This is a genomic window from Candidatus Manganitrophaceae bacterium (genome assembly GCA_016200325.1).
Lineage (GTDB): Bacteria > Nitrospirota > Nitrospiria > SBBL01 > Manganitrophaceae > Manganitrophus.
Genome location: JACQEZ010000003.1, coordinates 1 through 57,671, shown reverse-complemented (window position 1 = coordinate 57,671; position 57,671 = coordinate 1). Strand labels below are relative to the sequence as shown.

Sequence of the window (57,671 nt, the reverse complement as noted above, 5' to 3'; positions counted from 1 at the left end):
CTCTTACTCTCGCTCCTGGTGACCGCCGCGATGGGCCTTCCCCCCTTCGGACTTTTTTCAGGGTTGATCGAGCTGCTGTTCAACCGGTCGGTCCCGATGTCGTGGGACCTCGCCGTGATCCTGCTAACTTGGCTGGCGGCCTCGTGGTTCTTCCTCAACCTGATGCAGCGCCTCCTCTTCGGACCGCACCGCCCGGGAATCCCCTACACCGATCTCTCCCGCGCCGAGACCGCCTCGCTGGCGACCGCCCTGCTGCTTCTCCTAATCCTCGGCCTCGCCCCGTATGGCTTCTTTGAAACAACCCGGCCGGCGGAGACGCTACCCCCGCCACCCGCTACCGAGATCAACGCGGCCATAAACCTGGATCGCACGACGACAATCTCCCTCGACAATCCAACGAGCACCGCGAGCGCCGAGGGGGAGGCACTCTCTGCAGAGCAGGGACGCGAGCAATCGGCTTTGCCGGTGCAAGCGCGGGGCGTGGGGGCATCGGAGGATTCACCGAAGGCGAACCGCACGGGCCTCCACATTGAATCGTCGCCGACGCAAACCCCTATGAATAGAGCCCAGCGAGCAACCGCGAGCGTTGAAGGGGAGGCTCATCCGATCTTATCGGATGAGGGGGCGACGCGAGCCCCCTATAAATAAGACAAAATTAAAAACGAGATAAACAAACCTAGATAATCAAAACAGGCTTATGGAAAAAATAAAAGAGACACCTTACAGCGATACCGACCGGATGCGCCTCCGCGGGCTGATTCGGCTCTCCAGCGAGGTCATCGCGCATTATTGGCCGATGCGGAACTTTGTCCATCACAATCCGCTCCACGGCCTGGAGCATCTCCCCTTTGAAGAGGCGGTCGAACTCGGCAATCAGTTCCTCGGTGGGAAAGGATATCTTGCCGCCGAGCGCTATCGGGAATATCTCCGCGCCGGCCGGATTCTTCCGCAACAGATCGACGCCGCCTTGAAACCGTCGACCCGCGACCAACAGGTGGCGGTCGGGCAATATCATCTTAGCCATGCGCAGGTGCTGCGCGCCTGTTTGGTCGATGGAATCGGCGGGGCCGCCATTCCGGAGGAAGAGACCCTCCATTTGATGATCGACCGCTCCTCGGACCGATCTTTCATCGATGCGCTGGCCGGCCGTCTGAGCGCCGTGCTGAAGCCGCCATCGCTTCTCGAAGCGATGCGGGCTGAGGCCGAGGCCGACCGGGCGGCGTTGGTGCTGCGGGTGACCCCGTCGACCTGGTGCGACCGTGTTTTGGGCGGCGGGATTACGGAGCAGATCAACGGAGAGATCGTCAAATGGTGCGGCGCCTTTTTGGATGAAGGCCAGGCCGCCTGGCCGATGCCGGGCCGGGAGAAGGGATTCTATCTTGCCTGGAAAACGCTCGCCGCGATGGAATGGTCCCCCTGCGAAATTCCGGACGCCCGCCGGAAGATCGCCGCTCTCCCGGAGGAGCCGGAAGATGCGTTGCTCGAGAGCTTGACCGCCCTCGGCATCCCGTCGGAGAGTTGGCAGGAGTACCTCACGCTGCACCTGGCGGCGCTGCCGGGTTGGACCGGGTTCATCAAATGGCGCGCCGATCAGGCCGATTATGAATGGCAGCAGGCTTATCCGGCCGACCTGACGCAATACCTCGCCGTCCGCCTCTGGTATGTCCGGGAACTGGTTGAGATACAGTGCCGGGAGGAATTGGGAATCGCCGGGACGGTCGACGCCCTCTCGGCCTACCTGCAACGCCGGCCGGGGGCCTATTTTCTCCGGCGGGCGCGGGTCGCCGGCCGTCTGCCGGCCGACTATACCGAGAAGGTCGATCGGCTGCGCGCGGCCGGCGGCGCCCCGGAGATGCAAGAAGATCAGTGGGAGCGCCTCGCCGAAGCGTATGCCGCGGAATACGGCGCCGGCCATGACCTCGCGGTCCGGCGCGCGGCCGCCTTGCGCCTGCGAACCCTCACGAACGCCCTCGCGATTGATCCGGCCTCCCTCCTGGAAACGCCGCCGGAGGCCCTAAAGACGCTGCTCGATTGGATTGACGCCTTCCCCGAATCGGAACAGGGACCGGTCTGGTTAAAAGCGCTCGAAGCCGGCTACCAAGATCAGCTCTTGAACAAGCTGATGGCGTCGGAAATCTTAAGCCCGCGAGCGAACGCGAGCGCCGAGGGGGAGGCGCATGCGGCTTCGTCGGTCAGCGAGGATCGGGCTCTGCCCGTCGGAGCGCGGGGTGTGGGGGCATCGGAGGATTCGCCAAAAGCGAACCGCGCGGGCCACCCCATTGAATCGCCGGCGACGCAAGCCCCTTTGATGATCCGCCCCCAGGCCCAAGCGGTCTTTTGTATCGATGTCCGCTCTGAGCCGTTCCGGCGGCAGTTGGAAGGGGTCGGCGATTATGAGACGTTCGGCTTTGCCGGGTTCTTCACCGTCTTCATCCGCTACCAAGGGCTTGGAAGCCATCATGAGACCGATCAGTTCCCGGTGATCATGAAGGCGAAAAATCTGGTCCGGGAGCTCCACCGGCCTTATCAGGGGCGGCGCCTCTCCCGTTATCTCTCGGGGAACCATCTCCTCCATACAGCGCATCAGCTCTTGGTCGATCTGAAGGAAAATGTGGTCACCCCGTATGTCGTGGTCGAATCGGTCGGCTGGTTTTATGCGTTGCCGCTCATCGGGAAGACCGTCTTTACCGCCTGGTATCGGAACCTGACCGAACGCCTTCGGCATGCCCTCGCCCCCGCCATCGCGACCTCTCTGACGATCGACAAGCTGACCCGGAAGGAGGTCGAGGAGATGATCGCCGCCGAACAGCGCGGCATTATCCGCCGGGCGCTGCAGCAGGAGTTCGGTGAGCGCGATCTAAACCTTTCCCTCGAGCGGCTCGAGGCGTTGCGCCGCCGGGCCCTGGATGAAACCGATCCAATGCCGCCGACGGCAGCCCCCCCCCGTCGCTATGCCCTCTCGGCTGAAGAGGAGAACGCCTTCATCGAAACGCTCCGCACCCGCTACCAGATCAACCGGCGCGGGCTTTTCGCGCGGATGGAGCGGATTACCCGGACCGGCTTCACCCTTCAAGAGCAGCTCTTCACCGTGGAGACGGCGTTGCGATTGATGGGGCTGACCGAAACTTCGCCCGGCTGGTCCTCCTCTGCGGTCATGGGAGCGCGTCGGAGAACAATCCGTTCGAGGCGGCGCTCGACTGCGGCGCCTGCGGCGGCAACTCGGGAAAACCGAACGCGCGGGTCTTCGCGGCGATGGCGAATCGGCCGCTCGTCCGGGAGGGGCTCGCCAAAAACGGGATTGTGATTCCGGCCGATACCTATTTCATCGCCGGAGAGCACAACACCACCACCGACGAGATCGAGCTCGTCGATCTGGAGGACCTGCCTCAGACCCACCGAATGGATCTCCATCGGCTGATGGATGATCTGGAGGAGGCCGGCCTCCGAAACAGCCGGGAGCGCTGCGCCCGCTTCCCGGAGATCGAATCGCTCTTGCCGCGGGCGCAATCGGCCCGGGAGGTCCATCGCCGCAGCGGCGACTGGAGCCAGGTCCGGCCGGAGTGGGGATTGTCGGGTAACGCGGCGTTTATTATTGGCCGACGCGAGCTGACCCGAAAGATTGATTTAGAGGGGCGGGTTTTTCTCCAGTCCTACGATCCCCGCGAAGATCCCAGCGGCCGGCTGCTGGAGATTCTGATGACCGGCCCGCTGGTGGTCGGCCAATGGATCAACATGGAGCACTATTTCTCGACGGTCGATAACGAGATCTACGGCAGCGGAAGCAAGATCTATCATAACGTCGTCGGCCGGCTCGGCGTCATGTCGGGACCCCAGAGCGATCTGCGGGTCGGGCTTGCCGCGCAGACGGTATTAAAGGGGGAGCAGCCGTATCATGAGCCGATCCGGATGCTGAGTCTGATCGAAGGCTCACGGGAGCAGATCGGCCAGATCATCCGTCGCCATAAGATTCTCCAGCATTATTTCGACAATGAATGGGTCCGTCTGATCGCCCTCGACCCGGAGGAGAAGCGCTTCTACCTTTATCTTCCGAAGCGGGGGTGGGTCCCCGTTCTGGGGGAGAAGACCGACCTGAATCCGATCAACGTATCGGTGGCCTCTTAACGCTTTAAGCCTTTAAGCAAGGAGCAGTGCAATGAACAGCCTTACCCTTCATCCGATGAAAGAAATCCGAATTGTGATCCAGGGCGAACATGTGAAGTTTGTGACCGATCTTCTCGACAGCGTGAAGGCGACCGGCTACACGATCATCCACAACATTTCAGGAAAAGGAAATCACGGCTTCCACACCGCCCATCCGATGTTTAATGAGATGGACAGCCTGGTGATGTTGATGACGGTGGTTCCGCCGGAGAAGGTTAAGCCGGTCTTGGCCGGCTTAAAACCGCTCTTCGATCGATATACCGGGGTGATGTTTGTCTCGGATGTGTCGGTGAGCCGCGTGGAGCACTTTTCCTCCCCTTCCGGCGATCGCTGACGGGATTTCGCGGATCGGCCCATCGCCGTAACGACTGAAAGACACGCCTGGATTCGGGGCATGTGCCCCGAATCCTCGACGCTTAGAGCTGGGCTTCAGAGATTTTTGTTCTACGGCGTATCGGCAATATGAAAGGTGCGGACTTTATTCGGCCCGCCATAAACCATGAAGACCTTCTTGCTCATCCGGATATGATAATTGGCCCACGCATTCGGTTCCCCATTATAATAGGCTTCCGGATCAGTGCCGCTCGCATTGAGATAATCGGGCTCGTACAGGCCGGCATCGAGCACCTCCGCCACCAGACACTCGGTGGTAAATCCCTGGCCCTTTAGAGAAACATTAACCAAAAGTTTAAGTATATCTTCGCTGTTCGTTAAGACCAATGGCTCCATTCAGCTGACCTTTCCTCCTCGTTTACTCCGCACGGCTTCCCGTTTCGATTTCGCCGGCTCCTTTTTCACTGCTTTCACTGCGCGTTTGCTCACCAGTGCCTTTAAGCCCTTTACTTCATCCGAAGTCAGCCGCCGGTGTTCTCCCGACGCCAGATCTCCCAACTCCAAAAAGGCATAACCAACCCGCTTCAACTTCAAGACATCGTGGCCGAGCTTTTCGATCATCATCCGGATCTGCCGCCGCTTCCCCTCGTGGAGGACGATCTCGACCCAATCGTGCTCGGAAGTCTTTCGAAGGGGCCGAATGCGAGCGGGCGCACTCCTCCCTCCCGGCAAGGGGATTCCCCCCAGCGCGATCTTTTTTATCTTCTCTTCTGCAAGATGCCCCTCGACCTTGACCCAATAGGTCTTATTGATTCCGCTCCGCGGGTGCATCAGCGCCTCGGCAAAATCGCCATCGTTCGTAAGGAGCAGGAGCCCTTCGGAATCATAATCGAGTCGGCCCACCGGATAAACCCGTTCTTTTATTTTCGGGATCAAATCCATCACCGTCGGCCGACCTTGGGGGTCTCGAACCGAGGTAATATACCCTTTTGGTTTATTCAAAAGCAAATAGATTTTATGCGTTTCCGGCTGGATCCGCTTTCCGTCGACCCGGATAAAATCTTTGGAAGGGTCGACCTTGGTCCCCAACTGCGTAATGACGGAGCCGTTCACCTGAACCCGTCCTTCTAATATCAACTGTTCGGCATGCCGCCGCGACGCGACCCCCGCCTTGGCAATGACCTTCTGCAACCGCTCCGATTCCAACCGTTCCGTCATAACCTCCCCCGTATCACATCCCCGATTGAAGAACAATGAACCGTTCTACCAGCCTTCCTCCCGCAGGGTCAAGGGTTATTTCACCATCCAATCGGATCCTCCGCTGTATGAGCCGATCCGGCTCTCTTATTTTATTCTCCTACTCTAGAGATCTTCAACCAAGAACTCAGGTATTCCAATTTTTCTAATAACCGAATTTAAACTCGTTTCAAAAACGACTCTTCCTACTAAGATCAGTTTTACACAGTTTTCAACAGGGTGTGTATTCACGATCTTTGCAGCCTCGCTAAGCCCCTAACTCAGCCTAACTAGCTATTGTCGGACTAACTATGTATACTAGTACTACCTACTATAATAAAAAGGCGGAATTCCGCAGGAATAATGGTTCCTCTATCAGCAGTATATACAAATAAGACTAGGAATAGATTAGATCAGAGTCATGGCGGGAGTAAATAGCATGCTAAAATTGAAGATAGGTAAACTCGGGAGAAGGATAGTGGCGCGGTTACCCACTATTTCGATTCAGATTTATTTCCGATATAAAGATATAAAAGTGAAGGGCTTCACTAAACATTTCAGATTGAGGATTAAAGGGGTATGGGTTTAAACGATGATTAGAAGTTAAAGATAATAATTATGTTTTTAATAACCGAAATAGACTTTGGGTGGAGAACTTATTTTTTGTCGAGGATTTTAGTATCGTTGATTTTCCAGATGCTCCCCTCTTTAACCAATCCCCAACTGACCTTGCTCGTCGCCGTCTGAACTTTCTTCCCCTTCTTGGCCTTCAGCTCGGTCGACTGGTTCATCGTCAGAGCGGCCTGATTTCCCCGGATCTGAATATCGGTGATATCAAACTGAACGGAGAGGGTTTCGTATTGGTCAAAAAAGGTTTGAACCTCTTTTTCATCTTTCTGCGAGAATTTCATCCAATCCTTTAAGTATAAATTAAGGTCCTTGTTCTCAAAAGCAATCTCCTGCCGCTTGATCACCTCCCGGATCAGCTCTTCATCGGAAGGCGCAGGCGGTCTCGCCGCGGAGGAGACGGCGGGATGAAGCGCCGCTTCCTTGATCGGCTCTTGCTTCACACTCGGCGCGGCCGCCTCTTTGGTCACACTCTCCTGAAGGGGGGGAAGCTCTTTTTTCCTCTCCGAGATCGGAGGGGTCGGAGAGGAAAGAGCAGGTTTCTCGTCCGGAACCGGGGTCGCCGCTTCATTGAAATTTAAATTGGAATTTAAAGAAGAAGCCGTTTTAGACTTCGGGGCCGGCACTTTTTGGATTCTGGCCGGCTGAATCGGTTTTTCCTCGGTTCGCTGGGCGGCCGTCGAGGCGATGGGCTCCGAGGCGGTCGATGGCGAAGCGGGCGGCTCCTTCGACGCTACCGATTCTACTTCTTTAAAACCGGTTTCGCGTTTATCGGTTAACGGAGTGGAAAGCGGCGAAGGGGCCGCTTGACCTGCCGCAGGAAGGGGGGCTCTCGCAACCACCACCTCCGGCTCCTCCCCTTTTTTCAACAATACGACCGTCCCGACACCGACCAGCCCCAGCGCGCCGACCACCAAAAAGAGGGTGATCGCGCCCGTTCCCATCCTTCGTTTCGGAGCCTCGAATTTGGGGTCGAAGGGCGCAGGGCTCTTTAATAAAGGAGACGGGGTTCCCCCCGCAACCGCCTGAACCGGGGTCGGCTCCGATGTGGCGAGCGCCGCTCTTTTCATCCGGCTTTGATCTTGATTGATCTCTTCGGCAAAAAGCGGGCGAAGCAGCTGCGCCAGCTCCGTCTGGATTTCGCTGAGTGGCTTAGAGAGACACCGCTCCAGCTCATTCTGCATCGCGCCTGCGGAAGGATACCGTTGGTCGACCTCTTTGGCCAACGCTTTGGCGAGAGCGGCTTCAACCTGTTCCGTGACGTTGGAATTAACGAGCCGGGGCGAGTCAAACTTTGCTTCCCGGACCCGCTCCAGGGTATTGATCTCGCTGTCCCCTTTAAAAAGCCGCCTCCCCGTCAGCGATTCATGAAGGACGATGCCGAGCGAGAAGAGGTCGGAGCGATGATCGATCGGCTTCCCCCAGGCCTGCTCCGGCGACATATAGGCGAGCTTTCCTTTGAGGATCCCGGTCCGGGTTTCGTTTTCTTGGAGGGCCGCCTTGGCGATTCCGAAATCGACCAGTTTCACATCGCCCTCATAGGAGATCAATATATTTTGGGGACTGATGTCGCGATGGACGAGATTCAGGTCGTTTCCGTGAAGGTCTTTCTTTTTATGGGCATGTTCGAGGCCGCTGCAAACCCGGCTGATGACGAACAGGATCTGGTCGATCGAAAGGGGCCGGTTGACCTTCTGGCTCCGCTCCAGGATCGTCCGAAGATCCCTCCCCATGATGTATTCCATTCCGATGTAGTACGACGCTTCAATCTCGCCGAAATCATAGATCTGGACGATATTCGGATGCGCCAGCTGGGCGGCGACCTTCGCCTCGTTGATGAACATCGAGACGAACTCGGCGTTTTCGGTGAACTGGGGGAGAATCCGCTTGATCGCCAAGAGACGCTCAAATCCTTTGAGGCCGATCTGCTTGGCGAGGTAGACCTCGGCCATGCCGCCTTTGGCGATCTTGTCGATCAGTAAATATTTTCCGTATGGAGCAGGAAGACTCATTGCCTTCTCCCTCAAGAGCCGAATTGGAATGACGCCATGGAATTTAGAAAATAGTGAGGATGAAAAACAGTCTATGAAAGTAAATCTCAAGGTGGGATATTTGTCAAGGAATCCGAGTCGACCGGCCTGATCAAAGAGGAGATTTTGTAAAAATTTGCCGTGATGAGACGTCGGCGCGAGACGGGCCGACCGTCTAATGGACGCAAGCCGATCGGGTCAGGGATACGCTGGAAGGTCGCACGCTTCCTCTTCCGGGAATTCATCCTTGTCCAAGATCATCTGGACAAGCGCCGGCAGGACGGCGGGATCGGGCGCGATGAGGTCGGGGCGCTCGCCCGGCTCGCTGACATATCCCCATGCACACCAGATGGTCTTCGCTCCGAAAGCGCGGCCCATCTGAATGTCGCCCGCGGTATCTCCGATCATCACGGCACAGCCTTTCTCCGGATCAAATCCGCATCGCCAGGCGGCTTCCTCCAAAAGCAACGGGTCGGGCTTGGTTGCGGCACAGGTATCCCCGCCGATAATGTCGGCAAAAAACTGATCGATCCGGAGGACCTCGAGCAGACGACGCGAGATCCGCTCCGGCTTATTCGTCACCACGATGAGCGGCGCCAACTTCGCCAGCTTCGGAAGGACTTCCGCAATGCCAGAATAAAGCTGCGTCTCACGGGTGACATTTTCCAGGTAGTCGGCCTCATACCGACGACGGACCTCCTCGAACCGCGCCGCATCGGCCTGAAGGTAGTCGTCGAAGCAGGCGCGATAGAGCGGCTCCATCCCCTTGTTGATCCAAGGAAGGATCTCCTTATCGGTCCGGTGAGGCAGCTGCAGCGCTTCGCGGACGCGACGCACCGCCGAGATCATGTCGCGCCGGCTGTCTTCGAGCGTTCCATCGAGATCGAGGCAGACCATTCGGTTCATCCCGCGGCTCATTTCGCTCCGGATCCCTTGCGCGTCAGCTGCTCCACGCTGCCGCGGGCATCGCCATGCTCCGTCACCTTCCGCTCCCCGCTCAAGGAACCTTTATAAGCGGAGAAAGGGCGCCCATTGTGGCTGATCACTTCGTGCGCAAGCCCGCCCGGAATTAAAAGGATGTCTCCCGCTTCAATCGTGACCGGAAGGTCGTCGAAGTGGAACGTCATCACCCCGGAGACGGCGCCCCGAATCTCCGGCTCGTCGTGCGCATGACGGCTTCGCTCGAACCAGGGGGTCACGGTCTGGAGATCATAGACTTGATACCCAAACCGCTTCATCTCCTCGGCCACCGATTCCGCCGTCGGCTCTTCCTTCCGCCCCCACTTGATCACTCCCACCCCATTGGGAAAGGTTGCGACCTTCGCCTCTCGTGACATCTGCTCGCCCTCCTTATCGATTTCTGAATCGATTCATTCGGCCCAAAATAACGTTCTTTTATCGAAGAGTCAAGCAGGCATTCCCCGCATCGAGACAACCGGCGATTTCAAATCGTGAGAAACAGTATAAACAAAAGTCTCAAGCTTTTGGGTCCGCGCCTGGACGTCCCGCTCCAAATTCCGATTCGCGGCCAAGCGCTGATGATTTAGACGAACGAGTTGCCGATTGAGATTGACAACGATCGTTGCGATCCCTCCCAAAAGGAGGACGGTCTCGGCTATCCGAGCGGATGATCCGCCTTCTCTCTTTAGAAGGATTGTTTTCCATCTCCTCCTTCCCTTACGATGGGTAACTAAATGCACCTCACCTCTTTAAAAGGAGCGGCGATGAAAGCAACGGAGCTTTTAAAAGCGGATCATCGGAATGTGTTCGATCTGATGAATCAGCTCAGGGCGGCCGGCAAGCGGGACGCACTTCTCCTTCAGCGGATTTATGACAGCCTTAAAGTCCACACGCAGTGCGAAGAAGAGATCTTCTATCCCGCGATGCAGCCGATGAACCCCGACGAGATTCAGAGAGCGAGGACAGCGCACAATGAGATCGACGATCTTCTCGAGGAGTTGATGGCAATCCGGATTCAGAAAGGGATGGTTGTTTTTTTTGAAGTGTTGAATAACCTTGAGCAGAAGTTACGTCAGCACGTCGAAGAAGAGGAGGGGAAAATTTTTCCGGAGGCGGAGGAGCGGCTGAAGGGAAACCTTGAAGAGATGGGAAACCGGATTGAAGAGTACAAAATCGATCTGCGAACGACGAACTACGGCATGGCCGCCTAATCGCTTGAGGCAAGGGATCGAACCGCAGCGGGGACGATCTCCTCTCCCGACTAGGCGACGCCGTATTTTTTGAACCACGCCAACATCCGCTTCCAGCCGTCCTGGGCGGCCTCTTTACGATAGCTCGGACGGTAGTCGGCATTGAAGCCGTGCGGCGCGTCAGGATAGACGACGATCTCGGAAGGGCTGTTGGCTGTTTTGAGCGCCTGGCGCATCCGTTCGATCATTTCCATCGGGATGCCTGCATCGGCGCCGCCGTAGAGTCCGAGCACCGGCGCTTTGAGCTTCGTCGCGACGTCGATCGGATGCGCCGGCTGCAGCGCGCTTTTCTCCCCCGCCAAGCGTCCATACCAGGCGACGCCGGCTTTCAGCCGCGGGCTGTGCGCCGCATAGAGCCAGACGACCCGGCCTCCCCAACAAAAACCGGTGATCCCCAACCGTTTGAGATCTCCCCTCCCCGATTTTCCGGCCCAATCGGCCGCCGCATCGAGATCGGACAAGACCTGCATATCGGGAACTTTGGAGACCACCCTGCTGAAGATTTCTTGGGCGTCGGGCATCTTGGAGACATCCCCTTGCCGGGCATAGAGCTCGGGGGCGACGGCGAAATATCCCTCCTTCGCCAGACGGCGGCAGAGGTCTCTGATATGTTCATGAACCCCGAAAATCTCCTGGACGACGAGGACCACCGGAAAGGGGCCTCCCTTCTCCGGCATCGCCCGGTAGCCCGGCATCTCGCCGTCGGCCACCGCAATCTTCACCTCGCCGGCGGTCAGACCGCCCGTATCGGTCGTCAAGACTTCGCCGAAGACCGGCCGCACCGCCAGGGCAAAACCGGCGGCGAGCGCCGTGACGACAAACTCCCGGCGGGTCCATCGGCTTTTCGATGAAAGATCGCTGACCGCTTCGTCCCCCTTCCGCTCTCTGATGTCCATTCTCACCCCCGTCTCAAACAATGAAATCAGTCTACCTTGTCCGATTCAAAACTTGCAACCCTCTCTTTCGATCTTGCGTGGAGCGGTCTGGTTGACACCCTACGCTTGGGCCTGTATATTCGCTCGATGGACAAATTGAGAAAAGAAATATTCATCGGCTCGGTATTCTTTTTACTCTCACTGGTTCTTCTCAGCTGCGGCGGCGGGGGCGGCGGATCGACCGGATCCGGCGGGGTGGAGATCCAACAGCTGAAGGCGGAACCCTCCGTGGTCCGGCCGGGGGAGAGCGCCGCCTTAACCGTCGCGGCCACCGGAGGGGAGTTGACCTTCGCTTGGCAGGCCGACGCCGGCGCCTTGAGCGCCGCCGATAGCAACCCGATCACCTGGACCGCCCCGTCCACCGTCGGAAATGTTCTGATCCACGTGGCGGTCACCAACAAAGACGGCGCCAGGGCGACCGGCGTCGCGAGCGTTCTGGTCACGGTCAGCCCCACCGGCCCGGTCATCACCAGCGTCAATCCCGCCGAAGCAAAGACCGGAAGTGAAATTCATATTAACGGTGCGGGATTCGGGAGCGGTCCGGGGGGAAGCTTGTCGATCGGCGGGGCGACGGCGAGCAACATCGTGAGTTGGAGCGACACCGAGATCCGGGCGTTGGTCCCGGAGGGAGCGTCGACCGGGGCGGTTCAGGTCGTGATCGGCGGGGTGGAGAGCAGCCCCGGCGCGTTGGTTCTCTTGTGGACGAAGGAAAACCCGGAAAACGTCCCCCTCGCCACCGCTGCCAACGACCAGCTTTATCCTCAGATGGTCTCTGACGGATCGGCCGGCGCGATGATCGCCTGGGCCGATTTTCGCAACGGGGCGACCGCCGACATTTATGCACAACGGGTGGATGGCAGCGGCGCGCCCCAGTGGGCCGCCGACGGAATTCCAATTTCGACCGCCCCGAACAACCAATCTTTCCCCCAGCTCGTTTCGGACGGATCGGGGGGCGCAATCCTGGTCTGGGAGGACAATCGGAGCGGCAACTATAACATCTATGCGCAACGGATCAACCGGGACGGCGCCATACAATGGACGGCCAACGGGATCCCCATCTCCAGCGCGGCGAACGCCCAACAATCTCCCCAGCTGATCCCGGACGGCGCCGGCGGGGCGATCATCGTCTGGTTGGATTTCCGGAACGGGGCGACCTCCGACCTTTATGCGCAGCGGGTGAACGCGGCCGGCGTCGTGCAATGGGCGGCCGATGGGATTCCGGTCTCCACCGCGGCGAATGCACAACAGTTCCATCAGCTGATCGCCGACGGCGCCGGGGGGGCGATCGTCGTCTGGCAAGACCACCGGAGCGTCACCAATGCAGATGTCTATGCACAGCGAATCAACGGCGACGGCGCAGCCCAGTGGACCGCCGATGGCCTTCCGATCTCCGTCGCAGCGAATCATCAACAAAACCCTCGATTGGTCTCGGACGGCGCCGGGGGAGCGCTGATCGTCTGGCAGGACGGCCGGAGCGGAACCGACAAAATCTACGCACAGCGGGTCAATCCGGCCGGCGCCGTTCAATGGAGCGCCGACGGCATTCCGGTCTCCACCACGGCCCATGCACAGTCGGCCCCTCAAGTCGTTTCAGACGGCGCCGGCGGCGCCCTGATCACCTGGCAAGATGGAACCGATATCAACGCACAGCGGGTGAGCGGCGCCGGGGCGGCGCAGTGGGCTCCCGGCGGAGTCGTCCTCTCCGCCGCGGCCGATGCTCAATCGTTCCCGCGGATCGCCTCCGACGGCACCGGCGGCGCCATCGTCACCTGGAGCGACCGCCGGAGCGGCACCCACTATGATCTTTATATCCAACGGATCAACAGCGGCGGGACGGTCCAATGGACGGCCGACGGGGTCGCCCTCTCGACGGCGGCCAACGATCAATCTTCCGGCGCCGCCACCGCTCCGGCGCAGATCATTCCGGATGGATCGGGCGGCGCAATCGTCGCCTGGCAAGACAACCGGAACGGAACGTGGGACATCTACGCCCAAGGGATCAGCACGAGCGGGCGAGAATAATCCTCCCCGGTCAGGCGGGGTGCCGCTTGTGGATGGTGATCTGGTTCTGGTCGGGGTCTTCGATCACCGACATCCGGCAGACCGGCGTCTCGTAATTCTCTAAAATCAATTTGACCGAATTCCGCTTCAATCGCTGCATGAACCCTTCCAAATCGGCCACCTCGAATCCGACGACCGCCCCTTTCGCTCCGGGCGTCCGGCCGACCTCCATCGTGGTGATCGCAAAGGTGCTCTCCCCCAGATCGTACTCCACCCATTGATCCCCAAAGTTGGCCCCCTGTTTTAAACCGAGGACCTCTTCATAGAATTTTTTCGACCGGACCATGTCGGTGACCGGATACATGGTAAATGCAATCGATTGAATCATGCGCAGCTCCCCTCCCCTTTTTAACTACGATTGAAAAGCGAATTACAACTCGATCGCGCTGACCGATTCGGCGATTCGGGCCGGGCGATACGGATAGCGGTCGACATCCTCCCGCCGAGTGACACCGGTTAAGACGAGAATCGTCTCCAACCCGCTTTCGATTCCGGCGACCATGTCGGTGTCCATCCGATCTCCGACCATGACGGCATTCTCGGAATGTTCTTGAATCTGATGAAGCGCCGTCCGCATCATCAACGGGTTCGGCTTGCCGACGAAGTAGGCCTGGTGGCCGGTTGCCTTTTCGATCAATGCGACGAGCGCGCCGGTCGCCGGGACGATGCCGCTCTCCGACGGACCGGTCACGTCGGGATTCGTGGCGATCAGCCGCGCCCCGTTGTGAACCAGCCGGACCGCCTGCGTGATCCGCCGATGGTCGTAATAATCGGTGTCCCCCACCACCACGTAGTCGGGCTGAAGATCGGTGACAACGTATTCCACATCATGGAGCGCTTCCATCAATCCCGACTCGCCGATAACGAACGCCGTTCCCTTCGGCCGTTGGCTGTGGAGGAACCGCGCCGTCGCCAAGGCGGAGGTGTAGATATGCTCCGCGCTGACAGGGAGGCCGATCTTCTGCAAGCGGTGCTCCAGATCCTTCGGCGTCCGGAGCGAGTTGTTGGTGAGAACCAAAAACTTCCGCCCTTCCTCTTTGAGCCGCTGAATAAAGACGTCGGCGCCGGGGATCAGGTTCGGTCCCCGCACCAGGACCCCATCCATGTCGATGAGGAAGCTCTTCTTCGATGGCTTTTGCGTCGGTCTGTTCATACGCCGGATTATATCCGAATCGGCGGAGAGAGATAAATAGAGAAAAACGGAAGCGCGGCGTCACCCCACCGATCCGGATGGCGCGCTCTCCCCTAAAATCAACCAGGAATATTTCGTCATGCGCAATCGATACAGTGTATCTCGAAATAGTATCTGAATCGGCTCTCTTGCCTCCGCTTCAAATGATTCCCCTTTGTTTTCCCCGCCCAATCCAGAAATTGTCGCGCGGCATCACAGATGCATTGAGAGGCAGCGTCTGAATCAAGAACCGAACGAATCCGGAGGAAGAGAACGATGCGACCAGATCGATTCATCATCAGGGTATTCTTTTTTATCGGCCTTCTCGTCTCCTTGGCCGGAATGGAGCGGCCGGCGCTGTCCGCGCAGACGGAGAGTGCGATCTATGTCGCCGCGGAGAAAGGCCGGCTGACCGTCCGTGCAGCCGATGTCTCATTGGGAAGGCTCTTTGAGGAGATCGGACAGCAGATGGAGATCACCATTTACGGCGAACCGCGCCTCACGGCCGAACGGATCACGATCTCGCTGCGCGACCTCCCGATCGAGGAAGGGCTGCGGCGGATTCTCGCCAAACACGACTTCGCAGTTCTCTTCTCGAATACCGGCGGAGAAAACGGTCCGTCCCTTCATCGGCTGACGGAGGTCTGGATCTTTCCAGACCGCGGAGGGCCGACGACCGACCCGACGAGAAGGGACGAAGCGCTCGTCGCCCTCTCAATGACCGGAAACAATTCGAAGAAGAGCGCGCTCTCGATCGCAAATAAGGTAATCGAGAGTATGGGAAAACATTCAATGGAGAGTTCCGGACCGGCCCTGTTGGACCTGCTCCAAAGCCCCGACCGGAGCGTCCGGCTCGGAGCATTGGATGCTTTGAATAATTTGGGCTCCCTCGTCCCCTCAGATCAGGTGGTCCGTGCGGCGCTCAGACACGACGACCCGCAGACACGAATCGCCGTTCTGACCCTCGGATTTCCCGTCCCCCGGGAAGCGCTGATCGAACATGCGCTCTATGATCCTTCGGCGGCGGTGCGGCTAGAGGCGCTTCACGCGCTTGAAGGAGATGCAGAGGTCGAGAAAATCGCCGGTGAAGCGGTCCGAGACTCAGATCCAATGGTGCGCGAGACCGCCGATCGGATGCTCGAAGGATTGAAGGAGAAAACAAGCTTCCCCGCGGAGGAACCCGCAGCGGGGATGGACGCCCCGGAAACCGGGGGATAGGAAACGCCCGAAACAGAGAAGATGAAGGAGCCTTCATCTTAAACCCTACTTAGGATAATTAGGAGGAGATAAAAATGAATCAGAAAAATGTTCGACAGGTGATCTTCGTTCTTGCGCTCTTCGCACTTTCGTTGGTTTGGATCGGTGAATCGCAGGCCGGCTCGCTGACGCTCACGCTGGAACGTCAGACATTGACCAATGTGAGCGATGCGGCCGGTCTTTGGCAGCATGAAGGGGGAAAGGTTTTCCGCAGCGGCATCCAGGTCGGAAACTACGCCGCCACCCGTCGAGTAACGACCGGCGGCACCAACGCGCAGAATACGGCGATGTTCACGATGACGATCTTCATGCTCGGATCGGCGCCTCCCTCTAACATTACATTGGAAGGCTCCCACGACTTCAGCAGCGGAAGATATGTCGGGAGCGTCAGCGCCGCCTCCAACCTGAACAACTGGCTGATCGGCGCCGATTTCGTCGGAACGGCCGGCGCGAGCGGGACATTGACGATTCAGTGGACCGGGTCGAACGGACTGACCATTCGATAAGATAAACCAGAAGGATAAGGCGCTCGGCGTTGCCGGATCTGGGTGGCGCCTCGGATTTCGATAGAGCCGGGGCGCCATCGTCGCGTCAACCCTTCATGATCCGGAGTCAACGGAGGATGGCCCCCGAAACGCTGGAGTCTCTCTGAAATCCTCAGATCTGATAAACTTACCTCGCGAGCGAAGAACATCGGGATAGGTCAACACCGCCGGTCGAGCCAAAGAAGCCTTAGCGAGGTAAGAAACATGCTGGATGATCCAGGGGCGTTAATTCTCGGGTTGATTTTCAGCTCGATCGGATTCGGCTACTTCATTTATGGGAAGAAGCAAAGAAGGGTCGTCCCGCTGGTCACCGGCTTGGTGTTGATGCTCTTTCCCTATGTCATCTCGAATATGGTGCTGATCGTCCTCCTCGGTCTCATTCTCTGCGCCATCCCCTATTTCGTCCGGCTTTAAACTTTCTCTCCCCTCGGGACGATATCCGAACCCTCGACCGCTCTTGCAGAGCAGTCTCATCGGGACCCTACCCATTTTGATAATAAGCGGTGACATCAAGGGGCTACTCCTTTCGGAACAGTAGAAAAAGAGCGCTCAACCGACTATGATTAAGTTTCAGAATGCCAATGGATTAGATCATTATTGCAGGAAGGAAAATAATATGCCCTTTGAAGGACTCGGTCTCCATCCTCACCTTGTAAAAGCGATTCGGGAACTCGGATATACCCGCCCGACGCCGATCCAAACTGAGACGATTCCGGCCGCATTGGCGGGAAGAGATATCATCGGCGCAGCCCAGACCGGCACCGGTAAAACCGCCGCCTTTCTGATGCCGATCCTGCAGGAGCTGATCCTCTCCCCGCGAAAGGGAACGACCCGGGTCCTGGTCCTGACGCCGACACGGGAGCTCGCCGTTCAGGTCGCCGACCATCTCCGCCAGCTGGCGAAGTATGCGCCGGTTCGATCGATTGCCATCTATGGGGGGGTCCCGATGGGGCCGCAGACCAAAGCACTTCGCTCCGGCGTCGATGTCGTCATCGCCACCCCCGGCCGCCTCCTCGATCATGTTCGTCGCGGCGTCGCCAAGCTCGATCAGCTGGCGGTATTGGTCCTCGATGAAGCCGACCGGATGCTCGACATGGGCTTCCTTCCCGACATTCGAACGATCGTCAAAGCGCTCCCCAAGAACCGGCAGACAATGCTCTTCTCGGCGACGATGCCGAATGAGATCGTAAAGTTGTCGCAGGAGATGATGCGCGATCCGGTGAAGATCAACCTCGGCGGAGAGGAGAAAACCCCGGTCGGCATCCGCCACGCCGTTTATCCCGTCCCCCGGCATCTCAAAACGCAACTGCTCCTGACCCTCCTTCGAGAGACGGCGATGTCCTCCGTTCTCGTCTTCACCCGGACAAAACAGGGGGCGGACCGGCTGGCCGGCGTCTTGGAGAAAGAGGGATTTAAAACAGGCCGCCTGCATGCCAACCGGACGCAATCACAGCGCCTCGCCTCCCTCAATGCATTTCGGCTCGGCCAGCTCCAGGTCTTGGTGGCGACCGACATCGCCGCACGCGGCATCGATGTCGAAAAGATCTCGCATGTGATCAACTTTGATCTCCCCAACTCGCCGGAAACCTACATTCACCGCGTCGGCCGAACGGCCCGGGCCGAAGCGGTCGGCGACGCCTTCACCCTCGTCTCTCAGGAAGAAGAAAGACCGCTCCGGGTGATCGAAAAAAAGCTCGGGCCGGCGATCCCCCGGGTGAAGCTCCCCGATTTCAACTACCGCGCCGCTCCCGCGGCGAAAAACCGCGCCCCCGTCAAAACCGAAGAGATCCAGCGCCCTAAACGGGCCAGGCCTTTTGAAAAAAAGGAGCGTGAGGAAAGATGGAAACCGCGGGGCAAACGGCCGTTTTGGGAAGGCCAGCACCGCTCTGGGAAGAAATCCCATCCCACCTTCGGAAGTAAATAGATGCGGAACGACATCGAGAAGGTCCAACCCTCGGCTCGAGAATGACCCGGCCGAGGCCCACCCTCTATGGATCGGGCAACGCCTGGTACCACCCGTTCGCTTCGGCGAGCTTCAGCGGCGTATCGAAGAGCAGGATCAGCCGCTCTTGCGTCAGCACTGCTGCTTTCTTTCCATCGGCGATCACCCGGCCCCCTTTTAAGAGAATGATCCGCCCGACCTCAGGGGGGATTTCGTGCAGATGATGGGTGACGAGGAGGATCGTCTTCCCCTGCCGGATCACGCTTCGGACCAATTGCAGATAGTGAAAAGAAGCCCGCAGGTCGAGGCCGCTCGTCGGCTCATCCAGAACCAGCGTTCCCGGATCGTGCACGAGCGCCCGCCCCAGCAGAAAGCGCCGCTGCTCGCCGGTCGACATCTCAAAGAACCGTCGCTCCTGCAGCGCCGCGACCCCCACCGTCTCCATCACCTCTGCGGCGCGCTTCCGCTGTGCGTCGCTGAAGGTTTGATGGCCATAGAGACCGATACTGGAGTAAAAGCCGGAGAGGATCACGTCGACCCCCCGCGCGGAATCGAGATAATCGCGCTGCAGGTCGTGGGAGACGATGCCGAGCTGCGCCCGAAGCGCCCAGACATCCCACCGATCGAGACCGAAGAGCCGGACGGCGCTCCCCTCCCGGTCGACCGCCCGGATCTCTCCGGCGAGCAATTTGAGAAGGGTCGATTTTCCGGCGCCGTTGGGACCGAGGATGGCAGTCTGACAGCCGGCCGGAATGGTCAGGGAGAGGTCGTCAAATACTTGATTGGCTCCCTGATAGACGGTCGCTTTTTGGATGTCGATGATGTTCAAGACAGACCTTCGTCCGCGTCATCGTCTCGCACGATGAGGCTCACTTTCAGGCTGGATTCTATCGAATCGGTCGGGAGAGATGGAATGAAAAAGGATGCAGGCCGGCGGAGGATTTTTATTTTCCCCTCGTGAACTGATAAATGACCTGGGTCCCCCACGCCTCGGTATGATTGCACTGAAAACCGGCCTTCTCAAAAACAATCACAAATTCGGAGGCGCTGTAGTCATTCACCCAACCATGCACCCGGCGGTCGGTTTCGTTTTTTTCGAGGATCGCATACGATGCCACAATCCCGTCGACGCAGCCTGATAAGTGATCGATTAAGCGGGGGAGGTCATTGACATACTCCAGAACACCGCTGAAGACCGCCACATCGTGGCGCCGGAACGAAGGAAGCGTCCCGTTCAGATCACAAACGATGGTTCCGTCTCCTCGATCGACCAGGTCGCAAGGGGTATAGGCGCAGCGCTCCGGGAGGAACGCTTTGAGCGCCATTCTCCCCGCCCCAAACTCAAGAACCGACTGTCCCGGCTGGATCAGACCGGCGATCCGGCGCGTCCGCGCATCCCAATTCTGGAGCAGGCTCTCCTTCTTTCCCCATCGCTCATAATCCGACCGTCCCGCCGCTTTTCTGAAGGAGGTATTGATCCCTTGTTTCAAGGCATAAAGCTCCATTCGGATTTTGTTGATCAGCGTCGTCAGCATTCCTTGTCTCCGGGTCGTCTCTCGGTCCGATTGAATTATACTGGATCTCTGCAGATTGATAAACAGAAAAAGCGAACGATGAACAAGGAATCGGCCTGGGTAATTTAAAGTAATGTCCCTCCCTTCCTTTTCCTCAAATTGGGATGAGAGGAGATCACTCCACGATCACTTCAATCCCATCGAAAGAGACCGCGCCGGCCGTCACCTGATCGCCGCTGAGGTCGATCGCTACCAGTTTCAGCAGTATCTTCTCGTCTTTTGAATTCAACCGATCGGTTCTTCGAAGCGCCTGGGTCAGGTCGATCTCCACATCCATCCGCGCTTCCATCGACGCCGACGGCTCCGGTGAATTGGGATGAGTATGGTCCGCATGATCGTGGCCGTGATCGGCATGCGCGTCCGTATGCCCAAGTTGGGCGCATTCCTGACAGCGGTCCGCCGACGGGCCCGGCTGCATCCCCTCTCCATGACCGAGGAACCCGACCGCGCCGGCGAACGCGGGATTGCCGGCGGTCTTTGTTCCACCGGTCGCCTCCGGCTGATTGAGGAAAGCCCGGATCTCCATCGGGCGCTTCTGCATCTGCGTGCTCTTGATCAGCAGGCGCGCCGACGTCATCTGCTCCCGGATGAGCCAAGGCCATTCGATGGCGACCACCTCCCAAATCCAGATCGGCGGAAGGAGCAGACAGAACCGGCGATACTGATAGCCGAGCGCCGTCGTCGATTCGACATCGGAGCCGGTCTGCCATTGAATGCTGAAGGGACGGTTGAACGGCTCGAGCGCGAACGTCGCCTCGGAGGCCGGCAACGCGCCGGGATGGCTTGCCTGCCACTGCGCCCAAAGCCGGTCGACGTTCGCATGGTGCAGATAGAAGATCGGGTCATACGACGCCGTCGGCACCGACCCCATGTCGCCGCCGGTGCGGACATGCACCGAGCCGTGGACGCCGTTGATCTGATTTTGGAAAGAGGTAAAGGTCGCCGCCGACAGCGCCGTCTGGGCTGTGGTCGCCAGATCATCATAGGCGGTGGTATCGATATCGGCGCGGCGTGTGGTCTGCCCCCCTGCCGCCCGCGGTCCGCTGTAAAGCGGGTTGGCGACCGTCGCGCCCGAACGGTTTACGTAAGTCGGATGCCGGCATGGTTCCGGCACCCCGGTCGTCGGTCCCGACGACCAGTCCCAGAACGGCACCGTAACATCGCAGCGAATCGTTCGCAATGCCTCTTCGAACGCCATCAAATAGGCGCGGTGCCAGGTAAAAAACCCCGGCGCGCCATGGCGGCAATAAGAGGTGGGTGGACCGCCGTGAAAGCCGGCGATCTTGGCGAAGCTGTTTGGATTGCTCGCCGGCAAGGCATACATTCCGGCAAGGGCCTCCCGCAGGTCGTGCAGTTCGTCGGTGCTGAGACAGGCGATATTTTTTCGATAATGCATCGGTTTCTCCTTCTATTGAGGCTCGATTGCTTGCGGCATTCGCTGATCGATCTTTAACTAAGCAACGAAGATGCCAATTCACCCCTCGACGAAACAAGCGACACCTTCTTCTATTTTGAAAACAGAAGGGGTGAAACGGCGGTGGAGCGTCTTGAGAAGGATACAGGTGTATCCACCTTGAGCCGATTCGGCCTGATACTTTCCCCCTGACGCGATCGTTTCGAGCGAGACGAATCGGAACAAAAACCGGAATTGCCGCGCGCCGTCGGCACGACGCAGAAAGAAATCAGCGGAGGCGCGCTCCGTCCGCGTTGCGCAGGGACAATTTTGGACATGCCGAGGGGAGATACCCGACCTGGTCTTCTTTTTGCTTTTTACTTTTGATAACGATCAAAGAGCTGAGAGAAATCCGAATAAACCGTTCCTTACCTGGAGGATTCCGATGCACGCCTTTCCGGTTGCAATCCGAGCGAATCGAGATCCGGGCCGTCCCCGGCCCAAATCAATTCCACCTGAAGAGAATAAAGAAGACACGGTCGATGCGCCGATGCCGGAGCGGGCACAGCCCGGAATCATTCTCCTGAATGGTGAAGGAGAAATCCTCTATCTAAACCGGGAGGCCCGAGCGACGATCGACACGCGCGCCGGGAAAAACCCAACCGCTTCCGCTTCAAACAACGATTCATTTGATCGGGTCGTTTTTGAGCTCTACAACCTTTTTAAGCGAAAGGGAGCGGCCTCTTTCAGAAGGCCAGAGAGATCGGATCAACTGAAAGCACGGGTCTATCATCACGACGGCGCCGTTTACCTCTTCCGTCTCACCCTGCTGCAGCCGCAAGGGAACGTTCCGGGTGCAACGCAACTTTTGATTCTGATCGATCGCATTCAACAAACCCCCTCTTCGAGATCGGATGACGCGCCGATTCAACTGACCCCACGTGAGAAGAATGTGGTTCAGCTCTTATCGAAGGGAATGACGAACAAAGAGGTGGCGAACTGCATGCGCATTGCCGAGTACACGGTGAAAGGCCATATCAAGCAGATCATGAAGAAGTTCCATGTCACTACCCGATCCGGTATTGTGGCGAAAAGCTTCTCCAATCGTCCTCCTCTGAATTCGGTAAATAGAGAAGGAGCGTTGAACTTTTGAACCGGTGAATCAGATCGCTTGAACAAAACGAAAACAGCCTTCTTCTCTCTTTTGCCCCTGTATCCGAAGGTCGTATTGAAAGAGATACGCCGACCCTTCCCTTGATCTCCGTCCTTCTCACACTGGTCTCCTAAGCCTTTGAAATGCCCCCTTCTCTCCCGCGAATAAAAGATGGTCCTCTCATTGCATCTGACCAGGCCGCACACAGGGATTGTGCCCATCGCGGTCTTGCGGTGGGATGTAAAGGGACCGGTTCCTTTATATTGCCGGAGTTCACAGCCAATCAGGAGGATGACCATGGCCACCACAAAAGAAAAAAAAGAGCAGACACCCGATCGTCGCCCCATCGGCGCGATCCAAGCAAAACGCCTCGCCTCGCTCACGGGGATCAATGAGAAGGAACTCGTCGGAAAACCGATCGCGGAGCTCGCCGAAAAACTGAAATGGCAGATCGATCCCGAGCTTTTCTTCTTTCGTCGGATCTGCGGAAAGGTCGTGAAGAAAGACCCGATGACCGGGGTGGAGTACCCGGTCCCCTTCGCGACCGTTCATGTGGAAGACACCGACTGCAGCTTCATCGGCCTCTTCCCGGTAAAATCGCCCTGGAGCTGGTTCTTTCCCCTCTTCTGCCGCCGCGAAGAGATCGCCTCGGTCGTCACCGACGCCTGCGGTCATTTCTGCGTCTTCGTACCCCGCTGGGAGATCGACTGGATCTTGCGCTTCCGAAGAGAGCGCTTCTGCTTCCCCGACCTCTTCGTCAAGCCGTCGATCAAAGATCTGTTGGACGAGCTGACGCAGACGCCGATTCCCCATCCTCCCCACCCGGAGCCCGACCCGCTCCCGCTCCTCGCCGACGGGGGGATGACCCTCCGGCGTGCCGAGGAGTTGATCGGCCGAGACCTGGCCGGCAAATTGGCGGCGATCCAAATGGGGGCCGCCGTCGGGGCGAGCACCGCACCCCTTTCAGACCTGCTCGAAAGCAACGCCTTCTCACAGCCGGTCCCCCCGCCGCTCCCTGCGGAATTGAAACGTCTCGAAGGGGCACAACGCCCCGACGCCGGGGAAATGGAGGGCAAGACAATGGAAGCGGCACGGAGCGCGCTGGCGACGCGGCTCAACCTCGATCAGCGGCAGCTGGAGGGATTTACCTTCAACCGATTCATCGGCCCTTTCCGCCGCTGTTTCGATCTGCTGATTCCCGAATGGGTTCCGATTCTTGACATCCCCGACATCACTTTCAGGGTGACCCAAGACGTCGACGGCGACGGCGATGAAGAGGTGATCTACTCGGAGGGCTTCTTCGATGTCCGTTGGAACGCCGGCCCGATTCCCGACGTCACGTTGCAGGCGTCTCAGATTGCAGTGGCGGGGGTGGTTTGCGACACGCCGGAGGTCCCCTGTGAGGAGACGCCGGCGCTCCTCTTCGCAGGGCTGATGCCGCTGGTCAACCCGCCCGGCCCGGCCGATCCGTATCATGACGCCGTCACCGGGTATGCCCGGCGCGTCAACCGGCCGCATCCCTCCGGCAACCTCGTCGATCCGCTGCCGAATCCGTTGGCCGAGGCCCCTTATACGCACACGCTGCAGCTCTATGGCTGCAACCATGCGCCGGGTGCGGTCTATTATCGGCTTCGGTATTCCTTCAATGGTGGGGCGACCGTTCCCTTCACCGGCCTGACCTGGCCGCTCCATCGGGTCGTCGGCGGAAGCCTGCAGACCCTCTGGCCGACGCCGGATGCCAACGGCTGGTATCCGATTCTCCCCGATGCCGACGGTTGGTTTCCGGCGCACCTCCTTTTGAACTGGCCGACCGATTCATTTCAGAATGGACTCTACAAGGTGGAGGTGCAGCTCGGGAACGGCGGTAAAGCGGTGATCAACACCTCGGCGCCGGTCGCTTTCCGGATCGACAACACCGCGCCGCAACCGGTGCAATTTACGGAGTTGCGCTGGCGCGTGGCGGGCGGGGTTTGGAGCCCGCCGATGGAGCTGATCTGTCCGGTCGTTACCCGGCCGATCATGGGTGGTCAGCCGGCCGACATTGAGTTCATGGTCAGCTATCAAGCGACGGCGGTGCACCTTCGGTCGGTGTCGCTCAGCGGCGGCGGCTGCGGGGGAGGGAATCCGTCTCTCATCTCTCCTCTCAATACCGCACAGCACTGGCACACCAATCCGGCGGACAACAGCGTGATCAACACCGCTGTGTTTGCCCTTTCCGGCGCGATGCCCCAAGGAGCTTACAGCTTCAATCTCTTTGCGGCGAGTCGCGCGTTTAATCCCGCCGGCGGCGATGGCGGGTTCGAGGCCGACTGGAACTACGATCCGATCTACAACTACGTCTTCCCGACCCTGCCGGTCGCGGTGGTCAACGCGTAACAGGAACGAAGGGAACCGAAATAAGAAGCGCCCCGTCTTTTCGGACGGGGCGCTTTCATTTCCAACGGCTTATTTATTCTGCCTGAGCTACTTTGCCGTTCCCGGCGCGGCGGTCTGCGCATCGTGCTTCTGGCGGTGAATCCGCTTGCTCATGTGGTTCGCCTCTTTATTCAGCTTCTTCCGCTCCTCCGGCGTCACCTTGCCGTCGGCCTTGGCTTGCGCCTCATTTTTCTTCAGCCGCTTCTCGCCCCGCTCCATCCGCTTTGATTCCTTCGGGGTGAGCTGACCCGATTTCTCCCCCTGCTCAATCCGCTTCTCCTGATTCGCCTCCCGCTTGTCGAGCCCCGGCGTCTGATTGTTCTCCGCATAGGCTGCCGCTGAGAATGCCAGAACCAGCGCCGATGGAACGAGCCACTTTGAAAAGGTATTCATTCGCTCCTCCTCCTGGGTGTGTAATGCGGGGGAAAGTATACCAAGTTCTTGGAAGAGGGCAATAATGTAATCACGGGGGATTATACCGAAATTCCGGAAAGAGATAAACAGAAGAAATAACCGCTTGTTCGAATCGACCGTCCGCAAGAACCGGGAAGGTCGGGCCGGTCTTAATCAGAATCTCCGGAGGTATCGAGGCGGGGGAGCCGCACCAGGGTATCGAGCAGGTGCTCGATCGCTGCGGTTGGGTTCTTGCACTGGCCGCTGTGGACCGGGGACATTTGGATGATCGTGCTTCGGGGCGCCACCAGCCAGTCGAAGCGCTCCCGCGGCGACAGCCGGCCGATCTCTCCCGCCCCTTCTCCTCCCTTGCAAAGGACGGGGATCGTCGCGAGATGGGTGCGGACCACCTCCAGGTCGATCGCGGGGTCAAGCGCCTTCAGCCGCGGCTCATCGAGCTCGATCCGCGCTTCGAGGTAGTCCCTTGCTCGGCACGAGACGATCACCCCGACATTGAGGAACTCGCCCCGGTCGACCCTCGGGACGACCCGTATGATCGCATAATCATACGTTGCGTGATCTTGCATCGATCGCCTCCTCCAGAAAAGCGCGCGGCGGCTTCAGCCGGTTCAACAAATAACTTCGATACGCCTCCCGATGTGCATCGACCCCGCTGAATGCCGTCTCTCCTTCAAGCCAAGCATCGGGAACCCCTTTAATGATTCGATCGATCACCTCCGGCGTCAGCCGCTCGGAGAGCATCGCATCGGCCTCGCGGAGCGCGCCGGCGGCCTTCAATAGGACGTGATCCTTGATCATCGGAAAGGCCGTCCGGCTCCGCTCCAACACATTTTTCCAGTCGTGGTGAAAATAGAGGGATGCGCCATGATCGATCAGCCAGAGCCGCCGGTGCCACATCAGCATATTGGTATTCCGCGGCGTCCGATCAATATTTGTGACATACGCATCGAACCAGACGACGGACGAAGCAAGCGTCGAATCGACCCTCTCCGCCACCGGATCAAACGTCACCGAGCCGGGGAGATAGTCGAGCCCCACGTTCAGACCGGCGCTCGCTTTAATGAGTGCTTGGATCTCCGGATCGGGCTCGGTCCGGGCCAGCTCCGGATCGAGCGCGATGAAGACGATCTCGGGCACCGGCAGCCCGGCGGCCCGGGCGAGCTCCCCCGCCACCAGCTCCGCAATCAGCGCCTTCGGCCCCTGCCCCGCCCCGCGGAACTTGAGGACATACATCCCCTCATCATCGGCCTCGACAATGGCGGGCAGCGATCCCCCCTCGCGCAGCGGGGTGACATATCGGGTGGCTGTAACGGTTCGGATCTTCATTCTTTGCCGGGGTTCCGCTGCAAAAGACATTATTTTAAGTTACGGGGGCATTTCAGATCTCGCGGGATATCATATTGGAAGGGAGCTGATTTGTAAAGGCGGGCGATCGAACGGATCTCTCAATCCGTGAGCAAAAGAGGATGCTAACGCCAGCGGGAGATCCGCTTCGGGAGCGACCCTTCGCCCCACGCGTCACAGAGCTCCTTGAGTCGGCGCCGGGCCCCTCGCCACTCCAGCTCTTCGAGCTTCTCCGGAAGCGGAACATCTTTGCGGAGGGTCGCCAGCTGCCGATAGAGAATCGCCTCCGCTCGATGTGTTGTCAGGCTCTCCGCCAGGCGTGCGGCGCGTCCGAGGCCGAGCCCAAATTGCCGCGGGTCATCCGGGATCGATTCCAAATGCGCATGGCGGGAAAGGACAGCCGACGCCGACTTGGCCCCCCACCCCGGGATGCCGGGGTAGCCGTCGGCGGCATCCCCCACCAGCGCGAGCCAATCCGGGATGGAGTGCGGTTGGACGCCGAATTTTTCCACCACCCCCGCCGCATCGAGGACGAGGTCGCGCCGGCGGTCCCAGCAGACGATCCGGCTTCCCGTCACGAGCTGCGTCATGTCTTTATCGGGTGAGCAGAGGACGATCTGTTCGACCGAGGGGGCATTTTGAAACTTCGCTGCGGCGGCGGCCAGCGCGTCGTCCGCCTCGAATTCCACCATCGGCCAAACGACCACCCCAAGCGCGGCGGTGGCCTCTTCCGCCAGCGGGAATTGGGCGAGGAGGTCCGGATCGATCCCTGCGGATGTCTTATACCCGGGAAAGAGATCGTTACGAAAAGATTCGATGACATGATCGAAGGCGCAGGCGATGTGGGTCACCTCCGGCCTCGTCAGGAGGGCGACGAGACTCCTCAAGAGGCCGAGGGTCGCGCCGATCTCCCGGCCGTCGCGCGTTTTCTTCGGAGGCGCGCCGAAATAATTTCGGAAGAGCTCATAGGTCCCATCGACCAGGTGGATCTTCATCGGCCATGACCGCGGAGGCTGGAAAGAGCCGCCTTACTCTTCAAGGAAACCGAATTGTCCGGCATTAAAGTCATTGATCGCATCGATGATCTCCGCCTGGGTATTCATCACGAACGGGCCATATTGGACGACCGGCTCGTTGATCGGCGCTCCATTGAGCAGCAGGAGATGCGCGGCCGCGTGGCTCTCGATCACGATCTCTTCTCCCGCCCGGTCGAATAGAACGAGATCGCCCGATCCGGCATCCGCTTTTCGATTGATCTTCACCTCTCCTTTCATCACCAGCAGGGCAGTGTTTTCATCGGCTGGAAACGACAACCGGACCCTTTCTTGGGGCGCCAATCGTATATCGAACAGATTCATCTGCGTCTGCGTGGCCGCCGGCCCTTTGACCCCCTCATAGACTCCGGCAATGACACGAAGCAGACCTCCCTTCGGCAACGGAATGAGGCCCATCTGATTGGCGGTCAGGCTTTGATAACGGGGCCGGTCCATCTTATGCGCCTTGGGAAGGTTCACCCAGATCTGCATCATATGCATCGGCCCGCCCGCCGCCGCATACTTCTTTTCGTGATACTCCCGATGCAAGATGCCCGATCCGGCGGTCATCCATTGCACGTCGCCGGGGCCGATTATCCCGCCATTGCCGGCGCTGTCATGGTGCGCGACGCTCCCCTCAAACGCCACCGTAACTGTTTCGAATCCCCGGTGCGGGTGCGGGCCGACGCCGCGCCGGTCGCTCTCGGTCGGCGGGTGATTGAAGGGGGGATGATAGTCCATCAGCACATAGGGGCTCAGATCGTAGCCGACTCTGTTTCCGGCGGAGAAATAGTTGCTGACGCGGAAGCCGTCGCCGACCCAGTGAATGGGAGCCCCCCGGAACGTCCCGATGATTTTGCGTTCATTCGTCATTGAGCACCTCTTTTCTTAGGCATCCTTCTCTTGGGATGCAGATCCTATGAATATAAGTCGGCGCAGCCCCGATTACAAGGGGACCCTAGGTCCTCGAGTGCAAATGTGAATTGACTGATCTCCTATTCTCCGATGTCTCATCCGACCTGTTGGAAGGAAACGGATTTGTATGGACAGAGGGATGCATTCTATGGCGCGTCATCTCATCTATATCTGGATGAAATGGCGGTCATGATTATTTAGAATGGGTTTTTAATCTATTGCCTGTCAGAACGACGTCTGACAAGTACGACCCGGAAAAAGCTTCCGCATGTATCCCGCGCGGAGATTCCAGATGAAGCCACGTTCCGGAGGGTCTATCCTCGGAACGGGAAGAGATCCAGCGTCGCCGATGCTCAAGAGATAAAATTCTAACCTGCGGCCGACCCCTTACCGGTATCGATGATTATCGGTACTGACTTTCTATAACAAACACAGACAAGTGCCGGACCGACTCGGTTTTACAGATAAATGCTTCAAATAGAGCTGTTTTGATCAGATTAAAATGTTTTCTACAGGCATACTCACAAATGAAGGAGTGCGGCAAATTAAATCGCCCCTTCGTAGAGGTCGAAACACCGGTAGAAGAAAAGTACAACAACGAGAGGAAATCCCAGGAATGGAATCCTATCAAGTCTTAGGACGAAATTGTTCCTGAGATTTAAATCACAAAGGGGAGATCGATGAGACATCTAAAGATGGCCGTAATGACCGGCGCTTTTTTGCTGGCGGCGACGATCGTCGGCTGCGCAAGCGGTCCGGAGTTTACCAAGAGCAGTGAGAAATCGACCTCGGCGATCCGCGGAGCCGAAGAGGTCGGCGCGTCCAAGGTTCCGAACGCCGCGCTTCATTTACAGCTCGCCAAGGAGGAGCTGAATCGCGCGAAGGAGCTCGACACAAAAGGCAAGAAGGAAGAGGCCGTCTCGATGCTGTCTCGGGCCGAAGCCGACGCCGAGCTGGCGGTCGCCCTCTCGCACGAAGAGAAAGAAAAGACGGAAGCCGCTCAAGCGGTGGAGCGGGTACGGAAGCTCCGTGAAGACAATCGATCCTCTCCTGAAAGGAGCCAACCATGAAGCTGACCCATTCGATCGTTCTCATTGCCACGGCCGGGCTCTTCGCCGGCTGCGCCGCCACCGTTCCGACCGAGCTGGCCAAAGCCCGTGAATCGTATCGTCATGCGAGCGCGGGACCGGCGGCGCAACTCGTCCCGGCAGAGCTGCATAAGGCGGAGGAAGCGCTCGCCAAGGCCGAGAAGTCTTTCCTGAAGGATCCTGAATCGTTTCATACCCGAGATCTCGCCTATGCCGCTGAGCGCAAGGCCAATCTGGCGGAAGCGCTCGCAGCGACCGCCTCCCAGCGCGGAAACGCCGCCCAGGCGAATAAAGACTTTCAGGCGACCCAAAGCAATATCATGAAGGAGACGAAAGAGAAGCTAAACAAGAGCCGCACCGATCTCGCAGCATCGGAGCGGAAGGGCGAGGCGGCTGCAGACAAGCTCTCAACAGAGCAGCAGAACAGGCTGGAGTCCGAAGGAAGAGCGATCGACATGCAGAGCGCCTCTGCCAGCGCCCTTTCCAAGGAACAGCAGGCGCGGACCGACTCCGAGAAGAGAGCGTCCGATGCGCAGAGTGCGTCGGCAGACAAGCTCTCCGCCGAACAGCAGAGCCGCCTTGAATCGGAAGGGCGAGCGACGGACAAACAGCTCGCATCGGCAAAAGAGCTCTCCATAGAGCAAGAAGCGCGGAAGGATGCCGACAAACGGACCATTGAGATGCAGAGCGCGTCGGCGAATGCGCTTTCAAAAGAGCAGCAGAACCGGGCGGATTCCGAGAAAAGGGCGGTTGATGCGCAAAGCGCGTCGGCGGACAAACTTTCAGCAGAACAACAAAATCGCCGTGAATCGGAGGGACGGGCGGCAGAACAGCAGACCGCGTCGGCCAAGGCACTTTTAACAGAGCAAGAGGCCCGGAAGGATGCCGACAAACGCGCCACCGACGCGCAGGCTGCGTTGGCGACCCTCGCCGGAACGCGGGAAGAGTCTCGGGGATTGGTGATCACCCTCTCCGGCAGCATCCTCTTTGCTTCCAACCAATCGAAGCTTTTACCCTCGGCACAGTCCCGACTGAACGAGGTCGCGCAGGCGCTCATCGAGACCAAAGGCCGCAAGCTCGATATCGAGGGTCATACCGACTCGAAGGGAACGGCGAGTTACAACCAAGAGCTATCGCAGCTGCGCGCAGAGGCGGTCCGCTCCTATCTCATCTCCCGCGGCTATCCGGCCGAGCAGATCCAGGCGCATGGGATCGGCAAAGAGCGTCCGATTGCAGACAATGCGAGCTCCGAAGGCCGCGCAAACAATCGGCGGGTGGAGATCATCGTCGAGCGGCAAACCAACCGGTAGCCACTGAGGATCTGAAAAAAGCAGTCGATCTCTCGATCCTTTCCACCCGAAAGGGTCGACAAGACGGGATCGCTTCCGCTCCCATAAGGCGCCGAAGCGATCCCGTTGATCGATCGTTTGGAATACCCTCCTTAGGTTTTCTTCTCGAACCATCAAACACCCTCGATCTCAAAACTGAGCTGTTTTGACCAGACGGCGATCCTTTTTAGTCGCATACTGGTGCCCCAAGAAAAGGAATTTTGAAAAAAGGAGAAACAATGTATAAAGGATTTTGGAGTTATCTCTTTCCGACACTGATTATCCTCTCCGGTCTGAATTTTATTTGGGCTTGGATACTGACCGCCGTAAAGGCACCTCAAAGTTCGGAAGCGGCGCCGATTCCCGGCCCGGTCTCTCCGCATTGGAAATATGTAGAGACGGTAGGACCTGAAGGGGTCGGAAATATCATGACCCCTGCGCTTAAGTCAAAGAGGGAAGCGGCTGTTTCATCTCAAAGATGAAACGAGAACAGAGTGTGATATTCAAGGCACCCGATGCGAAGGCTCTTTGATGACCCTTTTGCGAAGGGAAGAAGGCTTCAACAAGCCTATACCGCCTATACAGATAGATCAAACCGCAACCCCCTTCCGGCCATTCCAGACGAGATCAAGCGTTCTTTCTTCGTTCGGTTTTCTCGACCGGGATGAGCGCCCTGCCTCATTACGGGACGGTCCGGAACAAATGGACAAGAGCCGATTTGTTAGGACGGCCGAATTGAAATTCACCCGCCACAGGATCATCCATGGAGGAGAGAATGAAAACAAATCATGTCGGACTCGGATTGGCGGCGGTACTGTTCTTGTCGGTTCTCGGTTGCCACTCGGGGATCAAACAGGTCGTCAATAGCGCTCCTGCAGCGGTGACCCCCCTCCCCGATCCGATCGCTCCGAGCGATCCGACCGGGACCCCCAAGCCGACGGGAGCGCCGTTTTTCGTCAGTCAACTATTGAAATTCCATGTTCCTTGGCCGACCGTCATTGAGGTGGCGGTGGATGGCTTCATCATGAGAGAGCAGCCGCAGGGATGCGGCGATGAAGGCTGCTATATCGTCCTCTCCAACACGGAGGCCCCCAGCGGCCAGGCCAACTTTGTGATCCAGGTCTTTCCTCCGGCTTATAAAAGACGCGCGAACAAATTGGAGTTCGAAGTAACCGACGTCTCGGTAAACCCCAGCCTTAAAGGGGAGATGCTTGCGAGCAAACCGCTTCGGCTGATTATGATCGAGGCGCTGGGACCGGTTCTCGGCGGCCCGCCGAACCCCGCCAGCGTCCCGGGCACACCCGAGTTTGCGGCGCTTCATGACGGCGGGTTCTTCGATTTCATCGGCCTCAGCTCCCAGCAAGACGCCGATGCCTACTACCAGGCGATCGACCCGACCGGAAGCAAGAAGACCCTCAAACTCTGGAAAAGCGTCAACGGCTTTAATCCAAACGACGACACGCTCGACGATGCCAAAGCGGTCTATTTCAACGGAGGAGACTTGGGATTCGGCCGGAGCATGCACATGAAGAAAAAGCCGAACGGCGATATTGCCTACTACGTTTCAAACTACCCGACCGTCGAGGATGCGCGGCGCGGGACGAATCTGATTGCGACGGTCGCGATGGACCACTCTCCCGGACCCCAAGGGGGCTCGCGATTTACCAAGTTCTATGTCTACAACAATGTGGGAGATGGCGCGATCGTCTCCTCCGCCGATCTCGATGGAAACGGGCAGAAGTTCGTCCCCAAGCTCTGCATCATCTGCCACAGCGGCGCTGCAGGTTCCACCGGGGCGGGAGATGTCGGCGCCCGATTCCTGCCGTTTGATCTCGCCTCCTTTCAATACTCCTCCGTGGGGGGATTCGGCCGCAGCGACCAAGAGGCCGAGTTTAAAAAGCTCAACGCCGGCATTCTCGATACGAGCAAATCGGCTGCCACGGAGGGGTTGATTCAAGCATGGTATGGCGGCGCTTCGCTGCCTCAGCCGGCGCAAATCAGCGATGCGGTTCCCGCGGGCTGGAGCGGCCATGACGATCTCTATTTAAGAGTGGTGAAGACGTCGTGCCGGGGATGTCATATCACCCGCAACAGCCCGGTCGACTTTGCCTCCTTCACGAGCTTCGACGCGAAGAGCGGCTCGGCCGAGACGTTTGCCTGCTCGACCCGAAACATGCCCCACGCCAAAGTGACCTATCAACGGTTCTGGCTCCAGAGGCTCTCCGGCCCCGGCGGCCCGACAGACCAAGTCGGATTGCTCAAACAAGCCGGCCTGAGTGGTTGGAGCAGCAGCGATCCCTGCCCCAACTGAGGGGAAGGAAAGGGTCATCCTATTTGGAGCAGGCGGCGACTCGGTAGGCGGCTCGATAATCATGGCGCCCGACCGAGTAAACGAAGGAGGACCTCCCTCTCGGAGGATGTTCGATAAAAAATAAGGCCCCTTGACCGGGTCGGTCGTTCCGCTGCGAGTGGGCAGGGAACCTCCCCTATTTGGAGAAATCATTTGAAGGGACAAAGAAAAACAAGCAAACCGGCCCCGCTTTTCGACGCGAAGAGCTTTCTGAATATGGTCGGCAGCGGAAAAAGAGTTTTGAAGGCGAAAAAGGATCAAATCCTCTTTTCTCAAGGAGACACCTCCGACGCGGTCTTCTATATTCAGGAAGGGAAGGTCAAGCTGATTGTGGTTTCTCCCAGAGGGAAAGAGGCCGTGGTTGCGGTGCTGGAGCGCGGCGCCTTCTTTGGTGAAGCGTGTCTGACCACACAGATCCTCCGGATTGCGACCGCAATCTCAATGGGAGAGTGTAAGATCGTTCGGATCGAAAAAGCCGCCATGGTTCGCGTCCTCCATGATGAACCGATCTTCTCGGAGCTATTCCTCGCCTACCTGTTGTGCCGCAACATTCGGATCGAAGAGGATTTGGTCGATCAACTCTTTAATTCAAGCGAGAAGCGTCTGGCTCGCGTTCTCCTCCTGCTGGCTCACTTCGGGAAAGAGAGCAAAACCGAAATTATTATTCCGAAGATCAGCCAGGAGACTCTGGCCGATATGATCGGCACCACCCGCTCCCGGGTCAGCTTCTTTATGAATAAGTTCAAGAAGCTCGGCTTCATCGACAGCGACAATGGATTGCGCGTTCACAGCGCCCTCCTGAATATCGTCCTGCACGACTAGCTCAATCCCCATGAAGTAGATTCAGTCCGAACTTGGGGGCCGATGGGGCGTTGCCCCGAACCCCCTCTGCGATCCCTACAAATAAGCCGCTATCAAACCACACCGACCGATGCTTCTCCGCCGGTTACAGTACGGCAAACAAAAAAGGCGGCCTTTTTCAGACCGCCCTTTTTATTGATGAACCCGGTTGCCCTTCAAACCCGGATCAAGTTCTTCTTGCTGAGCAGATAATCGAGCATCAGATTGCTCATCTTCTCCTGGACCGTATTTAACTTCAACCGGTCGTTTAAGCTTTTAAAGTCAACATGGTCAAGCTTCTGATCCTGATTGAAGCAGGTGAAGACGACCGTCTCTTTACCCGTCCGCGGATCGATATGCTTCTGCAGGCACTGGGCGCAGACCTCTTTCATCATGCACTGCATCGGAGAGTTGATGCTCCCGATCCCGGTGTGATTGGGGTTTAAATAAGGCGCCAAAACGGTATGCCGCGCCTGCTGGAGCGCCCCCATCATCCGGTCGGAGCCGATCGCGATGATCCGGTTCACCGTGTCCAAGGGAATCGGCACCTCCCCGAGCTCTTTTTCCGAGTATGCCTTCATCGCTTGAACGATGTTTCCGACGAAGCTCTTGTCCTGGGGACGGCGCGGTTGGATCGGTGTTCCGGAATCGACGCTCCAGACGATCAGGTCCGACGCCGACTCGATCTCACCGGTTTTGTAGACATCCTCCGGTTTTTTGTAGCCGGCGAAATAGATCACCCGGTTGCCGCGCGCCCGCATCGCCTTTCCGATCGAGAAGAGGACGGCGTTCCCAAGCCCACCCCCTGCGAGCAGGACCGTTTCGTTCGATTCGATCTCCGTCGGCGCACCGGTCGGCCCCATCACGACGACCGGCTCGCCCGGTTTGAGCGCCGCGCAGAGCCGGGAGCTGACCCCCATCTCGAGGGCGATCAAGGAGAGAAGTCCCTTTTCTTTATCGACCCACGCCCCGGTCAGGGCGATCCCTTCCATCGTCAGACGGATCCCGTCGACCTCCTCCGCCAAGCTCTCGAAATTCTGCAGCCGATAAAACTGTCCCGGCTCGAACTGCCTGGCCTGCAGCGGCGCCTGGATGATCACCTCGACGATCGTCGGCGTCAGCCGGACGACGTCGACCACTTTGGCCGACAACTGCGCATCGAGATTTTGGGCGAACGCGTTGAACCGCTCCTCACGGGCCGGCTGATCGTTCGGCGAGAGCGCGGCAAAAGTTTTTTCAAAGAGCTGAACGATATAAGGATAGCCCTCTTTGGCCGACGCCATCGCTTTGACGACGCTTCCGGCAAAGACCGGATGGTTGTCGCCGTAGTAGGTGATGAACTTTCCTTCTTTCTCATAGGAGGTAAAGACCGCCGGGGTGGTCCAGTCGCTCGACGGGGCGAGCGCCGGCGTCTCGCTTCCATTCCAAGTCGGCTCGAACCGTTTGAAGAACTTTTTCTTCTCGTCCATTTGGAACGTCCCGGGGTGTTCCTTTTCGTAGATCACGTTGGGGGTCGTCCCCGCCGCGACCAGAACCGCTTTCGCCGGAAAGGTGACAAACTCGCCGGTCCCCTTCAGCTTCCCTTCTTGAACGACCTGTTTCTCGAATTTCACCGCGGAGACCGCGCCGAACCGGTCGGGAATCGCTTCGACCGGGTTCATCCGCTCGACGTAGAAGATCCCCTCTTCGAGCGATTTGATGATCTCCTCATGATTCAGCCGATAGGCGGGGGAGTCGATCAGGTCGCGCCGGTAGACGAGCGAGACGCCGCCCCACTCCCGCAGGAGCGGAACGAAGTTCGGCGCTTCTCCGGTCACTTCGGCGCGGGCCCGCTCGGCCCGGATCGCCTTGCCGTGTGCCAAGAATTCGTCGAGGATCGACTTCTCTTCCTCGTCGTACATCGCCCGGACTTTATCGACGCCGAAATGCTCCGAAAGGATCTCATACCGGTGGAGAGTTTTCTCGACCTGGATCGGATAATAGGCCATCGCTTCGGTCGCCGTGTCGATGGCGGTCAGGCCGCCGCCGATGATCACCGCTGGAAGGCGGAGCTGCAGGTTCGCCAACGACGACGCTTTGAACGCGCCGGTCAGCTGAAGCGCCATCAGAAAATCGCTCGCCTGACGGATCCCTTTGATCAGGTTGTTCTTCATCTCGACGATGGTCGGCCGTCCCGCGCCGGCGGCGATGGCGATGTGATCGAACCCCATCGCCCAAGCGTCGTCGATCGTGATCGTCCCGCCGAACCGGACCCCGCCGTAGACCCGGAACTTCTCCCGCCGGGCCAGGGTCAGATAGATTAAATCAAGAAAGTTTTTGTCCCACCGGACGGTAATCCCATACTCGGCGACCCCGCCGAACCCGGCCAACACCCGCTCATCGAGCGCATGGTAGAGGGTTTGGATCTCTTTGATCGGCCGGGGGGCCGTTTCGGCATCGCCGGTCCATTCTTTCGGGAGCGGCTCGATCTTCAGCCCGTCGATTCCGACGACGCCGAACCCCTCATTTAAAAGGAGCTGCCCCAGGGTAAAGCCGGCCGGTCCCATCCCGACGACGAGGACATTCTTTCCGTTATAAGGAAGCGGGTAAGGCCGTTTGACCCGCAGCGGGTTCCAGCGGGCGAGGAGCGAGTAGATTTCGAAGCCATACGGCAGGTTCAAGACGTCGGTCAGGACGCCGGTTTCGACCTGAGGGATATTGACCGGCTCCTGCTTTTGATAGATGCAGGCTTTCATGCAGTCGTTGCAGATCCGGTGGCCGGTGGCGGGAGGAACCGGGTTGTCGATCATCGCCATGGCGAGCGCCGCGATCGCATCCCCCTCCCCTTTCAGGTAGTGCATCTCCGAGATCTTTTCATCCAACGGGCAGCCGGGCAGATCGATTCCGAGCGGATTTTTCGTGATGGCGCCGGCGCGGTCGCGCAGCCCCTTTGCGCAGGAGTCTTTTTCCCGTTCGTGGCAGATGACGCAGTAGTCGATTTCGTAGAGGACATTTTTCTCGTCGTATCGCCGGTCGGTCAGCGCAAACCCGTCCCGCCGCCGGAGGGTCGTTTCGGGCCCCTTCATCCACTCCGGCAGATCCGTTTTTGGCGCCTCGATTTCGACCAGATGAAAATAGTCGATCTTATGCGGATGGCGGTAGGAGACCCAATCGCGTGTGAAGGCGCGGCCCGCCGGATCGTGCATCGACGCGAAGGCCCACTTTTCAATGAAGGTCAGTAATCCCTGGGTAAAGGAGAGCAGATCGTCCGGCGACTCGGAGTCGAATCCGGTTCCGAGCATCTCTTTGAATGCCTCTCTCCCCTCAGTCTGTTCGAGCAGACTCTGACGAAGCGCGCGGATCTGTTCGAGAAGGACTTCCGGCGCCGGCTCGTTCCGTTTGATCTGGAAGGAGAGCGCTCTCTCGGCGTCGAGCAGCCGGCAGGTGGCGACGGCGATCACCTGCTCCATGTCCTGATACGATCCGAGGTGGCCGACCATGATCTCGAGGAGCAGCGTCAGCTTTCGATCGAGCGCGCGATAGCTGAGCGACGGAAGCATTTCCGCGTTATATTTTTTCAGCACCTGTTTGGCAATAAATTCTTTTTTAAATCGAAAGATCGCCTTTTGATCGAGCACCTGCTGAATCATCCGCGCCCGCTCGGCGTCGACCCGGAACAGGCGGGCGATGAAACCGCTGAGATGCGGGGCGACCCGGATCAACAGCTCCGATTCCTCAGGCGGCGTCAGGGGAGCGCCGGTGCCGGTCCGATAGGCCAGAAAGGCGTCGAACAAGGCGGCGTCGTCCTCTTTCAGCGCTTCATCGAAACGCCCGGCCAGCGCTTTCAGCCGCTCCGGTCGATAAAGATCGGCATATGAAAATCGATCGATCCCGGGGGTGAATGTTTCATCGGAGGGGGTCAACAAACCTTTTTCTGTCATGCGCGCACTACCTCACCTTGTTTGCAGGGAACGTCCCGGAACGCTCTTTATGATGCTGGGATAAAACCGATTGGGCCGGTCAGACGAACGGAAGAGCAACTGAGAGGGCGCTCCGATTTGCGTCGGAGGCCGCGCCTCGGGGGCGTTCAACGGGTCTACTCTAGACACCTCACTCAATAAATGGCGAAAAGAAGTTATTTTACCGTATTTGGGGTAGGAAGATCAATCGGAACTTGAGGGGGATGATTTTTTGAGCAGGGGTTAAGCGGGTCGTCGGAGTGAGGATGGGCGTCTGCCCACACCCACTGCATGAAGGTCGTGGGGTTTTTACCCCACGACCTTCGGCCCTATATGAGAACAAACCTGATGGTCAGTAATGGCCCCATCTGAAAACTCCGCAATGCGATCCTCTGAACTCGCGCGCACAAACACCGTCAACGGACGTTCATCACTCCGGTTTTAATGCACCTTCAAGGCGGTCGGCTTGCGGGGCGGCGGGAAAGCCCGGTCCAATTCCGCCAGGTCGTGCGGGGTCAGGTGAACGTCAAGCGCGGCGCGGTTCTCCCGCACATGAGACGGCTGACTGGCCTTCGGAATGACGATCACCCCCTCTTTCTGGAGCAACCAGGCGAGCGCCACCTGGGCGGGGCTGATTCCATGATTCGAAGCGATCTGCTGCAAGATCGGATCGTCGATCATTCGGCCCCGCTCGATCGGCGAGTAGGCCATGATCGGGATCTGCCGCTTCAGGCACCAGGGAAGGAGCGCCGGCTCGGCCTCACGGCGGTAAAGATTGTAGAGGACCTGATCGGTGGCGACCTGTTTACCGTTCGGCACGGTCAGCAGCTCCTCCATGTCGGAGAGGTCGAAATTGCTCACCCCCCAGTCCCGAATCGCCCCGGCCTCTTTCAACGCCTCGAAGGCCTCTACCGTTTCGGAAAGGGGAAACTCCCCTCTCCAATGGAGCAGGTAGAGATCGAGGCGATCGGTCCGCAAGCGCTCGAGACTCCGCTCGCAGGCGGCGACGGTCCCGTACCGACTGGCATGATGCGGATAGATTTTGCTGACGAGATAGACCGCGTCGCGGCGGCCGTCGATCGCTTCCCCCACGACCGCTTCGGCGCCCCCCTCGCCATACATCTCCGCGGTATCAATGAGGGTCATGCCGAGATCGAGGCCGAGCCGGAGCGCCGCCACCTCTTCCGGCCGTCGCTCCGGCGCTTCTCCCATGCCCCAGGTCCCCTGGCCGAGCACCGGGACCGGCACTCCTGAAGGAAGGTTTACCGTTCTCATCGGGTTTCTCCTGTCGTCAGATGTGGGATATCTATCAATATTCTAGCAATATTCTAGGAGGGTTGAGCCGATGGAAGCAATACTGCCGGAAGATGATCTTCGTCTGATGGAGCGACGCTACTTTCTCTTTTGTTCTCTGACTCTGGGAGAATTGAAATTCGCACTTTCAGGAAGGAAACTCGTGAGAGGAGAGAGGGAGAAGCTCCTGGCCGGCGATCATTATGATTCAAGATCTATCAGGAGGAAACGGCTTCTTACTCGCGTCACACGCACCGAAGATGAATTCTGTTTTCGATCCGTCAAATGACTCCCGCTTCGCGTTCAAAGCGGAATTCGGAGAGGCGCAATCGGGACATCAAAGAGGCGCGCTGCAATCGAGGTGAATCGGTCAAATCGCTCTTCAGGAGGGGTATCCAGAATCTGCCGGCTTGGAGCGCGGCGGCCCTCTTCATCTCCTCTAAAGGGAAAGGCGGTCCAACCATACCGTTCATCCAAGTTCGTATACGACCTGGGAAGCAATCCGTAGTTACGATTTCGGCCCTACAGTACTCGAGTGCAAAAGGAAATGCAAGGCGTTTTTCTTAAACGATAAGCAGGAGCAAGAGAGACGGGGAGTATCCCTAGATAGATTATTCTGAAGCGAGATTGTTTTTCGTTTTCAGCTTTCATCTTCAGCTTTCATGGCCATCAAGTCCAATCCGCATACCTGCTGAATCGGCGCGAAGAGGGCCGCCCGTTTCAGATTATATTTTGCTGCTACAATATAAATCAGTAAAATTGATTTACTCTTTTCTTAAAAAGTCAGATGAACCTAAATCTGGGATAGGAAGACGCTTTTGAATCGAGGAAGGGCCTTTTATAGGGGCGCATTTCTATTGGTTCTGATCTATTATGCCTGGATTCTTCTTGTCAGGCAGGTTCCTACCGTTGAGACCTTTTACCATCTGGTCGATCTTCCTTTTCACGAAGCGGGACATGTCCTTTTTCGCATCGGAGGCGAGTTTTTAACGATTCTCGGCGGCTCCCTCTTCCAGGTGATCATGCCGTCGATCGTTTTCGGCCACTTTTTCCGGCGGAAAGATTATTTCGGAGCCGCCGTCGTCCTCTTTTGGGTAGGAGAGAATTTCCTGGATGTGAGCGCCTACATCGGCGATGCCCGAGCGATGCAGCTCCAGCTCCTCGGATGCGAAGAACCTCCGTGCGAGGGACATGACTGGAATAATATATTAGACCGCCTAGGGATGTTAAAGTGGGACACCGCTCTTGCCCGTTTTATTTTCGGATTGGGGGCGATTTTAATGCTTGGATCGATCGGGTACGGTCTGTGGCTGTTCTGGAAGGATTGGACCGGCGACGAAGCGGTATTACGGAAATCAGACCGCAGCGGGGTTCAACCCTAAGAATACTTCTTGAGAGGACAAGTACACCTCCATCGCTTCAGAGAGTGCTGAAACATAAAACCGAAACCGATTGCCTCCGCTTTGCGCCAGGCCCCATTTATCCCCGTGCAAAGCAGAGGGCCTTCCGGCGGAGAGCGTCAAAGGAGGATCGTTCCAATTTATTACCTCATCACTTTCTGATTTCATTTCGATCAGTCGGAACGGAATTGTTATCGAGCGCTCCAGGCGCGGCGGATCGCTCGCGCTCCATCTTCTGACCCATTCGATTCCCCTCTCTGTTCGACTTTGGGGCCTGCTTCTCTTTCCCTTCCACCCCCGGCGCCGGTCCCTGTCCGTCCAGCGGCGCCTCGTCTTTCAGCGTCTCCGTTCCGGACTGAACCCCTCCCATCCGTCGCTCCTGGTTCGACTCCCGGTTATTGAGTCTTTGCGACTGAGCGGTCCCCGCAAAAGCCGCCGAAAAGGCCAGGACCCACACCCACGGGAAAAATCCCCTCTTATATCGTTTCATCTCATCTCCTTTATCGCTCTCATGATCGGTCCGGTCGGTATTCCTCTTTTACAATCAGCGGGTCGCAGATATCTTAAGGGGCGTTTCGTCTCGAAGGGGTGTCTCATAAGGAAGGAGGATCTTGAAGGTCGTTCCGGCTCCCAAGGCGCTCGAAATCTGAACCGTTCCCCGAGCAGCCCGGTAAACTTTTTAACGATCGACAGCCCTAACCCCGATCCCTCGTAAGCACGGGGGTGAAACGGATCGGCGTGGTAATGGTTTGGCATCTGTTTCAACTCAGCACTACCCATTCGGGAAGATCAGGAATTAAGTATGATGTCCCCGGAATTCCCCGGATGTAAAAAAATCGTATGGGGGTCGAATTTTAAGATCGTTCGGAGATCCTCTTCAGCAAGCTCAAGTTCCGGGTATTTTCTATCCGATGTAACAATCTGACGTCTTGCATAAGCTCGTCTTAAGTATGGTATCCCTGGAATTTCAGATCGTCGATGATTTTATCGCAGTTCACCGCAATAAACTCCTCGACGGCGCGCGCCATATCCCTATTATAGATTTATTGCAGGGTACTTTCCAAGGGCGTTGCCCGTTGACCGTGCGCTAATTAGCAGGGGTATCCGTCCCGGATCTGTTCGTTGTAATAAGCTCCCTTGGAGGTGGCGTTCATCAGCCCCTGGAATCCATAGCGGGACATTGCAGAAATCGTAAATATGTCCCTGCTCGAACTCGATCTTCATCCGTCGCGCGCTTGGATCGTAGCCGATCCGTCGAATGGCGGACGAGCGGACGTTTATCATTTCCATGGGGGAACTCGTCGCTACACTCCGTAGCGGGCCGCGGTGTTGAAGAAGCCCCGCCAGCGGACGATCTTGCCGTTCTTCACCGTGAAGAGGTGGATCCACGGGCTCTCGAATTTCTTCTTCGTGTCGCGCGCCGTCGCGCTCTCCCATCCGAGGACGGTGACATGCTCGCCCGCCTCGATGAACTCCCGCGGCTCGAAAGCGTGGATCTCATTGGCCCGAGCCTCCTCCGCAAAAAAATCGGCCACCCCCTTTTTATTTTTCCGGTTGCCCGCATACCCCAGGCCCGGTGAGCCGACGAACTCCCAATCGACCTCGTCCGCGATCAAATTCAAAACCGCCGGAACATCCCCCTTGCCAAAAGCCTCGTAGGCTTTCTTCACCACATCGGTCGCTGTGCCCATATCGGTCCTCCTGATAATATTGTAGGAATTTTACGATAGATGAAGGAGGAAGACAAGTTGTATTTCATAAAGGTGGAAAGTTAACTAACTTAATTCCAAGCACTGATGTTCTTACCGAATTAGAGAAATTTCTATAGAAGAAATATATTTTTCGAAGGAAGCACTAGAAGTTGAAGTGCCAGGGTTTGAAGTATTGGCGGGGCTTCTCCGGAAATTTATAAAGGCTGTAAACAATGTAGTTGAAGATGGAAAGGATGAGAAAAGCAAGAAGTTAGTAAGGCTCATTCCGCCACAATTTCTGAGTAAGGAAAAAGGAAGACCTGATGAGGATAAGTATATCCGAATCCTACAGGTCACCGATTTTGTGTCTGGGATGACCGATTCTTACGCTGTAGCGCTTTATAAGCAAATAACTGGGATCTCGCTTCCCACTCAAATAGACAGTCACGAAAAAAGAGTTGAACTGCACCCTTAAGTTTGGACGGTTTAGGTTAGAGTGCTCCGGCAGGGTGGTGATGCTTCTGGGCGGCCGTTCAGAGCGCTTCAAATTCCTCAGGTGGTCGGTCGCCCAGGGCTGAGTGCAGCCGTTTGCGATTGTACACCTGGTCGATAAAATATGGGAGCCGACTCCGTACATCTTCCAGAGTCCGTACTTCTCAAGATAAACCTCTTCGGTTTTTCAGGTTTTTCATAAAACTTTCTGCGACGGCATTGTCATAGGGATTGCCTCTTCAAGCCATGCTGATTTGGAACCTATGGGTTCTTAAAGCTCGATATAAAGGCAGCCCCTTTCGTCGGCTCGTTGTCATCCACTCTGGGCATACCCATCATTGGCAAGCCCGACCCTATCCATCCAGGGCAAGCCCGACCCTTCCATCCAGCCCAAGCCGTTCGTCATCATTTTCTCTCCAGATGAGAATCGGTTCCAGAAAAACCTGCTGATAAGGATTAGCCCACCAGAGTGAATTGCTCGCCGACCCTGGAAAACCTAAAATAATGGTGAGCCAATGGACGACATCACCATCAGGAGGAAACCATGAAAAAATGGATTGGAATCGTGACGGCGCTTTTTCTGGCGCTGGGGACGGCCACCGCGTTCGCCGACCATATTCAGCCGGTCGAACCGAAACATATCAAAAACAAAAAAGCAAAGAAACAATTTGATCAGGGGGTGAAGGAATTGAAGAAAGACAATTTCAGTGCCGCGGTCATATACTTCCAAGCGGCGGAGAAATTCGATCCGAATGTTCCGGAATTTCATGTCGACACGGCGCTCGCCTTGGCGGCGCAGGGGCAAAAGTTCCAAGCGAAAAATGAGTTTGATCAAGCGGCCAATTTGATCGCTCAGGCGGCGTCCACCGGCACACCGCCGAAAGGGTGAGCGCTTTCATGCAGTGAGAGCCGATTCTTTTTCGCGCGCAGGTCAATTGATTCAGCGGAGAAGGAGACGCCGGTTTCAGGGCGGGAGAGCGCGCCGTATTCGAGAGACCGTTGTACTCGCCGATCGCTCATATCGAGCGGCGCTTTCCCCACCCCTCTGATCGAGAGGAGAAAAGATGGAAACACTTTTCCCAGGAACCGCCGCGCTCCATAAGAATGTTCATCTGAGGTTGGTCCACTTCCCGATCGCCTTCGAACACTCTTTCCGTGAAATGCCTTTCTGGTTTTTCTAGAACAGATTGAAGGCGGTTGGCAAGGGGGAGAGCATCCGACCTCTTTTTCTCCTCTTCTGTGAATCCATTTATCGGATATTATTCATCACGGCGATAAAAATAATTGGAAACCAAAATAACATTCCGACGGCTCCCAGTATCAGACACCACCAGATACGAGCTCCCCCGGACAGGACGCCCCCCGATTCTCTGACAAGACGCCGCGCCTTGAGGCCGCACCAGAAAGCATACACAGACCCAAACCCGGCAAGCCAGAGGACAGAGAACACAATGCCGCGTTGGAGCAGTTTGTCGAGTCCGGCCTGAGCACTGACGGAAGCGAACATGGGGCCACCTCCTAGCGGTTTAACGATGAAGCTTGGGGCTGAAGTGTGACCGAGACACGCTGGGTCCCACTAAAGGTCGCCGGGCATCCGCCCACAAATGAGCTGTACTTCGCGGTAAAGGAGAGGATCGACGGTTGGTAACCGGGGGCGAGGACCGTCATCTCATACCTACCCTCGTCGGTGGAGAAGCCGCACGGCACTTTGCATTGAAGCGTGTCGTCTACAACCTGGACGTTGGATGAGAGGGCGGTCAATGCCCGTAAGTCGGCTGGGACGCCGTTGAAGGTGATGTTGGTAAAGGTCACGTCGCTGATGGGAGCCGAGAAGGTTGCATTGACAGCGGACGTGAGCGTGATGACCGGTTCCGAATATTTGACTACGCAGGGCCCAAACGTCGGTTCGTCGGCGGCGCTTTCTTCACCCCAAGCAATAATCGGCAAGAGGACGAACAGGACGAGGCTCAGAAATGCGGTACGAATGGTATCTCCTTTATTGCCGCTTCGGCCGAGCGGGAAAAATGTCTCGGAGGGTCTATCGTAGCAAGGAGAAACCACCTGCGTCTATATAGAAACTGGGGCTGTCTCCAATGTTCGCCACCAATCAATAAATTACGACTATACATTGACCTGCGCTCGCGCATCATAGACTGATTATGAGGTCCTGTCTGAGCGCCAGTATTTCCAGTTTCAGCAAAGTGCTTTAATGCCTTTTTCCATCGAATAACCTGATCTTGTCTTATTGCTTGTGCCGGATACTGGTTAGGTTGGGCCGATTCTTCTTCGATCAGCCTGATGGACAATATCATGACGCCGCTTCATCATGCAGCCCCTTGTCTCGCGACAAATTAAAATACTGAGGGGGGATTCCTCATCGGAATTTTACATACTTTATCGATCGTGTCCCTACTTGTCTATCGAAATTAGATCCCTAGCCTTGCTTGATCGCGCTCGGCTCCATGAAGAACACCTCCCAGATGTGTCCATCCAAATCTTGAAACCCATGCGCATACATAATGCCGTGGTCTTGTGGTTCGCTGTAGGTGGTTCCGCCCGCGGCGACCGCCTTGCGAACCATGTCGTCGACTTGTTGCCGGTTCTCCAATGACAGCGCGATCAGCACTTCGGTGCTCTTCGTCGCATCGCAAATCGGCTTGGGGGTAAAGCTCTTAAACTTCGGCTCGATCAGCAGCATGACATAGTTCTCCGGGGAGACGATCATGCAGGTGGCCGTCTCGTCGGTGAATTGGGGATTAAACGTAAAACCGAGCTTCGCGAAGAAGTCGATCGACTTCTTGAGATCTTTAACCGGCAGATTTACGAAAATTTTCATCGCTATGTTTTCTCCTTTCCTTTGGAGGTCGTTGGAGGCGCGAGCCCGCCTTCTATCTATCGTGGTCATTTGGAGCGCCAAACATCATCCGATGGCCATCGATGGTCCTGATCCCGAACTCCTGCATTCCCCAAGGCTCATCGCACAGACGCTTGATGATGTCGGCATTCTTGGCTTGGACCGAGCGGTAGAACGCCTCGATGCCGCTGACCACGATGTACGCAAAGTAAGCGTGATCGCCGAGCTCCGCCGGAGGGATGGCGTCCGGGCACTCGCCCGCCATGATAACGCAGTCGTCTCGCTCGAAGAGGCGCCACCCCTCATCCCCGATCTCGCGCACGTTAAAGCCGAGAACGTCGCCATAGAACTCGGCCGACGACTGGAGATCTGGCACTGCGATCACGAAACGCGCCTTTATAAATGTGGTCGGCCTATTCTGCATCTTCTCCGACAGAGGCGAATGAAACAGGAGGGCGCCGCACCCCCGAGATTCGCGGCGGCGACAGACGGATCCCGGCCGCGCATCGAGACCGACGGGAAGGAGGAAGACAACCTCCTTCATCGGGAGATGGAGAACCTGCTCGATATCCCCGGCTAACGGGGCGCGCATCCAGGCGGCAAGGAGCTCCCGAATTTTCTGCTTCTCCGGTTCGCCACCCAGGAAGGGAGCTTAAGGCAAAGGCGATTCGAGCCACGCCGGCACCGGCAGTTTCTGCTCCCGCAAGAAGGCCGGGTTGAAGAGCCGCCGCTGATAACGCATCCCGCCGTCGGCCAGAATCGTCACAATCGTATGCCCCGGTCCCAGCTGGCGGGCGAGTCGGACAGCGCCGGCGACGTTGATCCCCGACGAGCCGCCGACACAAAGCCCTTCGTCCCGGAGCAGATCGAAAATATAGGGGAGCGCTTCGGTGTCGGGAATTTGGTAGGCCTCGTCGATCGGCGCGCCGACCAGGTTTTCGGTGACCCGGCTCTGCCCGACCCCCTCGGCGATCGAATCCCCCTCCGATTTCAATTCGCCCTGCTTGTAATAATGATAGAGGGCCGCCCCCATCGGATCGGAGAGGGCGATGACGACATTCGGGTTCCGCGCTTTCAGCGCCTTCCCGACCCCCGCCAACGTGCCTCCGGTCCCGACGGCGCAGTTGAACCCATCGACCTTTCCCCGCGTCTCCTCCCAGATCTCCACGCCGGTCGTGGCGGCATGGAAGTCGCGGTTGGCGATGTTGTCGAATTGCCTTGCCCAGAACGCGGAGCCGGGTGATGCCGCATTCATCTCTTGAGTCAGCCGCTCGGCGATCCGGACAAAATGGCGCGGGGTCGAATAGGGGGCCTCGGGGACCAATTTCAGCTCGGCGCCGTAGGTCCGCAGCGTCTCGAACTTTTCGGTGCTCTGCGTCTCCGGAATGACGATCAGGGTCCGATACCCCAAGACCCGTCCGATCATCGCCAGGCCGATCCCGGTATTTCCGGCGGTTCCTTCGACGATCGTTCCCCCTTTTTTCAAAAGACCCCGCTTCTCCGCGTCGCGAACGATCCCCAACGCGGTCCGATCTTTGATCGATCCGCCCGGATTGAGAAACTCCGCCTTCCCCAAAATGGTGCACCCCGTCGCCTCGGACGGCCCCTTCAGTCGAATGAGCGGCGTCCGGCCGATCAGGTCGAGCAGGTTTTCACAAATGTCCATTTCGTCCCTCTCTCAAGATGTGCAAGGCATGCTGATCTGATCTCTCCACCGAGGGACACTCTACAATATTTTTGCGTATTTTGTAAACGCGGCGGCAGGGAGACGAGATCCACTTGCGCGGTTGCTGTGATCGACCCCGAGGCCTGCGACAGGCCGCTCATACCGCGATCTTCCCATCCCTCCCTGTCTTAACCCAGGCTCTTCCACCGGTGTGTCACCGGCTCTTTTGACACGCCTGAAAAGCGGACTAGCCCGGCGGGGTTAATTGCGTCCCAACCGCAAGAGACCTAGAATAAAAGAATGAAACACCACAAAGGAGGAGTCAATGAAAAAATTGATCGGACTTTTTGCTGCACTCTTACTCATGCTCGGCGCAGCACCCGCTTTCGCAAACCATATTCAGCCGGTGGCGCCGGAAGAGATTACAAACACCGATGTGAAGAACCACTTTGACGCCGGGGTCACCGCCTTGATGAATGACCATCTCGGGGAGGCGGCCAAACAGTTTCAGATGGCGGAAGAGGCCGATCCGACCCTTCCGGAAGTGCATATCAACCTGGCAATGACCCTTGCTGCAGAAGGGAAAAAAGAGGCGGCGAACAGACATTTTAACGAGGCGACCAACCTGCTCGCCAAGGCGGGATCGTCCAACGGCGCTCAATCTCAAGGTTGATCCCGGATGCCGACCCACAGGAAACCAGCCAAGCAAAAACGGACGACACACCCGAAAGGCAACCCTGCCCAGAACCCGAGAAAACGAAAGCGGGCCGACAATGTTTTTCGGGAGAGGGCAAAGCCGACCACCGACGACCTGACGGAGCGCTTCGAGCATCGCGCCCCGACCCGCGTTCACCAAATCGTCGAACTGCCCGAAGAGGACCAAAGCGGTTCATAGCCGCGCCGATGCGCGTGGAATCCGTTGCTGACGGAGTGAGATCGGATCGGCTTCCCCAGGAACGGAGGGAAGCGTCACACGGACCTAAAGTATGGAGAAATTTTCGGAGAGATTTCGGTAAGTCGAGTGATTCAGAATCGGTGGGAGTGCGTTCCTCACCAACTCAGAGAAGCGCTCTGAAGATCGGATCGATTACGGTCGGCCGCCCGGTGATGATTAATCAGAACCGTTCATCGAATCTTTTTCAGGCAAGGAGGCGGAGAGGAGCTCGGCCCGTTTTGCAGTCAGCCACGCTTGAACTTCTCTTGCATTCACGCCGAGCCAGGTACAAGCATGGGCAACTTCGTTGAAGACGATTGCATTGATTGAGACCGATGCCGCCCGTTTTTCATACAATTTCGCCTTCTGAAAATCTTGTCTGGAGATAATTGCCACCTTGGCCCCCGCCGACTTCTCGCGATATTCCCAGTAGAGATTGACCAGCTCCTGAAAATCATTCTCCCCCATCGTATGAAACGACGCGCGGGTCACATCAACAAGGACCCGTGGCGCCGGAGGGAGATCGGGGTTGCTCAAAAAGGCGCGGTCGAGCGCAAAGAGCTCCTCCTTACGGATCTCTCCGACCCAGGCTTTGAGAGCGACCTTGTCTTCTTCCCGAAGGAGGTAGGCGCCGGCCATGATTCAGAGGGTGCAGCGGGTCAATCAAACAGGGCAAACCGGGCAAACCGGGGAAAAACCGATTCTGCTCCGGTTCCGGCCTAACGATCAACGCGGGTGGCCGTTCGCTCGGAGGGGGTCGGCTCGACCAAAAGGGTGGTGGTCCCGCTGACGCCGCGGGAGGTGGCGGCCAGCGTGGTCAGGCCGGGGCGGTGGGCCGTGACGCGGCCGAAAGTGTCGATCGTTGCCACCGACGGGTCGCTGCTCGTCCAGAGGAGGACGGCGGCCGTGGTGATGTCGGCGACCGCCGACGGTGCGCCCGATCCGGCATTCTTCCCGTTGCCGAGCTGGCCCGAATGGCCGTCCCCCCAGCAATCGACCGTCCCGTCCGACAACACGAGACAGGTATGATAGCTCCCCGCTGCAATCGCCGTCGCCCGGCCGATATCGCCGACCCGCACCGGCGTCGGCGATCCGGCGCTGCTTCCATTCCCCAACTGTCCGAACGTATTGTCTCCCCAGCAGCTCACCGCCCCTTCCGAGAAAAGCGCGCAGGTGTGAGATTCCCCGGCGATCTCCGTCGCCGCGCTGCCGGCTCGGCCGCCGACCCTGACCGGAGTGGTTGAATCGTAGTTGCCGCCGCTGCCGGGCGGGTCGGCGTCCGAACCCCAGCACATCGTCGCGCCGTCCGATAAAACCGCGCAGGCATGATGCCTGCCGGCGGTGATCGTCGCGGCATCGCGGATGCCGGTGACCTCCACCGGAAGGGCCGAGCCGGTATTCGTCCCATTGCCGAGCTGGCCGGCGGAATTGTCTCCCCAGCACGCCACCCTCCCCTCCGAAAGGAGGACACAGGTATGGGCGGTCCCCGCCGCGACGGCGGTCGCGCTGCCGATCCCTCTCACCCGCGTTGGGACCGATGACGGAGCGGTGCTTCCATTCCCGAGCTGGCCGAAGCTGTTCTCTCCCCAACAACGCACCGTTCCTTCGGAAAGGACCGCACAGGTATGACCGACCCCGGCGGCCAGGGTGGCGAGGCTCAAGCGTTGTGAGGCGCCGTTCTTGAAAAACCCGGTCGCCGCAAACGACGCGGTCTGTCCCGCCCGCAAGGTCGGCTGCTCCGGCGCCAAAGTAATGGAAGCCAATGAAAAAGGGGATTCGGACGTCGCGGTAAAAATCGGATTCAGGCGGCTCGCCGACCCATTGCGGATGACCGCGACCGGCCCGGTCGTCGCCCCGGGCGGAACGGTCGCGATGATCTCGGTGTCGCTCCAACCGAGGACCGCGGCCGGCGTTTCATTGAAGGTGACCGTACCCGATTCTTGGAGTCGTCCGAATCCCGATCCCACGATGAGGACCGACATCTCCGAGGGACCGGCGCGGGGAAAGAGGGAAGAGATCATCGGGTGCAAAGGAGAACGGACGGCAAAACGATTATTCGCATTGCTCCGGACCCCATTGACGGTGACGACGATCGGGCCGGTGAGGGCGTCGCTCGGCACCGCGGCGGTCACCTGTGTGTCGGTCCAACGGACAATCGGCACCGGGAGATCATTGAAGGTGACCCTGTTCTCCCCCCGAACGGCCCCGAAATGCGCCCCTTCAAGGGTGAAAAGGCTCGCCGCCGGGCCGGAAGAGGGGGTGAGCGCAGCGATATAAGGAAAGACGATGAACGGGAGGCCGTTGCTCGGCGCTTCATTGACCGTCACGATCACCGGTCCGGTCGTGGCCCCCTCGGGAACCGCCACCCCAATTTCGGAGTCGCTCCAGCGAATCACTCCGGCGGGGACCCCATTAAAAGTAACCCTGCTCGAGGTTTGGGTCGGCCCGAAACCCGATCCCTTCATCGTCACCAAGAATCCGGTGGCATCCGAATGAGGAGGAGAAGCGAGGGCGGACAAAGAGAACAGTCTGGGAGAGGAGGTCGGAGCGACCACCCGAAAGGGATAGTTGTCATTGCTTGCCTCGCCGGCGACGGTGACCACGACCGGACCGCTCGTGGCCCCCTCGGGTACGGTGACGACGACCTCGCTGTCGATCCAACCGATCACCGCAGCCGGGGTGCCGTCGAAGAGGACCCGACTCGATCCTTGTATCTTTCCGAAACCCGATCCGGTGAGGGTGACCGACGTTCCGGAGGGACCGGATGGGGGGGAGAGCGACGAGATCAGCTGCGCCGAGCCTATTCCTGCACTTCCGAACAGAAGGAGCGCAACCCCGAGGGTCAGGCGAAGCGCTTTCAAACGCCTCTTTCGGCTTTCAGTCATCATCGACCTCGGCATTTCGGCTCGGCACATCGGCTCGACGCTTGGAGGAACATAAGAGGATCGCAAAAGAGAGGACGGTCATTGCGACCGTCCCCCTTTTTCAAAACGATCGAAGGGGGGGTCAAGCGTTCAAATAACCATTTCGCGCCTGCTGGCCACCCCCCTTCTGCCTCCTCGGGCGCTCCCGGTACAAGCGGATCAGTTGATGGTGATACTGAACTGCATCGAGGCCGTCTGGCCGTCGTTGCCTCTGACCGTCGCGGTGAAGACATAGGTCCCTCGGGTCGTCGGCGTTCCCGAGATCACGTTATTGTCCTTGCCGGACGAGTTTTGGTGCAATGAAAGACCGGGTGGAAGCTGTCCGGTTGTGATCGTCCAGACCAAGGGGAGACACCCGCCTGGGCTGGTAAACAGATTGGCGGAATAGGCCGTCCCGAGGGTGCCGGCCGGGAGGGTCGAGTTCTGATTGGTGATGGTGAGGGGAAGCGGCGGGTCGATCGTCAGGCTGAAGACTTTCGAGGCGGTGTGGCGTGCGCCGTCGGTGACCTGTACGGTAAATGTCTTGGTTTGGACGGTGGACGGGATCCCGGTAATAACGGTCGACATGGTGGCAAAAGACGACGGCATCGTCAAGCCGGAGGGGAGCGTGCCCGCGCTAACCTTCCACTTGTACGGCGTCGGCCCCGAGCCGCCGCTCGCGGTGAGGAACTGGTTCATCTGGTTGCAGACGTTTCCATTCACCAGCGGAGAGCTTTCATTGATCTGCAGAGGCGCCGCAACCGTGATGGCGGCAAAGAAGAGACCGGGCGCAATCCCGAGCAAAAGTCCGATGACCTTTTTCATCTTGCACCTCCACTTCCGACACGTACTTAAAAAAAGAACCGCCTCATTGCAGCCCTTCTTTCGGATCGCGCGGAAGCCGCTTATTGTGGGTCTTTCTCTTCAACTAACCACTTCCACCTAGTTACCTGCGCATACTATAGTAGTTCGGCAAGAGGTGTCAATGAGAATTTATGAAGAGAAAACGGTCGAGGCTCCGTCCGTAAAGAAGAAGGTGACGGGCCGATCGCTTGAGTCAATTAGGTTGACCGAAGATGAATTGACCTGGGCCGGCAGAGAAAGGTATCATCGAGAAAAGACGGCCGCCTCTCTCTTATATTATTATGGATGTATCCCAAACTGGAGTCTTGATGCAGCATACAGAATATGTCGATCCGGGTTTGGCGCGCGAGCTGATTCTCGACGAGCTCTTTGATCTGTCGCTCTATCAAAAACTGCGGGAGATCTCGGGGCCCGACTTGCGCCCGATGCTCGATGAATTAATCCAGGTCGAGAAAGGCCATTTCACTTTTTGGCAGAATCTCTTCGGGATTGAAATTTCCCGACTCAACGTCGGCCGCCGCCTCAAGCTGTCGCTGATCGTCCTGATCTGCCGCCTCTTCGGCCCGACGGCGATCGATCTGATTTTGGAAGCGATTGAAGTGTACGGCATTCGAAAGTACCTCACCCTCTGGAAGCGGAACAAAGACAATCCGATCGGCCGGGCCGTCCAAGGGGTGTTGGAAGATGAGTTCGGGCATGAAGATGCGATCGTCGGGCGGATGAAAGACCGGATCATCAATCCCGACCGGATTCGAAACATTTTTTTCGGTCTCAACGACGGGATGGTCGAGATCCTCGGCGCGGTGAGCGGCTTCTTCGCCAGCTTCGGACAGAACAGCCTCGTCGTCGTGGCCGGGCTGACGACCGCCGTGGCGGGGGCGCTCTCGATGGCCGGCGGCGCCTATGTGGCGGTCAGCTCCGAGAATGAGGTGAGACGGACCCAAGAAGAGAAGAACCGTTTTTTACAAAAAGAGAGCAACGAAGAACACCGGCCGGAGCCGGCGTTAAGATCGTCGGTGGTCGTCGGCGTCAGCTACTTCGCCGGCGCCGCCTTCCCCCTCCTTCCGGTCCTCTTCGGCGCTCACAATGCTTTTTGGTCGATCGTGAGTGCCGGAACGATGATCATCCTCGTCTCCATTATTTTGTCATTCCTATCCGGGATGAACATAAAAAGGAGGGTGGTGACCAACGTAATCATCATCACCCTCGCCACCGGCATCAGCTATCTCATCGGCGGCGCCGTCCGAAAGCTTTTAGGAATTGCCGTTTGATCAGGGCTTCCGCTTGAACAATCTCTCCCCTCCTCAGCCGTTCGTCCTGATCCGGTCGAAGGACCGTTTCTAAACATCCTTAACCTCCGGACTCAAAATCAACATAGGGCGCCCCCTTCCCTCCCCGACGGTAAATAGCCTATGATGGAAAGGGATTAATTGAACTCTCTTCACATAGAAGGAGCGCGGACGATGGGAAAATTGGGACAGCAACTGGTCGGGCCCGACCGAAAGAATTTGCTGGAGGAGTTGAACCGGGCCTATGCCGACGAATGGTATGCCCACTATAATTATTCTTTTGTGGCCAACATCATCAGCGGCCCGGCGGCGCCGGCGGTCATCCGGGTCCTCCGCCGTAAAATAGCGCAGGCGCTGGCACATGCCAACCGGCTCGCGGAACGGATTATCTCCCTGGGGGGGATGCCGGTCCCGAAGCTGACCGATCTGCCGGAGTATGCCACCGACAAGCCGTTCAAGCTTCCGGAGAATGTCCGCGACATCGACGGCGCCTTAAAAGCGGTGCTCGATGCGGAGCGGACAAGCATCCGGAGCTATCATGCGCTCTATGAAAAGACCGAGAAGAACGATCCGGTCACCCATGCCCTGGTTCTCGAGTTCCTCCGAGATGCAGTCGTGGGGGAAGAGGAGCTCGAGCGGACCCTTGGAGAGCCGGCCCCGGAAATGGATGGGAAATAAGGAAGCAAATTGATCGGCGACCAACGGCGATACCGCTGATGGACTGACTTAAAAAATATACATTAATTAAGATGCTCCTTCCGGCCAAAGACGATTTCGATATACCGATGATCGGTCCATATTGTCATCGGCCGCTGCGAACGGACCATTCACGGTATGGGCGTCTGTCTGTACGACTCAACGGCTCACCGGCCCCTTTATTGATTGGAGAAAAAGATGGGATCTTATCCGATGGCGGTTCTGAAGTTCAGCTGGGCCGACACCCCCTATACCAATGCCACGCCGAACAATTTGACCGACAGCGATGCCGTGATCAACCGTCTCTTTTTTCCCCTCTCCCTCTCCTGGTGGGGGATCGCCGAGTATTGGCAGTACTGCACCTTCGGCACGATCAACCTACAGGGAACGCAGGTCTTTCCCTGGCGCAAGCTCTCCGGGATGAACGCGCCGACCGGCCCCGGACAGTACACCCGCTTTCAGCTGATCAATCAGGCGGTGAAGCAGGCGACGGCGGAAGGGTGGCCGCTCGATCAATTCAAAGGGATCGTCCTCTGGGTGGCGCCGACGGCGAGCAATCCGCAAGATGCCGGATCGGGCGCGCAGAGCATCAATGGGAAATCTTGGTGTGTCTTGATGGAGAGCAGCAACCACGACTTCTACGCCCACGAGTTCGGCCATGCGATGTGCTTCAAACATGTCTGGGGGACCCCTCCGGGCGCCGTGGCGCTGCCGGCCATTTATCAAGATCCCTACTGCGTGATGGCGGCGCAGACCTATCAAGGGACGACGCCGACCTTTTCGATTCCACCCGACCCGAACGGTCCTCCTTCCGGCGATCCCTTCTGGGCCAGCCTCGCGCCGATGCCGGCGGCCGCCTCCGTCTATAACGAGGTGGCCGACTTCGCCGCCTCGCACCATGTCTTTCAGATCGGAACGGTCGTGGCGAACTGGCAGCGCTCGCTCACCTTGCGTGCGCGCGACCTGACGCAGGGGAACAACCCAGTCCTCGCCGTCGCACAGGCCGGCCCGGGGATGACCGGCGGCCGGCTCGCCTATCTGATCGAATTACGCCGATCGAAAGACTGGGACCGGGGGATGAACGCGGCCGGATCGACGACCGCCCCGCCGAGCGGGCTCGTGATTCATTCGCTTCAAAATTTGGACGAGTACCCCAACGCCACCCCCGACCTCGACACCAATCCGAAGGTCGTCTACGAGGGGAACTTCCCCCTGCCGCTGACCGGGGGGGACGCCGACTGGCACTCGAACAGCGGCGATTTCGTGGTGCGGGTCGACAAAGTCGCCGACGATTTAAGCTGGGTGGAGCTGACGGTCGGCGGCGCCGATCTCCTGACGGCCGGCGCCGTCACCGTCGATGTGGCTGTCGGCGGCAACAGCGCGTTGGTCGAAGAAGGGGTGGAAGAGGATGTTCCGGTCTTCATCTGCGGCCGCGGCACCTATCATTTCTACATCGATCATCAGCAGACCCAGCTGACCTGCACCGCAACCGCCTTCGGATATGACAATCCGCAATTCGCTTGGCAGGTGAACGGTGTCGCCGTCCCGCCGGCTGGCGGCCTGATTCACGTTCCGGTCGTGGCGACCTTTCCCCGTCCGAAGAGCGAGACGACCGGAACGAGAAACGCAGCTTTGATCTGCAACCGGTCTGGGAACACGCTCGTGCTGACGGCCGATCCGAACGATGGGAACTACAGCCTTGAAATTCAGGCGACGGTGACGGAGGGGAACCCGATCGCCAGCCCGGCCCCGCCGAGCAGCGGGAAGATTTTTAAGCAGGTGAAGACGATCCTCATCAGCTGGGAGAAGAAGTACTACGACGACGTGGCCGCCTGCGTGAAGCGGGTCCGCGACATCAATCAGAAATACGCAAAGAGCAAACGATGGCCGGGCCTGAATCCGGGCGATCCGGTGACGCGCGTGCGACTCATTTTAGATTTGATGCAAGAGGGCTTGAAAGAATCCAACCCGATTCTGGTGGAACAGATCAACCGAACCTTATCCACCCTTTCACAGACCGCCCGGCGGCAGAGAGAACGGCGGTAGCCGAAAGGGAATCCGGCGCCGATTAAGCACTTCACGGGCGCTTAAGGGTACGCTTAGACCTTCACAACCGGTTTGACTGTTTTTAAAAGGTTGAAGGGAGCGCGCGACGCGGCCGAAAAGCGCGCTGTATTGAATCGGGACCGAGATGAAATCGTCGAGCGGTATGTCGGCCCAATCGAACGACTCCTCCATCGATTCACGGATCAATCCGATGATCGGGGGGATGCTGAAGTGACGCTCTTCTCTTTTTTGAGATGACGCTCGCCGCCACCGCGGTTCCGAGAGAGTGCTCCCAAAGCCCGACGACGTTTTTTTCCATCATCTCGAAGATCGACGCACTCAGGAACAGCCCTTTGACGACGTTTATGCCAAGAAGGATCTTGAGTATACATTAAAGATGTCGATCTTGGTAGAGATGCGCGATTGAATTTTCGTTTGGGCGCTTTTTAAGGAGAAAGGCGCCATGGATGGGATGAATGATATCGGGCTATGAGAAAAATGCGTTCTCATTACCTTCGTAACGTTTGCAAAATAAAAAATACAAAACAGAAAGCCCCGTTCACCTTTCGATGAACGGGGCTCTGTTTTTAATCCGGCAGCGTCCTACTTTCCCACACCCTCGCGGGTGCAGTATCATCGGCCCAGGAGGGCTTAACTTCCGTGTTCGGAATGGGAACGGGTGTGGCCCCTCCGGTATTGCCACCGGAAATTCAAATTGTATTGACAACTGAATATGGGTGATCCAAAGGATCTATCTAACAAGCAAGCAGCAAGACTGAATCTATCGGAAGCAAATATAATGGTCAAGCCTCACGGTCGATTAGTACGGGTTAGCTCAAAGCCTCACAGCTCTTTCACACCCCGCCTATCTACCCCGTAGTCTACGGGGGACCTTCAGTGCCTTACGGCAGGGAAATCTAATCTTGGGGTAGGTTTCCCGCTTAGATGCTTTCAGCGGTTATCCTTTCCGAACATAGCTACCCGGCGCTGCCCCTGGCGGGACAACCGGCACACTAGAGGTCCGTTCAACCCGGTCCTCTCGTACTAGGGTCAACTCCCCTCAAATTTCCTCCGCCCACAACAGATAGGGACCAAACTGTCTCACGACGTTTTGAACCCAACTCTCGTACCGCTTTAACGGGCGAACAGCCCGACCCTTGGGACCTACTTCGGCCCCAGGATGCGATGAGTCGACATCGAGGTGCCAAACCGCGTCGTCGATGTGAACTCTTGGACGCGATAAGCCTGT

51 protein-coding genes, 2 rRNA genes and 2 pseudogenes (1 of these 55 running past the window's edge) are annotated in these 57,671 nt (G+C 57.9%); 25 read left to right on the top strand and 30 right to left on the bottom strand.

The window, feature by feature from the left end; translation table 11 throughout:
• The 4 genes in view from HY282_02570 to HY282_02555 are tightly spaced (at most 49 nt apart) and all read left to right on the top strand, a layout consistent with a single transcriptional unit that may run on beyond the window.
• Positions 1 to 648 carry the end of a hypothetical protein gene (locus tag HY282_02570; protein MBI3802628.1) on the top strand. Its footprint begins 2,262 nt before the window's first position, so the window shows 648 of its 2,910 coding nt (coding positions 2,263–2,910); its start codon lies off the left edge, out of view; the stop codon is at positions 646 to 648.
• A 49-nt stretch (positions 649 to 697) separates the two neighbouring features.
• Complete coding sequence (locus HY282_02565; GenBank protein ID MBI3802627.1) at positions 698 to 3,304, top strand: DUF2309 family protein; 2,607 nt, start codon at positions 698 to 700, stop codon at positions 3,302 to 3,304.
• The gene (locus tag HY282_02560) at positions 3,253 to 4,122 is read left to right on the top strand and encodes a DUF2309 family protein (protein MBI3802626.1); all 870 of its coding nucleotides are present in this window, start codon (positions 3,253 to 3,255) and stop codon (positions 4,120 to 4,122) included. The genes HY282_02565 and HY282_02560 overlap by 52 nt, the downstream gene beginning before the upstream one ends.
• 31 nt (positions 4,123 to 4,153) lie before the next feature.
• Positions 4,154 to 4,495 carry a P-II family nitrogen regulator gene (locus HY282_02555; protein ID MBI3802625.1) on the top strand — a complete coding sequence of 114 codons (342 nt, stop codon included), beginning with the start codon at positions 4,154 to 4,156 and terminating at the stop codon, positions 4,493 to 4,495.
• Between the two features lie 110 nt (positions 4,496 to 4,605).
• On the opposite strand, the gene HY282_02550 is transcribed toward HY282_02555, so the two are convergent.
• The 5 genes from HY282_02550 to HY282_02530 form a co-directional block, all read right to left on the bottom strand.
• Positions 4,606 to 4,890 (bottom strand): hypothetical protein, encoded by a 285-nt coding sequence (locus HY282_02550; GenBank protein ID MBI3802624.1) that lies wholly within the window; start codon positions 4,888 to 4,890, stop codon positions 4,606 to 4,608.
• Entirely contained in the window at positions 4,891 to 5,712 is an 822-nt protein-coding gene (locus tag HY282_02545; GenBank protein MBI3802623.1) for an rRNA pseudouridine synthase, read from the bottom strand.
• 674 nt (positions 5,713 to 6,386) lie between these two features.
• Positions 6,387 to 8,369, bottom strand: a complete 1,983-nt coding sequence (locus tag HY282_02540) for a protein kinase (protein MBI3802622.1) — start codon at positions 8,367 to 8,369, stop codon at positions 6,387 to 6,389.
• 216 nt (positions 8,370 to 8,585) lie between these two features.
• Positions 8,586 to 9,293 (bottom strand): HAD-IA family hydrolase, encoded by a 708-nt coding sequence (locus HY282_02535; GenBank protein ID MBI3802621.1) that lies wholly within the window; start codon positions 9,291 to 9,293, stop codon positions 8,586 to 8,588.
• Between the two features lie 8 nt (positions 9,294 to 9,301).
• A complete protein-coding gene (locus HY282_02530; GenBank protein MBI3802620.1) occupies positions 9,302 to 9,724 on the bottom strand; it encodes a cupin domain-containing protein in 423 nt (140 codons plus the stop codon).
• Positions 9,725 to 10,111: 387 nt separating this feature from the next.
• Here HY282_02530 and HY282_02525 point away from each other — a divergent pair, with 387 nt between their 5' ends.
• Positions 10,112 to 10,558, top strand: a complete 447-nt coding sequence (locus tag HY282_02525) for a hemerythrin domain-containing protein (GenBank protein ID MBI3802619.1) — start codon at positions 10,112 to 10,114, stop codon at positions 10,556 to 10,558.
• Positions 10,559 to 10,608: 50 nt separating this feature from the next.
• Here the strand turns inward: HY282_02525 and HY282_02520 are convergent, their stop codons facing one another.
• Positions 10,609 to 11,493: a dienelactone hydrolase family protein gene (locus HY282_02520; protein MBI3802618.1), complete on the bottom strand. Its 885-nt coding sequence runs from the start codon at positions 11,491 to 11,493 to the stop codon at positions 10,609 to 10,611.
• 135 nt (positions 11,494 to 11,628) lie between these two features.
• On the opposite strand from HY282_02520, the gene HY282_02515 reads away from it, so the two are divergent.
• Positions 11,629 to 13,554, top strand: coding sequence for an IPT/TIG domain-containing protein (locus tag HY282_02515; protein MBI3802617.1), 1,926 nt, complete (start codon positions 11,629 to 11,631; stop codon positions 13,552 to 13,554).
• Positions 13,555 to 13,564: 10 nt separating this feature from the next.
• Here HY282_02515 and HY282_02510 read toward each other — a convergent pair whose 3' ends face one another.
• Together HY282_02510 and HY282_02505 are read right to left on the bottom strand one after the other, a co-directional pair.
• Positions 13,565 to 13,921: a VOC family protein gene (locus HY282_02510; protein ID MBI3802616.1), complete on the bottom strand. Its 357-nt coding sequence runs from the start codon at positions 13,919 to 13,921 to the stop codon at positions 13,565 to 13,567.
• 42 nt (positions 13,922 to 13,963) lie between these two features.
• On the bottom strand, positions 13,964 to 14,746 hold the full coding sequence (locus HY282_02505; protein MBI3802615.1) for an HAD family hydrolase: 783 nt from the start codon (positions 14,744 to 14,746) through the stop codon (positions 13,964 to 13,966).
• A 294-nt stretch (positions 14,747 to 15,040) separates the two neighbouring features.
• Here HY282_02505 and HY282_02500 point away from each other — a divergent pair, with 294 nt between their 5' ends.
• The 4 genes and pseudogenes from HY282_02500 to HY282_02485 all read left to right on the top strand — a co-directional run bounded on the left by HY282_02500 (position 15,041) and on the right by HY282_02485 (position 18,490).
• Positions 15,041 to 15,982, top strand: a complete 942-nt coding sequence (locus tag HY282_02500; GenBank protein MBI3802614.1) for a hypothetical protein — start codon at positions 15,041 to 15,043, stop codon at positions 15,980 to 15,982.
• A gap of 164 nt (positions 15,983 to 16,146) precedes the next feature.
• Positions 16,147 to 16,425 (top strand): annotated as a pseudogene (locus HY282_02495) (hypothetical protein).
• A 345-nt stretch (positions 16,426 to 16,770) separates the two neighbouring features.
• Entirely contained in the window at positions 16,771 to 16,980 is a 210-nt protein-coding gene (locus HY282_02490) for an amino acid transport protein (GenBank protein MBI3802613.1), read from the top strand.
• Between the two features lie 202 nt (positions 16,981 to 17,182).
• A complete protein-coding gene (locus HY282_02485) occupies positions 17,183 to 18,490 on the top strand; it encodes a DEAD/DEAH box helicase (protein MBI3802612.1) in 1,308 nt (435 codons plus the stop codon).
• A 64-nt stretch (positions 18,491 to 18,554) separates the two neighbouring features.
• On the opposite strand, the gene HY282_02480 is transcribed toward HY282_02485, so the two are convergent.
• From HY282_02480 to HY282_02470, 3 genes are all read right to left on the bottom strand, one after another.
• On the bottom strand, positions 18,555 to 19,337 hold the full coding sequence (locus HY282_02480; protein MBI3802611.1) for an ATP-binding cassette domain-containing protein: 783 nt from the start codon (positions 19,335 to 19,337) through the stop codon (positions 18,555 to 18,557).
• A 115-nt stretch (positions 19,338 to 19,452) separates the two neighbouring features.
• On the bottom strand, positions 19,453 to 20,043 hold the full coding sequence (locus tag HY282_02475) for a class I SAM-dependent methyltransferase (GenBank protein MBI3802610.1): 591 nt from the start codon (positions 20,041 to 20,043) through the stop codon (positions 19,453 to 19,455).
• 154 nt (positions 20,044 to 20,197) lie between these two features.
• Positions 20,198 to 21,478, bottom strand: a complete 1,281-nt coding sequence (locus HY282_02470; GenBank protein ID MBI3802609.1) for a tyrosinase family protein — start codon at positions 21,476 to 21,478, stop codon at positions 20,198 to 20,200.
• Positions 21,479 to 21,920: 442 nt separating this feature from the next.
• Here HY282_02470 and HY282_02465 point away from each other — a divergent pair, with 442 nt between their 5' ends.
• Both HY282_02465 and HY282_02460 read left to right on the top strand, forming a co-directional pair.
• Complete coding sequence (locus tag HY282_02465) at positions 21,921 to 22,628, top strand: helix-turn-helix transcriptional regulator (GenBank protein ID MBI3802608.1); 708 nt, start codon at positions 21,921 to 21,923, stop codon at positions 22,626 to 22,628.
• Positions 22,629 to 22,925: 297 nt separating this feature from the next.
• Positions 22,926 to 25,004, top strand: coding sequence for a hypothetical protein (locus HY282_02460; protein MBI3802607.1), 2,079 nt, complete (start codon positions 22,926 to 22,928; stop codon positions 25,002 to 25,004).
• 87 nt (positions 25,005 to 25,091) lie between these two features.
• Here the strand turns inward: HY282_02460 and HY282_02455 are convergent, their stop codons facing one another.
• From HY282_02455 to HY282_02435, 5 genes are all read right to left on the bottom strand, one after another.
• Entirely contained in the window at positions 25,092 to 25,436 is a 345-nt protein-coding gene (locus HY282_02455; protein MBI3802606.1) for a hypothetical protein, read from the bottom strand.
• 170 nt (positions 25,437 to 25,606) lie between these two features.
• Entirely contained in the window at positions 25,607 to 26,023 is a 417-nt protein-coding gene (locus tag HY282_02450) for a DUF3037 domain-containing protein (GenBank protein ID MBI3802605.1), read from the bottom strand.
• The gene (locus tag HY282_02445; protein ID MBI3802604.1) at positions 26,001 to 26,777 is read right to left on the bottom strand and encodes an aminotransferase class I and II; all 777 of its coding nucleotides are present in this window, start codon (positions 26,775 to 26,777) and stop codon (positions 26,001 to 26,003) included. The genes HY282_02450 and HY282_02445 overlap by 23 nt, the downstream gene beginning before the upstream one ends.
• Before the next feature lie 149 nt (positions 26,778 to 26,926).
• Positions 26,927 to 27,796 carry a flap endonuclease gene (locus HY282_02440; GenBank protein MBI3802603.1) on the bottom strand — a complete coding sequence of 290 codons (870 nt, stop codon included), beginning with the start codon at positions 27,794 to 27,796 and terminating at the stop codon, positions 26,927 to 26,929.
• A 33-nt stretch (positions 27,797 to 27,829) separates the two neighbouring features.
• On the bottom strand, positions 27,830 to 28,708 hold the full coding sequence (locus tag HY282_02435) for a pirin family protein (protein MBI3802602.1): 879 nt from the start codon (positions 28,706 to 28,708) through the stop codon (positions 27,830 to 27,832).
• Positions 28,709 to 29,430: 722 nt separating this feature from the next.
• Between HY282_02435 and HY282_02430 the strand changes: the two genes are divergently transcribed.
• From HY282_02430 to HY282_02415, 4 genes are all read left to right on the top strand, one after another.
• Positions 29,431 to 29,820, top strand: a complete 390-nt coding sequence (locus HY282_02430) for a DUF4398 domain-containing protein (GenBank protein MBI3802601.1) — start codon at positions 29,431 to 29,433, stop codon at positions 29,818 to 29,820.
• Entirely contained in the window at positions 29,817 to 31,148 is a 1,332-nt protein-coding gene (locus tag HY282_02425) for an OmpA family protein (protein ID MBI3802600.1), read from the top strand. Before HY282_02430 ends, HY282_02425 begins: the two co-directional genes overlap by 4 nt.
• A gap of 793 nt (positions 31,149 to 31,941) precedes the next feature.
• Positions 31,942 to 33,477, top strand: a complete 1,536-nt coding sequence (locus tag HY282_02420; GenBank protein ID MBI3802599.1) for a hypothetical protein — start codon at positions 31,942 to 31,944, stop codon at positions 33,475 to 33,477.
• Between the two features lie 255 nt (positions 33,478 to 33,732).
• Positions 33,733 to 34,338, top strand: coding sequence for a Crp/Fnr family transcriptional regulator (locus HY282_02415; GenBank protein ID MBI3802598.1), 606 nt, complete (start codon positions 33,733 to 33,735; stop codon positions 34,336 to 34,338).
• Positions 34,339 to 34,532: 194 nt separating this feature from the next.
• Here the strand turns inward: HY282_02415 and HY282_02410 are convergent, their stop codons facing one another.
• Positions 34,533 to 38,276: a pyridine nucleotide-disulfide oxidoreductase gene (locus HY282_02410; protein ID MBI3802597.1), complete on the bottom strand. Its 3,744-nt coding sequence runs from the start codon at positions 38,274 to 38,276 to the stop codon at positions 34,533 to 34,535.
• Positions 38,277 to 38,735: 459 nt separating this feature from the next.
• Complete coding sequence (locus HY282_02405) at positions 38,736 to 39,569, bottom strand: aldo/keto reductase (GenBank protein MBI3802596.1); 834 nt, start codon at positions 39,567 to 39,569, stop codon at positions 38,736 to 38,738.
• A gap of 836 nt (positions 39,570 to 40,405) precedes the next feature.
• Here HY282_02405 and HY282_02400 point away from each other — a divergent pair.
• The gene (locus HY282_02400; protein ID MBI3802595.1) at positions 40,406 to 40,969 is read left to right on the top strand and encodes a hypothetical protein; all 564 of its coding nucleotides are present in this window, start codon (positions 40,406 to 40,408) and stop codon (positions 40,967 to 40,969) included.
• Between the two features lie 169 nt (positions 40,970 to 41,138).
• On the opposite strand, the gene HY282_02395 is transcribed toward HY282_02400, so the two are convergent.
• The 3 genes and pseudogenes from HY282_02395 to HY282_02385 all read right to left on the bottom strand — a co-directional run bounded on the left by HY282_02395 (position 41,139) and on the right by HY282_02385 (position 42,678).
• On the bottom strand, positions 41,139 to 41,477 hold the full coding sequence (locus HY282_02395) for a hypothetical protein (protein ID MBI3802594.1): 339 nt from the start codon (positions 41,475 to 41,477) through the stop codon (positions 41,139 to 41,141).
• Between the two features lie 601 nt (positions 41,478 to 42,078).
• Positions 42,079 to 42,277, bottom strand: a pseudogene (locus HY282_02390) (KTSC domain-containing protein).
• Between the two features lie 14 nt (positions 42,278 to 42,291).
• On the bottom strand, positions 42,292 to 42,678 hold the full coding sequence (locus HY282_02385) for a nuclear transport factor 2 family protein (GenBank protein ID MBI3802593.1): 387 nt from the start codon (positions 42,676 to 42,678) through the stop codon (positions 42,292 to 42,294).
• Positions 42,679 to 42,796: 118 nt separating this feature from the next.
• On the opposite strand from HY282_02385, the gene HY282_02380 reads away from it, so the two are divergent.
• Both HY282_02380 and HY282_02375 read left to right on the top strand, forming a co-directional pair.
• Entirely contained in the window at positions 42,797 to 43,153 is a 357-nt protein-coding gene (locus HY282_02380; GenBank protein MBI3802592.1) for a hypothetical protein, read from the top strand.
• 561 nt (positions 43,154 to 43,714) lie between these two features.
• Positions 43,715 to 44,059, top strand: coding sequence for a hypothetical protein (locus tag HY282_02375; GenBank protein MBI3802591.1), 345 nt, complete (start codon positions 43,715 to 43,717; stop codon positions 44,057 to 44,059).
• Positions 44,060 to 44,688: 629 nt separating this feature from the next.
• Here the strand turns inward: HY282_02375 and HY282_02370 are convergent.
• The 3 genes from HY282_02370 to HY282_02360 all read right to left on the bottom strand — a co-directional run bounded on the left by HY282_02370 (position 44,689) and on the right by HY282_02360 (position 46,448).
• The gene (locus tag HY282_02370) at positions 44,689 to 45,231 is read right to left on the bottom strand and encodes a hypothetical protein (GenBank protein ID MBI3802590.1); all 543 of its coding nucleotides are present in this window, start codon (positions 45,229 to 45,231) and stop codon (positions 44,689 to 44,691) included.
• Between the two features lie 373 nt (positions 45,232 to 45,604).
• Positions 45,605 to 46,012 (bottom strand): VOC family protein, encoded by a 408-nt coding sequence (locus HY282_02365; GenBank protein MBI3802589.1) that lies wholly within the window; start codon positions 46,010 to 46,012, stop codon positions 45,605 to 45,607.
• Positions 46,013 to 46,058: 46 nt separating this feature from the next.
• On the bottom strand, positions 46,059 to 46,448 hold the full coding sequence (locus tag HY282_02360) for a VOC family protein (protein ID MBI3802588.1): 390 nt from the start codon (positions 46,446 to 46,448) through the stop codon (positions 46,059 to 46,061).
• An 18-nt stretch (positions 46,449 to 46,466) separates the two neighbouring features.
• Between HY282_02360 and HY282_02355 the strand changes: the two genes are divergently transcribed.
• Positions 46,467 to 46,604, top strand: coding sequence for a hypothetical protein (locus HY282_02355; GenBank protein ID MBI3802587.1), 138 nt, complete (start codon positions 46,467 to 46,469; stop codon positions 46,602 to 46,604).
• A gap of 72 nt (positions 46,605 to 46,676) precedes the next feature.
• On the opposite strand, the gene HY282_02350 is transcribed toward HY282_02355, so the two are convergent.
• A complete protein-coding gene (locus HY282_02350; GenBank protein ID MBI3802586.1) occupies positions 46,677 to 47,690 on the bottom strand; it encodes a cysteine synthase A in 1,014 nt (337 codons plus the stop codon).
• A gap of 325 nt (positions 47,691 to 48,015) precedes the next feature.
• On the opposite strand from HY282_02350, the gene HY282_02345 reads away from it, so the two are divergent.
• Together HY282_02345 and HY282_02340 are read left to right on the top strand one after the other, a co-directional pair.
• The gene (locus HY282_02345) at positions 48,016 to 48,363 is read left to right on the top strand and encodes a hypothetical protein (GenBank protein ID MBI3802585.1); all 348 of its coding nucleotides are present in this window, start codon (positions 48,016 to 48,018) and stop codon (positions 48,361 to 48,363) included.
• A 6-nt stretch (positions 48,364 to 48,369) separates the two neighbouring features.
• A complete protein-coding gene (locus HY282_02340; protein ID MBI3802584.1) occupies positions 48,370 to 48,585 on the top strand; it encodes a hypothetical protein in 216 nt (71 codons plus the stop codon).
• 216 nt (positions 48,586 to 48,801) lie between these two features.
• On the opposite strand, the gene HY282_02335 is transcribed toward HY282_02340, so the two are convergent.
• The 3 genes from HY282_02335 to HY282_02325 all read right to left on the bottom strand — a co-directional run bounded on the left by HY282_02335 (position 48,802) and on the right by HY282_02325 (position 52,352).
• Positions 48,802 to 49,263, bottom strand: coding sequence for a hypothetical protein (locus tag HY282_02335; protein ID MBI3802583.1), 462 nt, complete (start codon positions 49,261 to 49,263; stop codon positions 48,802 to 48,804).
• Positions 49,264 to 49,343: 80 nt separating this feature from the next.
• Entirely contained in the window at positions 49,344 to 51,485 is a 2,142-nt protein-coding gene (locus HY282_02330; protein ID MBI3802582.1) for an IPT/TIG domain-containing protein, read from the bottom strand.
• 222 nt (positions 51,486 to 51,707) lie between these two features.
• On the bottom strand, positions 51,708 to 52,352 hold the full coding sequence (locus HY282_02325) for a putative Ig domain-containing protein (protein ID MBI3802581.1): 645 nt from the start codon (positions 52,350 to 52,352) through the stop codon (positions 51,708 to 51,710).
• Between the two features lie 347 nt (positions 52,353 to 52,699).
• Here HY282_02325 and HY282_02320 point away from each other — a divergent pair, with 347 nt between their 5' ends.
• From HY282_02320 to HY282_02310, 3 genes are all read left to right on the top strand, one after another.
• Positions 52,700 to 53,662, top strand: a complete 963-nt coding sequence (locus tag HY282_02320; protein MBI3802580.1) for a VIT1/CCC1 transporter family protein — start codon at positions 52,700 to 52,702, stop codon at positions 53,660 to 53,662.
• Between the two features lie 192 nt (positions 53,663 to 53,854).
• Positions 53,855 to 54,358, top strand: a complete 504-nt coding sequence (locus HY282_02315; GenBank protein MBI3802579.1) for a hypothetical protein — start codon at positions 53,855 to 53,857, stop codon at positions 54,356 to 54,358.
• A gap of 216 nt (positions 54,359 to 54,574) precedes the next feature.
• On the top strand, positions 54,575 to 56,422 hold the full coding sequence (locus HY282_02310) for a hypothetical protein (protein MBI3802578.1): 1,848 nt from the start codon (positions 54,575 to 54,577) through the stop codon (positions 56,420 to 56,422).
• A 590-nt stretch (positions 56,423 to 57,012) separates the two neighbouring features.
• On the opposite strand, the gene rrf is transcribed toward HY282_02310, so the two are convergent.
• Both rrf and HY282_02300 read right to left on the bottom strand, forming a co-directional pair.
• Positions 57,013 to 57,129 (bottom strand): 5S ribosomal RNA (rrf, locus tag HY282_02305).
• Between the two features lie 87 nt (positions 57,130 to 57,216).
• Positions 57,217 to 57,671, bottom strand: a 23S ribosomal RNA gene (locus HY282_02300); the annotation flags it as partial.

Coding starts and splice junctions, on each gene's coding strand:
- HY282_02375 (MBI3802591.1), top strand. CDS start 43,715: ATGAAAAAATGGATTGGAATCGTGACGGCGCTTTTTCTGGCGCTGGGG.
- HY282_02560 (MBI3802626.1), top strand. CDS start 3,253: ATGGCGAATCGGCCGCTCGTCCGGGAGGGGCTCGCCAAAAACGGGATT.
- HY282_02450 (MBI3802605.1), bottom strand. CDS start 26,023: ATGCAAGATCACGCAACGTATGATTATGCGATCATACGGGTCGTCCCG.
- HY282_02415 (MBI3802598.1), top strand. CDS start 33,733: ATGGTCGGCAGCGGAAAAAGAGTTTTGAAGGCGAAAAAGGATCAAATC.
- HY282_02320 (MBI3802580.1), top strand. CDS start 52,700: ATGCAGCATACAGAATATGTCGATCCGGGTTTGGCGCGCGAGCTGATT.
- HY282_02405 (MBI3802596.1), bottom strand. CDS start 39,569: ATGAGAACGGTAAACCTTCCTTCAGGAGTGCCGGTCCCGGTGCTCGGC.
- HY282_02525 (MBI3802619.1), top strand. CDS start 10,112: ATGAAAGCAACGGAGCTTTTAAAAGCGGATCATCGGAATGTGTTCGAT.
- HY282_02345 (MBI3802585.1), top strand. CDS start 48,016: ATGAAAAAATTGATCGGACTTTTTGCTGCACTCTTACTCATGCTCGGC.
- HY282_02410 (MBI3802597.1), bottom strand. CDS start 38,276: ATGACAGAAAAAGGTTTGTTGACCCCCTCCGATGAAACATTCACCCCC.
- HY282_02395 (MBI3802594.1), bottom strand. CDS start 41,477: ATGAAACGATATAAGAGGGGATTTTTCCCGTGGGTGTGGGTCCTGGCC.
- HY282_02325 (MBI3802581.1), bottom strand. CDS start 52,352: ATGAAAAAGGTCATCGGACTTTTGCTCGGGATTGCGCCCGGTCTCTTC.
- HY282_02335 (MBI3802583.1), bottom strand. CDS start 49,263: ATGGCCGGCGCCTACCTCCTTCGGGAAGAAGACAAGGTCGCTCTCAAA.
- HY282_02565 (MBI3802627.1), top strand. CDS start 698: ATGGAAAAAATAAAAGAGACACCTTACAGCGATACCGACCGGATGCGC.
- HY282_02360 (MBI3802588.1), bottom strand. CDS start 46,448: ATGCAGAATAGGCCGACCACATTTATAAAGGCGCGTTTCGTGATCGCA.
- HY282_02470 (MBI3802609.1), bottom strand. CDS start 21,478: ATGCATTATCGAAAAAATATCGCCTGTCTCAGCACCGACGAACTGCAC.
- HY282_02485 (MBI3802612.1), top strand. CDS start 17,183: ATGCCCTTTGAAGGACTCGGTCTCCATCCTCACCTTGTAAAAGCGATT.
- HY282_02455 (MBI3802606.1), bottom strand. CDS start 25,436: ATGAATACCTTTTCAAAGTGGCTCGTTCCATCGGCGCTGGTTCTGGCA.
- HY282_02545 (MBI3802623.1), bottom strand. CDS start 5,712: ATGACGGAACGGTTGGAATCGGAGCGGTTGCAGAAGGTCATTGCCAAG.
- HY282_02355 (MBI3802587.1), top strand. CDS start 46,467: ATGAAACAGGAGGGCGCCGCACCCCCGAGATTCGCGGCGGCGACAGAC.
- HY282_02540 (MBI3802622.1), bottom strand. CDS start 8,369: ATGAGTCTTCCTGCTCCATACGGAAAATATTTACTGATCGACAAGATC.
- HY282_02420 (MBI3802599.1), top strand. CDS start 31,942: ATGAAAACAAATCATGTCGGACTCGGATTGGCGGCGGTACTGTTCTTG.
- HY282_02430 (MBI3802601.1), top strand. CDS start 29,431: ATGAGACATCTAAAGATGGCCGTAATGACCGGCGCTTTTTTGCTGGCG.
- HY282_02550 (MBI3802624.1), bottom strand. CDS start 4,890: ATGGAGCCATTGGTCTTAACGAACAGCGAAGATATACTTAAACTTTTG.
- HY282_02555 (MBI3802625.1), top strand. CDS start 4,154: ATGAACAGCCTTACCCTTCATCCGATGAAAGAAATCCGAATTGTGATC.
- HY282_02310 (MBI3802578.1), top strand. CDS start 54,575: ATGGGATCTTATCCGATGGCGGTTCTGAAGTTCAGCTGGGCCGACACC.
- HY282_02460 (MBI3802607.1), top strand. CDS start 22,926: ATGGCCACCACAAAAGAAAAAAAAGAGCAGACACCCGATCGTCGCCCC.
- HY282_02425 (MBI3802600.1), top strand. CDS start 29,817: ATGAAGCTGACCCATTCGATCGTTCTCATTGCCACGGCCGGGCTCTTC.
- HY282_02315 (MBI3802579.1), top strand. CDS start 53,855: ATGGGAAAATTGGGACAGCAACTGGTCGGGCCCGACCGAAAGAATTTG.
- HY282_02350 (MBI3802586.1), bottom strand. CDS start 47,690: ATGGACATTTGTGAAAACCTGCTCGACCTGATCGGCCGGACGCCGCTC.
- HY282_02490 (MBI3802613.1), top strand. CDS start 16,771: ATGCTGGATGATCCAGGGGCGTTAATTCTCGGGTTGATTTTCAGCTCG.
- HY282_02535 (MBI3802621.1), bottom strand. CDS start 9,293: ATGAACCGAATGGTCTGCCTCGATCTCGATGGAACGCTCGAAGACAGC.
- HY282_02465 (MBI3802608.1), top strand. CDS start 21,921: ATGCACGCCTTTCCGGTTGCAATCCGAGCGAATCGAGATCCGGGCCGT.
- HY282_02500 (MBI3802614.1), top strand. CDS start 15,041: ATGCGACCAGATCGATTCATCATCAGGGTATTCTTTTTTATCGGCCTT.
- HY282_02440 (MBI3802603.1), bottom strand. CDS start 27,796: ATGAAGATCCACCTGGTCGATGGGACCTATGAGCTCTTCCGAAATTAT.
- HY282_02475 (MBI3802610.1), bottom strand. CDS start 20,043: ATGCTGACGACGCTGATCAACAAAATCCGAATGGAGCTTTATGCCTTG.
- HY282_02520 (MBI3802618.1), bottom strand. CDS start 11,493: ATGGACATCAGAGAGCGGAAGGGGGACGAAGCGGTCAGCGATCTTTCA.
- HY282_02530 (MBI3802620.1), bottom strand. CDS start 9,724: ATGTCACGAGAGGCGAAGGTCGCAACCTTTCCCAATGGGGTGGGAGTG.
- HY282_02505 (MBI3802615.1), bottom strand. CDS start 14,746: ATGAACAGACCGACGCAAAAGCCATCGAAGAAGAGCTTCCTCATCGAC.
- HY282_02340 (MBI3802584.1), top strand. CDS start 48,370: ATGCCGACCCACAGGAAACCAGCCAAGCAAAAACGGACGACACACCCG.
- HY282_02435 (MBI3802602.1), bottom strand. CDS start 28,708: ATGACGAATGAACGCAAAATCATCGGGACGTTCCGGGGGGCTCCCATT.
- HY282_02510 (MBI3802616.1), bottom strand. CDS start 13,921: ATGATTCAATCGATTGCATTTACCATGTATCCGGTCACCGACATGGTC.
- HY282_02385 (MBI3802593.1), bottom strand. CDS start 42,678: ATGGGCACAGCGACCGATGTGGTGAAGAAAGCCTACGAGGCTTTTGGC.